This is a genomic window from Kribbella polygonati (genome assembly GCF_050320105.1).
Classification (GTDB): Bacteria; Actinomycetota; Actinomycetes; order Propionibacteriales; family Kribbellaceae; genus Kribbella.
Window position 1 is genome coordinate 4,392,641 of sequence record NZ_CP190129.1, and the last position, 56,753, is coordinate 4,449,393.

Sequence of the window (56,753 nt, forward strand, 5' to 3'; positions counted from 1 at the left end):
ATCGCCATCTCAGTTCTCTCCTTCAAGGGTTTCTGTATAGGAACCAACCACGCGTACTTCTTCTTCCGTGACCTCACCGCCGACGATCCGGTACGACCGGAACTCGACCGGCCCGTCGTACGCCGCCTCGTGGGCGCCGTCGCGGGTGGACACCAGCACGTAGTGCGCGCCCGGCTCCTGGGCGAGGTTGATGTCGGTCCGCGACGGGTACGCCTCGGTGGCGGTGTGCGAGTGGTAGATCACCACCGGCTCCTCGTCGCGCTCGTCCATCTCCTTGTAGAGCCGGAACAGATCACCCGAGTCGAACTCGTAGAACGTCGGCGACATCGCGGCGTTCAGCATCGGCACGAACCGCGTCGCCCGGTCCGACCCTTCCGCCCCCGCGACCACCCCACACGCCTCGTCCGGATGATCCTTCCGGGCATGCGCGACGATCGCGTCGTACGTCGCCTTCTCGATGACCAGCACAACTCCACGGTAGTTGCCGGAAACCCGGCACCCCGCCGACCGCGGGGTGCGTCCAGATGCTGGGACGGGACCGCCAGGCCATCACAATGTGCCGCTCGGCGGGCGGCTGAGCGTGGGAGCGCCCCGGACCGGCGGATTGTGATGGCCTGGGCGTCCGGCACTACCAGCGGTCGTGGATCTGCGGGCGGATCAGGGTGTCGTAGACCTCGCGGACCGTGGTGTGCTGGGCGGGGGTGAGCGAGGGGAGGGTGGCGGCGGTGGTGTTGGCGGTGGCTTGGGCGGGGTTGCGGGCGCCGGGGATGACGACCGAGACGGCGGGGTGGTCGAGGATCCAGCGGAGGGCGAACTGGGGAAGCGTGGTGCCGGGGGTGAGGGCGGGGGCCAGGCGGCGGACGGCTTCCAGGCCCGTCGCGAACGGGACGCCGGAGAAGGTCTCGCCGACGTCGAAGGCCTCGCCGTGGCGGTTGTACGTGCGGTGATCGTCGGCGGCGAACGTGGTGTGTTCGTCGTACTTCCCCGACAGCAGCCCACTCGCCAGCGGGACCCGGGCGATGATGCCGACGCCGGCCGCCAGCGCCGCGGGGAGAACCTCGTCGAGCGGCTTCAGGCGGAACGCGTTCAGGATGATCTGCACCGTCGCCACGTTCGGCCGGGCGATCGCGGTGAGCGCCTCCGCGCACGTCTCGACGCTCACGCCGTACGCCGCGATCCGGCCCTCGTCGACCATCGCGTCGAGGGCGTCGAAGACCGCGTCGTCCGAGTACACGCTGGTCGGCGGGCAGTGCAGCTGGACCAGGTCGATCGTGTCGACGCCGAGGTTGCGCCGGGACCGGTCGTTCCAGGCGCGGAAGTTCGCCGCCGTGTAGTTCTCCGGAACCTGCTCCACCCGCCGGCCCATCTTCGTCGCCACGGTGAGCCCCTCGTACGACGACAGCACCTGCCCGACCAGCCGCTCCGACCGCCCGTCGCCGTACACGTCCGCGGTGTCGACGAACGTCACGCCGCCCTCGATCGCGGCCCGCAGTACGGCGAGCGCGTCGCTCTCGTCCACCGCGCCCCAGTCCGCCCCGAGCTGCCACGCCCCGAGCCCGACCACACCCACATCCCGCCCGGTCCGCCCGAGCCGCCGCGTCTCCATGGCGGCAAGCCTACGGTCAGCGCATGTTGTGCAGCAGCGCCGACTGCAGGTACCCGAGCCAGTCGTACAGGTCGTACGTCAGCCGCCGCGGGTCGTCCTCGTCGAGCTTCTCCCAGGTGGCGTAGTCGTCCTCGTCCTTGATGTCGAGGCGGGTGCCGATCGCGAGCCGCAGGTCGTTCAGCGCGCGCAGCCAGGACAGCTGCTCGTCCGGCTCCAGCGCGATCTCGTCGGCGCCGGACTCCTCCAGCGCGGACAGCACCCGCTTGGCGTCGGTCACCTTGCCCTCGCGCAGCCCGCGCTCGGTGAACCGGCGGAACTCGGCCGACGCCACGTCGTCCTGCTTGTACGCGTCCGGCAGCAGCCGCTGCAGTACGACGTCCTCGGGCGGCGAGGTCGGACCGTCGTTGTCGCTGAGCAGCGCCTCCAGCGGGTCGACCGGTGTGGTGGTGCGCGGCGGCAACCCGTCGTACAGCAGCTCGACAAGGTTCCGCAGGAGGTTCGCCAGGATGTCCGCCTCGTGCTCGGCGAAGCTGACGACCACCGTCTTGCGACGCTTGCGGAACCGCGTCACGACTTCTCGCAGGTGGCCCACAGGCCGTAGGTGTGCATCGCTTCCACGTCGCGTTCCATCGCTTCCCGGTTCCCGTTCGACACCGCCGACTTGCCCTCCTGGTGCACCTGCAGCATCAGTTTCTCCGCCTTGGACTTGGAGTACCCGAAGTACTGCTGGAACACGAACGTCACGTAGTCCATCAGGTTGACCGGATCGTTCCAGACGACGGTCACCCAGGGTGGGCTGAGCTCGATCGCCTCGTCGACCTCGGGGCTGTCCAGCTCGCTCGGTGCGGTGCTCACCTGTCCATTCTCTCCATCATCGGTTCCGGCTTCGCAATAGGCTGCCCTCGTGACCCATTCGACGTCCCTGCTCACCGACCACTACGAACTCACCATGCTGCAGGCCGCGCTGGCCGACGGCACGGCGGAGCGCCGCTCGGTGTTCGAGCTGTTCGCCCGGCGGCTGCCCGACGGCCGGCGGTACGGCGTCGTGGCCGGAATCAACCGGCTGCTGGACGCGCTCGAACAGTTCCGGTTCGACGAGCAGACGATCGCCTTCCTGGCCGACCGCGGCATCGTCGACCAGGCTACCCGGGACTGGCTGGCGGACTACCGGTTCACCGGCGACATCTCCGGTTACGCCGACGGCGAGATCTTCTTCCCGGGCTCGCCGGTACTGGTGGTGGAGTCCTCGTTCGCCGAGGCGGTGCTGCTGGAAACCGTTTTCTTGTCGATCCTGAACCACGACTCCGCGGTCGCCTCGGCCGCGTCCCGGATGACCTGGTGGGCCGGTGGGCGGCCCTGTATCGAGATGGGGTCGCGGCGGACCCACGAGGAGGCGGCGGTCGCGTCGGCGCTGGCGGCGTACGTCGCGGGCTTCGGCGCCACCTCGAACCTGGAGGCGGCCCGCCGGTACGGCATCCCGAGCACCGGGACGGCGGCGCACTCGTTCACGCTGCTGCACGACCGCGAGCGGGACGCGTTCCGGTCCCAGATCGACGCGCTCGGGAAGGGTACGACGCTGCTCGTCGACACCTACGACGTCGCCGAGGCGGTCCGGACCGCGATCGAGCTGACCGGTCCGGACCTGGGCGCCGTACGGCTGGACTCCGGCGACCTGCCGTCGCTGGCCGCGCAGGTCCGCGAGCAGCTGGACGCGCTCGGCGCGACGAAGACCAAGATCATCGTGACCAGCGACCTGGACGAGTACCAGATCGCCGCGCTCGCTCCGGCGCCCGTGGACGGCTACGGCGTGGGTACGTCGCTGGTGACCGGCTCGGGCTACCCGACCTGCGGGTTCGTGTACAAGCTGGTCGCCCGCGAGGACGCGAGCGGCGATCTGGTGCCGGTGGCGAAGAAGAGCCCGGACAAGATCTCCATCGGCGGCCGGAAGTGGGCGCTCCGCCGGCGGTCCCCGGCCGGGGTCGCGGAGATCGAGCTGATCGGCGTCGGCGAGCAGCCGGTCGACGACGGCGACGACCGGGTGCTGCTGAAGTCGCTGGTCGAGTCCGGCAAGATCGTCGGCCGGACCACACCCGCGGAGTCGCAGGCGCACCACGAGAAGGCCCGCTACGAGCTGCCCCGCTCGGCGAACCAGCTGAGCCGCGGCGAGCCCGCGATCCCGACCGAGTACATCGGTGACTACGACGCGCGGAACCCGTTCCGGTCCCGGAGCCACACGTGAGCGAGGACTGGTCGCCGGACGCGCCCGCGGACGAGGCCGACGTACTGATCGCGCTGCGGTTCGCGGACCGGGCCGCGCGGAAGGCCGTCGCCGAGGAGCTGGCCGGGACCGAGCTGCACACCGGGCAGGAGCTGGTGCTCGCGAAGCTCCTGCACCACGGCTCGCTCCCGGTCGCACGGCTGGCGAAGGTACTGGACGTCGAGGTGCCGACCGCGACCCGGACGACCCAGCGGATGGAGGCGGCCGGGCTGGTACGCCGGGTGAAGAGCGCGACCGACGCGCGACAGGTCGGCATCGAGCTGACCGACCGCGGCGTCGCGCTCGCACACACCGTCCAGGAGGTCTACGACCGCGCCGGCCGCCGCGCCCTCGCCAACCTCTCCCCCGAGGACCGCCGCGTGATCCGCAACCTGCTCTGGTCGATCACGTCGACGGTCGAGGACCTCACGCAGCTATAGCGGAAGGTACGTGTCGAGGTACTGATTGCGGAACTTGCCTGCCGGGTCGTACTTCGCCGCGAGCGCGATGAAGTCCTTCACCTTCGGGTACCGTTCCGCGAGCGTGGCCGCGTCCGCCTCGAAGATCTTGCCCCAGTGCGGGCGGGTGTCGAGCGGGGCGAGCTTCTCCTCCAGGTCGGCGACGACCGGCCGGACCGCGGCCTCGTCCTGGATCCAGGTGAAGTGCAGCGCCACCGTGTCGCGACCCTGGCTCGGGCTCAGCCACAGCTCGTCGGCGGCGACCGTCCGTACCTCCGACACCTGCAGCACCGGCGCGAGCCGCTCGCCGAGGGACCGCAGTACGTCGACCGCCTCGGCGGCCCGGGCCCGCGGTACGAAGTACTCGGACTGCAGCTCGTCGCCGTTGCTCGGGGTGAACTCGAGCCGGAAGTGCGGCAGCCGCTCGTTCCACGGCCCGGGTACGCCGCCCTGCTGGGTCGCGTAGCCGGCCGGCATCACCTTGATCGGGTGCCGCGCACCGTCCGCGAGCCGGCCGCCCATCCACTGCGGCTCGGGTTCGGTCAGCTCGCGGCGCTTCCGCCAGACCATCACGTCCGGGTCGACCCAGTCGGTGAACGCGCTCACGCTGTACGCGCTCCCCATCACGTCCGCGAAGTCCGACTGCAAACGGTCCACCGGCACACCGTCGTACACGACCTGACTGATCTGGTACGACGGCTGTACGTCGAGCGTGAGGCTGACCGTCACCCCGAGCGCGCCGAGCGCGACGATCGAGCCCGTGAAGTCCGCGTCGTCGCGGGTGAGCGTGACGAGCTCGCCGCCCGCGTTCACGAACGTGATCGCGTTGACCGCGTCCGCGAGCGGCCCGTTGGTGTCACCCGACCCGTGCGTACCGGTCGAACAGGCACCCGCGACGGAGATGTGCGGCAGGGACCCGAGGTTGTGCAGCGCGAGCCCCTGAGCCTGCAGCGCGGCCGTGATCTCGCCGTACCGGGTTCCCGCCGAGACCGTCACGCCGCGTTCGCCGACCTCGATGACCTGCGGCAGCTCCTGCACGCTCACCAGCACGCCGGCCGTGTCCGCGATCCGGTTGAACGAATGCCCGGTCCCGAGCACCCGCAGCTTCTCGGCCCGCGCCACCAGTTCCTGCAGCTCGGCGACGGTCCGCGGCCCGCGCAGCTCACTCGCAAACTCGACGTTCCCGGCCCAGTTCGTCGTCATTCCCGCAGCCTCGCACACCGCGGCCGGATCGGCCTCGTCCCGTCCACACACCGAGCCTCCCCCACCTCGGCGACGGTGCATGGTTGGATGGCGCCCGATGGTCATCTGCTTCGGTGTCGCCGGGTTCTGGTTGCTGATCTTCGGCGTCAGTTTCTGGCGCGACCGGCGGCTGTTCAAGAACGGGATCTTCCTGGTCCTGACGCTGATGTTCGCCGGGCTCGGCGTGATCTTCGCGGTCGAGACCGTGAGCAAGCCGGTCGCGGTCGCGATGGTGTGGGCGATCGTGATCGCGATCCCGGTCGCGATCGCCGTCCTCGCGGTGTTCCTGGTGATCAACGGCGTCACGATGCTGCGCCGCGAACGCCGCCGGCTGTCGAACCTGCTGTCGCTGATCGTCGGGCTCGGGATCATCGGGTTCGTCATCTTCAGCGTGCTCGTGCAGAAGATCGGCTGGGAACCACTGGCCGCCGTACGGTCGGTGCTGCTGGGGATCCTGACCTACATCTCGTTCCTGTTCCTGTGCTTCCTGGTGTACGCGTTCTTCTACAGCCGGGTCCGCTCGTCACGGAAGGTCGACTTCGTCGTCGTGCTCGGCTCCGGATTGATCGGCTCGCGCGTCCCGCCGCTGCTGGCGAGCCGGCTGGACCGCGCGCAGCAGGTGTACGAACGCGCCCTCCGCAAGGGACGCTCGCCGCGCATCGTGACGTCCGGCGGTCAGGGCCCGGGCGAGGACCTGCCCGAGTCGCACGCGATGGCGGCGTACCTCGTCGACCACGGCGTCGCCGACGACCAGATCATCCGGGAGGACCGGTCGACCACCACGTGGGAGAACCTGACCTTCAGCCGGGATCTGATGACCGAACTGCGGCCGGAGTACCGCTGCTTGATCGTCACGAACAACTTCCACGCGTTCCGGGCGGCGTTGACGGCCCGCAAGGCGAAGGTGAACGGCCAGGTGGTCGGCTCACCCACCGCGGCGTACTACTGGCCGACAGCAACGATCCGCGAGTTCATCGCGGTGCTGGCCGGCCATCCGTACCTCAACGGCACCGTCTGCCTGCTGATCGCGGCCCTCGCGATCGTCCCGCACCTCTAGGACCGGTCTCTTAACCCCCGTCTGCTCATCGGAGACTTTTGGTCAGATAGCGGCACATTTCTTCCGCAGTACGCGAAGCGGGGGTCTGGTGCGCTCCGCGGCGCCAGCCAGGACCTCTGCCCAGCCAGGGCCTTGCGCCCGGTTACCGGTGTGCCGGGTCTGGGGAAGATCTCCTCCCGAATCGGCACGAAATACTCCCCATATCTCACGCCCCTACAGCGACAGGACCGCCCGAACCCCGGGGTCTCCGCTGCCGGTTGAGCCGATTCAGGACACTAGGACAACATCAGGACGGCGGCGGTGATGCCGGCCAGGACGATGAGGACGCGGAGGTAGGTGGCCGGGAGGCGGCGGCCGATGTGGGCGCCGGCGTATCCGCCTACGACGGAGCCGGCGGCGAGGAGGGCTGCGGCTTGGAGGTTCAGGTCGGCTATGAAGAGGAAGATGACGCCGGCGACCAGGTTGGCGGCCAGGAGGGCGAGGGTTTTCAGGCCGTTGACGACGCGGAGCTCCAGGTCCAGGCCGAGCCCCAGGACGGCCATCATCATCACGCCCGCGCCGGCGCCGAAGTAGCCGCCGTACACGCCGGTCAGCGCGGTGCCGACGATGGTTGCCGGGGACATCGAACGGCGGAGGTCGTGCGGGTGCTGGGAGCGCGAACGCAGCCACTTCGAGATCCACGGCTGGACTCCCACGATCAAACACGTGAAGAGAATCAGCCAGGGCGCGGCCGCCGCGAACACCGTCGACGGCAGCGCCAGCAGGAGCGCCGCACCTCCGATCGCGCCTACCGCGCACACGAGTACGACGAGGATCACCTGTTGCCGCGGCACCTCGCGCAACTCACGCCGGTACCCGAACGCGCCACTCAGCGCTCCTGGAAGCAGACCCAACGTGTTGGACGCGTTCGCAACCACCGGCGGAATCCCCAGCGCGATGAGCACGGGGAAGCTGAGCAGCGAAGCAACCCCGACGGTCGAGGTAAGAACCCCCGCCCCCAGCCCGGCCCCAACAACGGCTAGCTGCTCAGGCCCGGTCACCACACGATTATCCCCGAGCGCAGATCTGGCACATACATCCGCCGGTCAGGACACACGAACCACGTTCCCCTCCCAGGAGCCGTGCACGGGGCCTGGGCCGCATGCCGCACCGACCGGTCGCGCGCCGAGGTGGTAGCGCGAGGGGCCGCCGCGGACGCCCGGGATCACGCGAGCGCATCACCCGCGGGTTCTCAACACCCACGCGCAGGTCGCGCCGGGCGTGCACGATGGCGCACAGCGCGGGGAGACAGCCACGGGTGGTGGGAGCGCGCACAGCGGACGCTGTGAGGAGCGCAGCGACGAACGGTGGGCGCGGAGCACGCGGGGGCTCATCACGCGTTTAGCGGTGGCGGGGGTGGATGAGGTTGGATTCGTAGGCTGCTATGACGAGTTGGGCTCGGTCGCGGGCGTGGAGTTTGGCGAGGAGGTGGCCGATGTGGGTTTTGACGGTGCCTCGGCCGACGTTCAGGTGGTCGCAGATCTCCTGGTTGGACAGGCCTCGGGCGATCAGGGTGAGGACTTCGCGTTCGCGGTCGGTGACGCCGTCGAGGCCGGTCAGTGGGGCTTGGCCGGGTTCGGCGAGGCGGGCGAATTCGGCGATCAGGCGGCGGGTGATCGACGGGGCGAGGAGGCCTTCGCCGGCGGCGACGACCTTGATCGCCTGGAGCAGGTCGACCGGTGGGACGTCCTTCAGGAGGAAGCCGGCGGCGCCGGCGCGGAGGCCGGCGTACACGGCGTCGTCGAGGTCGAACATGGTCAGGATCAGCACCTTCGTCGCGGCGGTCTCCGGTGCGGAGCAGATCTGGCGGGTGGCCTCGATGCCGTCGAGCTCCGGCATCCGGACGTCCATCAGTACGACGTCGGGCCGCAGACGTCGCGCGAGTTCGACCGCCTCCTGCCCGTTCGCCGCCTCGCCGACGGTGGTGAGCCCGGGGGTGGTGTCGATCAGCACCCGGAAGCTCCCGCGCAGCAGCGCCTGGTCGTCGGCCACCAGCACCCGAATCTCGTTCATGTCGCCGCCTCGCCAAGGCTCGGCTTCGGCATGAACCAGAGGCTCGCTGCGCTCACTCATGCGGCAGCCGTACGACGACCTCGAAGCCGCCGCCCGGTAGTGCCCCGGCGCGGTACGTCCCGCCGTACACGCTGACGCGTTCGCGGATGCCGATCAGCCCGTGCCCCTCGACCGCCGTACCGCCGATGCCGTCGTCGACGACCTCCACCTGTACGCCGTTCGCGCTGCCGCTGACCGTGATCCGGCAACGACGCGCGCGGGCGTGCCTGGTGACGTTGGTGAGGCACTCCTGCACGATCCGGTGGACGGTCAGCCCGACGGCCTCCGGGAGCGGTGACGGTACGTCGATCGTGAGGTCGACGTGGACGCCGGTGGACTCGACGCGGGCGGCCAGCTCCGGCAGCGCGGCCAATCCGGCGGGCGGGGCGAGGTCCGCGGGTTCGTCGTCGGGCGTGCGCAGCAGGCCGAGCATGTGCCGCAGCTCGACGAGCGCGTCCCGGCTGGTCGATTCGATCACGGACAACGCGTCGGACACCTCCTCCGGGCGGACCTTCAGGACATGGTTCGCGACGCCCGCCTTGACCGCGATCAAACCCATGCTGTGGGCAACGATGTCGTGCAGCTCACGCGCGATCCGCAACCGTTCCGCGGCGACCGCCTGCGATGCGAGCAGCTGCGCGGCCCGGGCAGCCGCCGCGCGCCGGTCCCGCACGACCTGCCCGAGCACCCAAGCGGCGTACAGCGCGGCAAACCCGGTCAGCACCACCGCCGCCCGCGACCCACCCGCGGGCGCCCCGGCCACGACGGCAAGCACCAGTACGACGAACCCGAGCCCGCCGGACAGCCCGAGCAGCCGACGACTCGACACCGGCCGGTTCGAGCGCCGTTCCAACGCGACGACATACAGCACGTACGCCGTCCCCAGCAGCGGATCGCGCAGCCCGTTGCCGAGAACCGCCGCCACCGACACCACCACCGCGAGCCCCAACGCGGGCACCGGCCAGACCCGTCGTACGGCGATCGGCACCGCCAGCCCGACCGCGACGAGCCCCGCCGCGGTGGAAGCGGTGACGAGGGCAAGTACGGCGTACCCGACCGCGACGGCGCAGTCCACGGCGATCAACTGCCGCCTGCTCAAGCCGTACTCCGTCACCCGTCGAACCTAGCCGACCCGCCGGCACCCCGCCTCGGACCGTGGTCCGACGGCTCCTGGTCCGATGTGCGAACCACCAACCTGAGGAACCGTCAACAGCATGCTGAAACTACTGGCAGTCGGGCTGCTGACGACCAACGTCCTCACGCCGCCCGCCCCAACGCTCACCTGGGGCGCATGCCCCGGCGGCCCCGGCTCGGTCGGGATCGAATGTGCCACGCTGCAGATCCCGGTCGACTGGGACCACCCGAACGGCCGCCGACTCACGCTCACGATCGGCCGCCTCCGCTCCACCGCCGCGAAACCGAAGGGCTCGGTGCTGGTCAACCTCGGCGGCCCGGTCGGCATCAGCATCGACCTGATGCGCAAGTACGGCGGCGGCGAGTCCTTCGCAGGGCTGCGCCAGAAGATGGACATCGTCACCTGGGACCTCCGCGGCGGACCGAACACCCCCGGCCTCAGCACCAACCTCCCCTGCGACTGGACCGGCGCCCGGATCCCGGCGCTGCCCAGGAACCAGAAGGAGTTCGACCGCCTCGCCGCCACCAACCGCGCCGCCGCGGAACGGTGCCGGGCGAAGGATCCGGAGCTGTTCGGCGCGATGGACTCGGCCACCCACGCCCGCGACGCCGACGCGATCCGGCAGGCGCTCGGTGAGCAGCAGACCAGCTTCTACGGCGCGTCGTACGGCGGGTTCATCGGGCAGGCGTACGCGCGGTTGTTCCCGCAGCGGGTGCGCGCGATGGCGCTGGACGGCACTTGGAACCACAGCGCCGCGAATTGGAACAAGGAGCTCCCGCTGCTCGCGAGGGACGTGCAGAGCTACGTGATCCGCTTCTTCGATTGGTGCCGTACGCAAGGAGATTGCCCGAACGCGCCCGCGCTCTGGCAGCGGGCGATGGCCCGCGCACCACTCCCGGCGGGCCAGGTGACGTACAGCGGCGACGACATCCGCTACCAAGCTGTCGCGCTCGCGCGAAATGTCTCATACCCACGACTCGCCGCAGCGCTCAAGAAGGCGGCAACGACCGGTGACGCGTCCGGCTTCGTCCCCGATCCGCCGAACGCGCCGTACGCGATGACGGCTTCCCCGGGCGTGGTGGAGTGCACCGACTGGCCGCACCCGGCCGACCAGCGGCAGCTCGAGCAGCAGGTACGCCGGTGTACGGCGCGGCCGCGCCGTACACCGGTGCGGTGGCGACGATCGAGCAGGCGATGCTGTCCTGCGTCGGCTGGCCGGTTCCGGTCCGCAACCCGCCGGCGGCGTTGCCGGACGGGCTGCCGCCGCTGCTGATGGCGGGGAACTGGAGCGAGTTCCAGGCGGCGTCGCGGGTGGTCGACCAGGTGCCGGGCAGCGGGTCGATCTACCACGACGGGCCGGGGCACACGCTGTACCAGTCCAACGCGTGCGCCCGGGCGAAGATCGACGCGTACCTGGCCGATCTCGTCGTACCAGCCCTTGGAACTCGCTGCTAGCGGACCCGGACGGTGGCTGCGGGGCTTCTGCTGACGTTGCGGCCGTCGCTGGCTTCGACGTAGTAGGTCAGGGTCTGACCGCTGGTCAGGCCGGAGTCGGTGACCGAGGTGACGGTCGGCTTGGTCCACGAGTTCGACGTCCGGGACCAGCTGCCGATCCGGGTCTCGCCGCGGTAGACCAGGTAGGTGAGCGTCAGGTTGTCGCGGTCGAGGACGGTGTCGAAGGCGATCGTCACCTTGTTCGGCCGCGCGCTGGCCAGCTTCGGCGCGGCCGGGCGCGCCGGCGCGGCCCCACCGGGTACGCCGTTGAACCGGGTCAGCCCCTCCTGCGGCTTGCCGTTCACCGCGGTGAAGTCGCCGCCGGCCCACAGGTCGGTGCCGCCGGACGCGAACGCGAGCGGGCCGACCAGCGTCGTACCGCCGGCGTCGGTGTTCGGGAACCACGGACCGAGCTTGCCGGTGATCGTGCTGTAGACGAGCAGGTGGTGCATCCCGGTCTTGTCCGGGAACTCCCCGTCCGCGCTGCAGTCGTGGGCGTGCGAGCCCTTGTACAGCCAGTTGCCGATCGCAACGATCGCCTCGGTCGCGCCCAGGCACTTGCTCTGCCAGAGCAGCTTGCCGGTCGCGCTGTCCGCGGCGAGTACGCCGTCGTAGCACTGCATGCTGTTGGTGCCGGCGTTCGACGCGAACACCTTGTTTCCTTGCACTTCCAGGTCCTTGACCCGGCTGTCGCACTCGTCCGACTTCGGCGGGATCGCGGCCGCGGCCGGCATCGGCATCACGGCGCCGGTACGGGCGCTCAGCATCGCGAGCGCGTGCTGGTCCCGGCCGCCGATCGTGGTGAACCCGCCGCCGACGAAGACCCGCGCCCCGTCGGTCGACACCTCGATCGCGTGCACGTCGTCGTCCGCGCCCGGGTTCCACGGCAGCAGCGCGCCGGTGCCGAGCGCGACCGCGGCCAGCCGCGCGCGGCCGATCTTGTCGACGGCACCGAACGAGCCGCCCAGGTAGACCGTGCTCGCGGTGACCTTCAGCGCGGCGACGCGGTAGTTCACCACCGGGTCCCAGCCGGCCACGAGCTTGCCGCTGGCAACGTCGAACATCGCCACCCGGGACCGCGGTACGCCGTCCACGACCGTGAAGTCGCCGCCGATCACGACCCGGCGCCCGTCCGGCGACGCGGCGACGCTCCAGACCGGCCCGTTGACACTCGGCGCGAAGCGCGTCGGTACGCCGGTGGTCCGGTTGAGCACCACGAAGTACTTCCGCGCCACGTCCCCGACCCCACGTGCCTTGCCCGGCGGCCGGACCCGGGTGAACAGACCGCCCGCGAACACCAGGTCCCCGGCGGCAGCGAGCGCGTTCACGCTCGCGTTCGTCTGCCAGGACGGCTGCTCCACCGACGACAACGCCGACCCGAACCCACGCGGCGCGCTGTGCGTCGCGGTCTCGGCCGCCTGCACGGCGGGCCCCGACGGAATCAACGCAGCAGCGGCTACGGCCGCGGCGGCGACCGCGGCCAGAACGGCCTTCTTCATGAGCGAACCCCCAAGGGCCCGCTCCGGCGGAAGATGCCGACCCATGACTCGGTGACAATGCGCCGTCAAACGATAACTGTCAGCACATCTCCGGCCACAATCGGCCCGCCTGAACCAGCACGTTCCCGCGCGCCGTCGCCTCCACCGGGCCCGCGACGACGGGCAAACCGGACAGCTCCGAGGTCAGCCGGCAGAGCAGCTCGTTCTGCGATCCGCCCCCGACCAGGTGGATCGCCCGGGGGTCGGTCCCGGCGAGCCGCGCGAGCTCCTGAGTGCTCTCGGCGTACGCCGTGGCGAGCGAGTCGAGGACGCACCTGACCGTCCCGGGCGGCCCGTCCGGCGGACGCTGATCCGCTGCCCGGAGGAGCGCGTCGATCCGGTCCGGCATGGATCCTGGCGCGATCAGGTCGTTGCTGTCGACATCGATGATCGGCCCACCGGACGGCAACGCCTCGGCCGCGGCGAGCAGCGAATGCAGGTCGGGATTTCCCCAGGCGACCAACGACTCCTGGAGCAGCCAGAGCCCCGCGAGGTTGCGGAGGAACAGCGTCTGCCGGTCCGCTCCGAGCTCGTTGCTGACCCCGGCACGCAACGATTCGCCGGTGACGATCGGGCCGTCGAGTTCCAGCCCGACGAGCGACCAGGTGCCGCTGGAGACGAAGACCGCAGGTCCTTCATGACGGTGCAGGCCGGCCACCGCCGACGCGGTGTCGTGCGACCCGACCCGGACCACCACGACCTCGGACCGCAGGCCCGTCGCCCGGACGATCTCCGGCCGCAACGGTCCGACGACGTCGCCCGCGGCCCGCAACGGCGGCAGCAGCTCCGGCGGCAGCCCGAGCGCCGACAGCACGTCCGGCGACCAGTCCCGCGTCCGTACGTCGAGCAACCCGGTCGTCGAGGCGATCGTCAGCTCGGTCCCGAGCACACCGGTCAGCTCGTGGACGAGAAGATCCGGCAGCATCACCACCGCCGCCGCCCGGTCCCACGCATCGGCCGCCAACTGGTACACGGTGTTGATCGGCAACGGCTGCAGCCCGTTCACGTCGTACAGCTTCTCGACGCCGCCGAACCGCTCGTGCACCACGTCGACGACGCCTGCAATCCGGTCGTCGCGGTACGACACCGGGTCCCCCAGCAGTACGCCGGCCTCGTCCAGCAGCCCGTAGTCCACACCCCAAGTGTCGATGCCGATCGACGCGACCTCCGGGTACGCCCGCGCCAACGCCCGCAGCCCGGTGAGGACCTGCGCCTTCAGCTCGGCGTACGGCCAACGCAGCCGACCGTCCCGGTAGCCCGCGCGATGGGTGAAGCGGTACACGGTCCGTAGCGTGACCTCGCCCTTGTCGATCAACCCGGCGATCACCCGCCCGCCCGATGCGCCGAGATCGATCGCTCCGAAGACCCTCATCCAGCGAACCGGTGCTGCCCGGCGCCCACGTCGTACGACTTGCCGTCCGGCAGTTCGACGACCGCGGTCGTGTCCGCCGGCACGACGACGTCGAGGGTGAACTCGCCGTCCTCGATGCGCCAGGAGCTGCGGAGTTCGCCGTGCCCGGTGTGGTACGACGCAGCGGCCGAGGTCAGCCCGCCGCACGGCCGCGGCCGGATCAGCACCCGGTGGAAGCCGACGTCACCAGCCGCCTGCCGCAGCCCCGCGACGTGGCTGAAGAACCAGTCGTCGATCGCCCCGTTCATGAAGTGGTTCTGGCTGTACCCGAACGTCGGCCCGTCCCACGTCTCGGTCAGCGACGTCGCCCCGTGCCGCAGCATGTACCCGTACCCGGGTCGCTCGTCGACCTGCGTCAGCCGGTACAGCGTCTCGTGCCGGTCGTACGCCGCGAGCACCTCGACCAGGGACGCCATCGCGATCTCGCCCACATCCAGGTAGTAGCCGTCGGCAACGATCTGGCGCTCCAGCCGATCCACCGCGGCCGCCTCCTCCGCGCCGGTGAGAACGCCCGAGTGGACCGCGACCGCGAGCTCCGCCACGGACTCGCTCCCCACCTCCGTCGTGACGAACCGCCGCCGCACATCCCCCACCACCTCGGCGCGTACGTCGTCCCACCGCCCGCGGTCCTGCCCGACCGTCTCGGCAACAAGCGCCAGTACGCCGAGCGCCCGGGCGAGTGTCGCGGTCGCGACGAACGGCACGTACCGGAAGTCCCGCCCGTTCCAGTCCCCCAGCCCGTACGTGACCAGCCCGTCCGACCGCGACGCCAGCAGGTGTTCGACGTACCGGACGGCGGTGCCGTAGTTGGCCGTCAGTACGTCGAGGTCGCCGTACGTGCGGTAGAGCTGCCAGGGCAGGAAGACGCTCACGAGGCCGAAGTTCACGTCACCGCGCCACGGGTCGGGGAACGGGTCCCACTCCGGCACGTACAGCGCCAGGTGCCCGCTCGGCTCCTGCGCTTCGCGGACGATCCGCAGCGTGTTCACGAGCAGCTCGCGTACGTCGTAGTTCCAGCGGAGGATCGGGTAGACCAGGTGCAACTGCTCGAGGTAGCCGAGCTTCTCGCGCTGCGGGCAGTCGGTGAACATCGAGTACATGTTGGACGTGATCGCGCGGCGGATGATCCGGTGCAGCTCGGTCAGGTTCGCGTCGGACGAGGCGAACGTGCCGGCCGGCTCGGCGGCCGCGGCCAGCACCAGACCGCGTGCCTCCGGCGCGGCGGGAACACCCGAGATCTCCAGGTAGCGCAGGCCGTTGTAGCAGAACTGCGGGTGCCAGGTCAGCGGGGCATCGGCGGTCGTGACGGTGTGGAACACCGGGCCCCAGCCCTGCGTGACGGGGTTGATGTCGCCCGAGGGTTCGAGCAGTTCGGCGGGACGCAGCCGGACCTCGGCGTTCGGCGGCAGGTCGAGTTCGACCCAGCCGGCGAAGTTCACGCCGAAGTCGACGACGTGGACGCCGGGGCGCACGGTGGTCACGGACCGGGCGGTGAGGCGTTCGACCTCGCGGATCGGCGGGATGGTCTTGGCGGACAGCCTGAGTTCCGCCGGCCGCTTCGCCGGGACGGCGTCCGGCCAGGACGCGATCGCCCGCGGGTCGGGCTCGTGGCGCGCGTCGTAGTCCTCGCCGCCGACCCAGTTCGCTGTCCGCACGGCGCCGGTCGTCGCATGCCACCGGCCCAGTTCGTGCGGCCCGGAGTCGTCGGTCCACGACAGCGTGGCGCAGGCGGCCAGGTCGCCGTACGCGGTCTCGATCTTGGTCCAGCGGTTCTCGGTCTTGCGGGAGCGGTAGCAGCCGGGGCCGAGCTCGATCGTGATCACGTTCGGCCCGGGGACGAGCCGCGCGGAGACGTCGTACGTGCAGAACTCGGCGCGGAGCGCGTAGTCGGTGTAGCCGGGCTCGAGCGGGTCGCTGACGACCTCGCCGTTGACCGCGGCCACGAACACACCGAGCCCGGCGACCCGGAAGGTCGCGTCACGGGCCTCGCCGGTCACCTCGATCACGGTGCCGAGCACCGGCAGCGGCCCGTCGGGGTCCTGCTGCCAGGCCGCGCTGGTCATCCATCCGGTCCGCCGGTCCGGCGCGTTCACGTCGTCGTCCATGGCGCCGAAGTCTAGGCATGATTGGAGCGATTCAACTAGCCTTCGAGACCAACGGAAGGAGTTCGGATGGATCAGCTCTGGGACCTGGTGGCAGCAGCGGGCGGGATCGCGCCGGCCGAGCGGCGGACGGTCGTCGACGAGCCGGTCGACCTGCCGGACGGCAAACCGGATCGCTGGCGGCACGGCTACCGGCTGCGCGGCGTGATGACCGACTGCCGCGGCATCGACGACACCGCCGCCCCCGGCGCCCTGCGGCCCGGCACCCTGCGATTGCGCGACGCCGACGGCCCGCTCCAGCCCGGCACCGACTACCTGGCCGACGAACACTGGGCCGCACTGACCAGACGGCGCCCACTACGGAACCCGCAAGCCGCCTACGAGTACTCGCTGTTGCGCGTCGACCTGCTCCTCGCCGACGGCCGCTTCCTCCGCGGCCACAGCCACCTCAGCAACCCACAGCCCCCAGGCATCCCGGACGGCAGCAAGCCCCTTGCCACGATCTTCGTGCCGTACGCCGGCGAAGACCCGGTACTGATCCCGTGGACGGACGTCGCCCGTACGCCGCTCTCCGCGCCACAGCTCGACCGTCTTCCCACCGCCCGGAAGGCGATCGCCGACGGCCGGCCGGTCCGCATCACCTGCTGGGGCGACAGCGTCACGGCCGGCGGATCGGCCTCCAGCGAACGAACGGCGTACCCCTCGCAACTAGGCGATCTCCTGCGGACCGCGGGCATCCCGGCCGAGGTCAGCACGGTCGCGATCGGCGGCAGCGAGTCGCACGAGTGGCTGTCCGGCGGCGCCGCGCCGAACGGCGCCGACTGGCGGAACGTCGCCGCCACCGAGCCCGACCTGATCACGCTCGAGTTCGTCAACGACGCCGAGCTCGACCCGTCCCGCTGGCCGTCGCTGTACGACGAGATCCTCGCCCGCGTCCGCGCGGCCGGCGCCGACCTGCTGCTGCTCGAACCGCACTTCACCCGCCCGGACTGGATGCACATCGACCGCATCGACGCCCCGGACCCACGCCCGTACGTCGCCTTCCTGCGCGCCTTCGCCGCCCGGGAGTCCGTCGCGATCGCCGCCGTCTCCGACCGCTGGCACCGCCTGTACGCCGAGGGCGTCGCCTACCCGACGCTGCTCCGCAACGGCATCAACCACCCCGACGACCGCGGCCACCGGATCTACGCCGAAGAGGCCGCCGCGGTGCTCGGCGTACAGCCCGACTGACGCCGTCCGGTCCCGGTCAGAGCCGTTGTCGCGGCTCGGCCGGTGTGCTATATCTCTCCGAATTGGAGCGGTTCAATTCCTTGAGGGAGTCCCGAATGACTGTGCTGCGAAAGATGGCCGCCGCGGCCGCGCTCACCGCCGTACTCACGGCCGGCGCCGGCTGCGGGAAGAGTGCCGGCGACAGCTCGGCCGCCGGCGGGAAGGTGAAGATCTCCGTCAACGGCCTGCCCGGTAACGACAATCCGGCCGGCCGCAAGGAGTTCCTGGCCCAGGTGTCCGCCTTCGAGGCGAAGAACCCGGACATCGACCTCGAGCCGGTCGAGTGGACCTGGGACGCCCGGACGTTCACCGCGCAGCTCGCGGGCGGCGACCTGCCGACCAGCTTCCAGGCGCCGTTCACCGAGTCCGGCGGGCTGATCGCGCGGCACCAGATCAAGGACCTGACCAAGTGGGTCGAGGCCAGCCCGAAACTGAAGTCGATCCTGCCGACGATGCTCGACGCGGTGAAGGGCACCGACGGCCACTACTACGCGATCCCGACGTTCGCCACCCAGAACGGCATCCTGATCCACCGCGGCCTGTTCACGAAGGCGGGCCTGAACCCGGACCAGCCGTTCGGCTCCTGGGACGAGCTCGCCCAGGCGGCCCAGAAGATCACCCAGGCGACCGGCAAGGCGGGCTACTGCCAGCTCACCAAGCAGAACCAGGGCGGCTGGATCCTCACCTCGATCATCGCTGCCATGGGCAACGAACTCGAGACCAAGGACGGCGACAAGTTCACCGCGAACGTCGACAGCCCCGGTGCGCACGCCGCGCTGGAGTTCCTCCGCAAGGTCCGCTGGGACTACAACGCGGCCGGGTCGAACTTCCTGATCGACTTCACCGCGCTGGCGCCGGACTTCGCGGCCGGGCGCTGCGGGATCATGGTCGGCCCGGACGGCTGGCTCGGCGAGTTCGTCACGAAGAACAAGATGAACCCGAAGGACTTCGGGATGTTCCCGATGCCGCAGACCGCCAACGGTCTCGGCGGGCTCGGCGGCGGCACGCTGTCGGTCCTGCGGGCGGACGCCACCGACGCCCAGGTGGACGCGGCCGTCAAGTGGCTCGAGTTCCGGTTCCTCGACCAGTACTACGACACCAAGACCGCGGCCGACCTCGCGAAGGCGCAGGCCGCCGACGGCAATCCGGTCCCGGGCACGTTCTACGCGATCGTCAACCAGCAGGCGTACCAGCCGTACCTCGAGGCGATCAAGCCGTACATCAACGTCCCGGTCGCGAACGTGCGGACGTACGTCGACGCCACCCGGAAGCTGCCGGTGGTCTCGGAGCCGCCGATCGAGGCGCAGCAGCTCTACGCGCTGCTCGACACGGTGATTCAGGCGGTGCTGACCCGCAAGGACGCCGACATCGACGCCTTGCTGAAGCAGGCCCAGTCACAGGCCACCACAATCCTGGCCACGGCCCAACGGTGAGTCGTCAGGTGCACCGCCGGATCCGGCTCGACGCGTTGATCTTCGGACTGCCGACGATCCTGGTGTTCGCGGTCTTCTCCTGGTGGCCGCTGCTCCGTGGTCTCGCGCTGAGCTTCCAGCGCACCAACTTCCTGCAGACCACCTGGGTCGGCCTGGAGAACTTCCACCGGGTACTGACCGACCCGCTCCTCGGCCAGGCCGTCGCGAACACGGCGTACTTCGCCTTGCTGGCAGCCCTGTTCGGCTTCCCGGTCCCGCTACTGGCGGCGACCCTGATCGCCGAAATGCGCCGTTCCCGCCAGCTCGCGACGGTCCTGGTCTTCATTCCGGTGATTCTGCCGCCGGTGGTCAGCATCCTGCTCTGGCGCGAGTTCTACGACCCGGGCAAGGACGGCCTGTTCAACTCACTGCTCGGCGTCGTCGGCATCGGCCCGATCGCGTGGCTCCAGGACGCGGTCACCGCGATGCCTTCGCTGGTGCTGACGGCCACCTGGTCGGCGTTCGGCCAGGGCACGGTCATCTTCGTGGCCGCGCTGATGTCGATCCGCAGCGAGCTGTACGAGGCCGCGGAGATCGACGGCGCATCGCTGCCGCGGCGCTTCTGGCACATCACCCTGCCACAGCTGCGCACCGTCGTACTCGTCCTGCTGCTCCTGCAGATCATCGGAACCCTGCAGGTCTTCACCGAACCGTTCCTGCTCACCGGCGGCGGTCCGGAGAACAAGACCGTCACCGTGCTGCTGCTGATCTACAACTACGCCTTCGTGTACGGCGACTTCGGCGCCGCCACCGCCTTGAGCCTGCTGCTCGCGGTCGTGCTCGCCGCGGTGTCGGCCGTGTACCTGTTCGCGACCCGGAAATGGAGCCAGACATGAGCAGTCGGGACGCCGACGAACGCAGCATCATCTCCGCGGCCGACCTGCGCCGGACCCCGGTCAGGATCGGACTCGCCCTGGCGATCCTGACCGGACTGGTGCTCGCCGCGATCGTCGGACTCGGACCGCTGCTCTGGCTGGCGAAAGCAGCCGTGTCGACAACCGAGGACACCGTCACGCGGCCGCTCGCCCTGTGGCCGTCCGGCGTGCAGTGGCACAACATCGCCGACGCCTGGACCAGCATCGGCATCGGCCGCTCGACCCTGAACACGATCCTGCTCGCGGCCGGCACGATGGTCACCTCGATCATCGTCTCCACCACCGGCGGCTACGTCCTCGCCGTACTGCGACCGCGCTGGGCGCCTGTCCTGCAAGGGCTCATCCTCGCGACACTGTTCGTCCCCGGGACGATCACGCTGGTCCCGCTCTACCTCACGGTCAAGCAGCTCGGGTTCACCGGCAACTACCTCGGCGTCTGGCTGCCCGCGGCGGCGAGCGCGTTCAACCTGCTGATCGTGAAGCAGTTCTTCGACCGGATCCCCGCCGAGCTGTACGAGGCGGCCCGCATCGACGGTGCCGGATCGTTCGGCGTGTTCGTCTGGATCCTGCTGCCGATGGCCCGGCCGATCCTCGGAGTCGTCCTGATGCTGACGTTCATCGCGTCCTGGAAGGACTTCCTCTGGCCGCTGCTCGTACTCACCAAGCCGGAGACGCAGCCGCTCAGCGTGGCCCTGTTCAAGGTCTCACTGACCGCCGAGAAGTCGCTGCTGCTGGCCGGGATGTTCTGCACCGTGGTCATCCCGCTCGTCCTGTTCCTGATCTTCCAGCGCCAGTTCCTCCGCAGCGCGGGCGCCGCCGGCGCAGTCAAAGGCTGACGCCGGCGGCAACGGCCGTCACCACCCAGCAGGTACGCCGGTCCGCTCCGCCGCGAGCTTCGCCGGCAACCCCGAGTCCAGGTACGCCCGCAGCGGGTCGACCGGCCCACCGAGCAACTCCCGCGCCTGCCAGAGCAACGGCCGTACGTCGGTCTGGAACGCACTGTCCACCAGGGTGTTCGCGCCGACCACGTCGCCCGCGTCCTGCAGCTTCCGCAGCTCGTCCCGGTCGATCAGCAACGACTTCGCGTAGGCGATCTGGCAGGCCTCGATGCTGCGCAGCATCGCCGGGAGCTTCTCCTCCACCATCGCGCACTGGTCGATCTTGAACAGCACGCCGGCCGCCCCGGCCGCGATCGCCGGGTCCAGATCGGCCAGCGCGCCGGTGATCTCGGCCATGATCAGGAACAGCTCGTACGGGTTCGTGGACCCGACCATCAGGTCGTCGTCGGCGTACCGCTTGCCGTTCAGGTCGAAGCCGCCCAGGCGGCGCTGCCCGAGCAGCGTGGCGACGATGTGCTCGATGTTCACGCCGAGCGCGTGGTGGCCGAGGTCGACGAGCACGTTCGCCCGGTCGCCCAGCTCCTGGCAGAGCAGCAGCGACTGACCCCAGTCGGCGATGTCGGTGTGGTAGAACGCCGGCTCGAAGAGCTTGTACTCGAGGATCATGGACATGTCCTCGTCGAGCGCGTCGTACACCTGCCGCAGCGACTCCCGCAGCCACTCGCGGCGCCGGCGGAAGTCGCCCTGGCCCGGGTAGTTGGTGCCGTCGGCGACCCACATCGACAGCTGCTTCGAGCCGGTGACGCGCATGATGTCGACGCACTCGACCGACGTGGCGACGGCCTTCGCGCGGATCGCCGGGTCCGGGTTGGTGAACGCGCCGTGGTGGTAGTCGTCGTCCTGGAAGATGTTCGGGCTGATCGACCCGATCCGGACGCCCTGCTGCTCGGCGTACCGGCGCAGCTCCGCGTAGTCGGTGCGGTCCCACGGGATGTGCAGCGCGACCGTCGGCGTCACGCCGGTCAGCCGGTGCACGAGCGCGGCGTCGTCGACCTTCTCGTGCACGGTCCGCGGCGTACCGGGCGTGTTGAACACCTTGAACCGGGTGCCGGTGCTCACGTAGCCCCAGCTCTGGGTCTCGATCGTGAAGCCGGCGATGCGTTCGACGAGATCGTTCCTCATGATTGCGCTCCTCCTTGGTCAGGGCCGAAGATTGAATCGCTCCAACTCGACTGCACAGAAATCTGCCGGCGGGATCTCGCGGGGTCAGTGCGCGGTCGAGCCGCGGACGACGAGCTCGGGTGCGAACCGGCGGGCCTCGTGCACATGGCCGGTGTCGGTCACCTCGCTGAGCAGCAGCTCGAACGCGGTCCGCCCCATCGCGGCCATCGGCTGCCGGACGGTGGTCAGCGGGATGGCCAGGTACTGCGCGAGGTCGATGTCGTCGTACCCGCAGATCGCCACCTGGCCCGGTACGTCGACGCCCAGCTCCTGCAGGCCGAACATCAGGCCCATCGCGATCAGGTCGTTGCCGCAGAGCACCGCCAGCGGGCTCGTGAGGTCGCCTTTCGCGACGGTCGTCGCGATCTCCCGGCCGCTGGCCACGTCGTCCGCGGCGACCAGGATCTCCTGGACGTGCATGCCCCGGCCGCGGCTGTCCCCGGCGAGCGCCTGCCGCAGCCCGGCCAGCCGGTCGCCGTGCTGGGTGGTCCGCGCGGGCCGCCCGGCGAAGGCGATCTGCCGGTACCCGCAGTCCAGGAAGTGCGCGCCGACCAGCCGGCCGCCGTCGACGTCGTCCACCGACACCGAGCACTCCTCCGGACCGCCCGGCGTGTCCAGCAGCACGACCCGGGTGCCGATCCCGCGCAGGCTCGCCACCGAGGTGGCGCGCATCGCCGTCGTGGTCAGCAGGACGCCCTGCGCGCGCTGCCGCATCAGCAGCCGCAGCGCGTTGTCCTCCCGCCCGGGCTCGGCTCCGGTGCTGGTCAGCGTCACCACGTAGTCGCGCTCCAGCGCGATGTCCTCGACCGCCCGGGCCATCTCCCCGAAGAACGGGTTGCTGGCGTCGTGGACGACCATCCCGACGAACCGGCCCATCCCGCCGGCCAGCACCCGTGCGGACTCGTTCGGGACGTACCCGAGCATGTCCATCGCGTTCTTCACCCGCAGCCGGGTGGCCTCGGCCACGATCTCCGGGCGGTTGATCACGTTGCTCACGGTGGACCGGGCGACGCCGGCCAGCCGGGCGACGTCCTCGATGTTCGCTATCACTCGGGACCCATCTGTCGGACCGATGCGGATGGCATCGTCTGGAGCGCGTCAATCGTACCGATCAGGCCTTGATCGCGAACACCCGGTCGATCCAGAGCGCCGGCACCTTGGACAGGTTCTGGACGTACAGCACGTGCTGCGCGTCCCGGCTGTAGGTCCCGGGCAGCTCGATCTCGTGGTACTCGCCGTCGGCCAGGTCGCCCGCCGTCTTCACCAGGGTGTTCCCGAACGGCGGATACACGCCGAGCTCCGCGACCGGCGTACCGGCCGCCAAGGTCCCGACGTCGGCGCGCAGCGCGAGGAACAGCCGCCAGTTCCCGTCGCCCAGCTGGTCGAGCCAGAACTGCACGCCCCACTGGGAGTCGTTCGGATCCATCCGCAGCGCGCGGTGGTTGGACGCCTTCAGGTCGGTCGCGAGGCTGGTCATCCACGGCGCCGCGATCAGGATCCGGCTCTCCTGGAAGTCGGCCCACTGGTCCGCGGGCAGCCCCTTGACCGCGGCCGGCGGCGTGATGTCGCCGGGTGGGACCGGGTTCACGTCGTACTCGTCGACGATCTTCCCGACATCGCCACCGCCCTCGGAGTACCGGCTCATGCCGGTCAGCTGCAGCGACCGCTTCGCGCGTGCCTTCCGGTTGACGAGGTCCAGGTCCCATGTCTGGCCGGCCTTGGCGAGATCCTCGAGGTACGCCGGTGCACGCATGAAGATCACGTAGTCCAGCTGGAACCGCGCGACCGCGAGCCGGTCGAGCAGCTGCTGGTCCCCGTGCACCGCCGCCTCGGCCGCAGCGAAGTGCCCGTCGGCCGCGCGCACCACGTCGAGCGCGTAGATCCGGGACATGTACTGCGACGCCTCGGACAGCGGGCCGTTCGCCTCCTTCGACGCCCACAACGTCTGCAGGTACGCCTCGACGTGCTCGGCCGCGTCCCCGTAGTACCCGTCGAGGTATTCACGGACGGTACGCCGTACGTCGAGCGACGGGTCCCACGCGAGCCGCGACAGCACCCACGTCCGCATCGAGGCCATGTCGCCACCGCGGGTGTTCCAGACACCCTGGATGAACAGGCCCTGCACCTGCGGCAGCTTCGCCACCTGGCGGAGCGACTCGAACCCGTCGTACCACTGCGGGAACGGCATCAGGTAGCTGGAGAACATCGTCTGGTAGTCCCAGAGCACGATGTTCTTGGCGATCTTCGTCCAGCCGAGCAGGTACGTGCGCTGGTCGGCGTTCGCGTCGTCCAGGATCGGCTTGCCACGGTTGGCGTAGATCGGGCAGAACGTGATCACGACGTTGTCCTCGACCGTCATCCCGGTCGGCGGCTGGATCGACCACTGGTACGCCTCGGTCTCGAGGCGGGCGGCCGGGATCACCTTGCTGACCCGGCGGGCCAGGTCGTTGACGAAGTCCAGCATCGCAGCGCAGCCCGCGCCGCCGTGCGCGTCGATGAACGCCTGGCTGGCCGGGTCCGGGTGCCACGGGTTCGCGTCCCATTGGATGATTCCGAGCGACGCGTTCTCACCGCGGGCGATCCGCTCGTTGATCAGCCGGATCACGGTCGCGGTCGCCTGGCTGCGCGCGTCCGGGTTCATGAACTGGACGTTGCCGTCCTGGATCAGGCTCTTGTCAGTGACGAGGTCGCGGAAGAACGTCGGCCGGTCCTCGGGCCAGTAGCCGGACCACACGTTCAGGTCGGCCGGCTGCGGTACGTCGTACATGTCGCGACGGCCGTTCAGCCGCAGGTGGTGCCGGTTCTCGGCGCTGAACGCCTCGCCGTAGTGCAGCTGCCGGAACCGGAACCGCGGCACGTAGTCGCGGTTCAGCGGATCGGTGTCGAGGTCGATCGTGCTCCGCGACGGCACGGTCTCGCTGTTCTCGGCGTACCAGTGCACGCCGAGCTGGGTCTCGGCGAACCAGTACGCGCCGTGCAGCGTGCCGAGCGGGCCGGGGCCGGTGATCAGCACGTCCTTGCCGCTGACCCGGACCGCGAACCCGTCGTCGCCGAGCGCGCCCCGATCGATCCGCCCGAACCGGCCGGCCAGCGGATTGTTGGTACCCACAACGATCAGGTCGTGGTACCCGGACCGCACGGTGTTCTCGTCGACCAACGGGATCGCGGCACCGGTGACCCGGCTCAGGTAGTCGACCAGCTCCCGGGCCGCCCGCCGTACCATCGGCGCGTCCTTGCTGCCGGCAAGGACGGCGTACGTCGAGCGCCCGCGCTGGGCGAGGTGCAGCTGGTCCCGGCCGGCGTGCGCGAGCCCGGCGGGGAGGACACCGGCGAACGCGGCGGCCATACCGCCGACCGCCCCGGTGCGCAGGACGGTACGGCGGGAGACGTGTTCGGACATGCGAGGGCTCCTGTCTCGTGGGTCTGGTGGTGCTCAGCGCAGGTTCATGACGGCGTTGCCGACGCGTTCCTGGATCGCGAACAGGTTCGGGACGTTCTCCTGGGTCTGGACGTGGCTGCCGCCGGCGCCGGTGTTCACCCAGAGGCCGAAGTTCAGCAGGGCGGTCAGTTTCGGGTGGCGGTTCGCGGTCGCCAGGTACTCGTACTGCTTCCCGATCACCTGCTGCTCGGTGGTGAAGCCGTTCCAGGTGTCGGGAACGTTCGGCGGGAACATGTAGGTGCGGTCGTTCGGGTCCGGCGTCATCTCGTCCAGCCGGGTCGCGGCCGCCTCGATCGTCGCGGCATCCATCGAGTACGCGTCCATGCCGAGCCAGTCGACCGCGTCCGGGACGTGCGCCCAGGTGTTGATGTCGTACAGCGTGTCGGTCATCAGGATCGGCCCGGCCGGGATGCTTCCCGCGGTGATGCTCGCCTTGACCGCGTTGGCGTGGACGTCCATCTGCGCCCCGGTGATGCCGTAGATGTACGGCTCGTCCTGGAGGTAGTAGCCGAAGATCTTGTCCTTGTACGGCTGCAGCATCGCGACGTAGTTGTTCCAGCGGGTCCGGTCCGGGTACATCGCGTGCGTGCCGGGGTCGAAGAACTCGCTGCCGACGTACACGATGCACGAGTGCGGCGGACAGGACGCGAACACGTTCGTCCGGTACGTCACCGGCTGCGCGGGGTCGGTCGGCGAGACGTTGATCCAGTGCAGGTTCGCGATCCCCGCCATGTCCGGGACATGGTTGCCCGCGGCATCGTCGTTGCGAGTGCCGTACGTCCCGTAGTACTTGAGGAACGGGAACGGCGACACCTTGCCGACGGTCAGATCGTCGACCGTGCTGACTTCCTTGTACGGCGCGGTCGCGCTGCCGTTGCTGACGTAGGCGCCCAGGTAGACGTACGACTTGCCGACGGAGGCGCCGAGGGCGAACGAGGTCTGCGCGCCGTTGACGGTGACGGTGACCGTCGGGTTCGCCGTACTCGCGGCCGTGATCCGGACCGTGACGGCGTAACCCGCCGCGCCCCGGGTCGCGGTGAGCGTCGGGCCGTAGACCGCGCCGTCCTTGTAGAACGTGACGACGCCGTTGCGGGCGATCGTCATCCCGAGCCGGTTCGCCGCGTCCGTGACGTAGCCGGTCGACGTACTCGAACTGGACAGCATCAGCGAGACCCAGTCGCCGGGTGTGCCGAACAGCCCCGGGTCCGGGTCGACGGTCGCGGCGAGGTCGATCGCGTCGTCACCGTCCGGGATCGCCGGCACGTTGGTCCTGACCGCCGACGGCGCGACCCAGAACGAGAGCTTGCCCGGGTACGCGTTGTTGTTGACCTGGGAGTAGTTCGACGGCGGCGGCGCGGTGCTCGACCAGTTGCCGGAGACGCGCGTGTAGCCCGCGTTCGTCTGCGGGGTCTGACGTCCGGCCAGGTTGTCGTTCAGGCCGTACCCCGGGTCGGTGTCGGCGGCGCCGTCGAACGAGTCGGCGTACTGCGTGATCTTGCTGACCTGCAGGTTGTCGAGGGCGCTCACTTCGCCGTACGGCGGGGTGCTGCTGCCGCTGGTGAGGTACGCGCCGAGGTACACGTAGGCGCGTGGTAGCGGTGCGGCCAGGGCAGCGGTCTTCGTTGCACCGTTGACCGTCACGCTCACCGCGGGTGCGCCCGTCGACGCTCCCGTGACGGTGACGGTCGCCCCGAATCCGGTCGGCTGCCTCGTCGTGGTGAGGCTCGTGGCCCATTGTGCGACGCCGTTGCGGTACAGCATCACCTCGCCGGTTCGCCGTACGGTCAGGCCGAGGTCGATGTCGGAGGCGGTGACGTAGCCGGTCGACGTACTGGTGCGAGAGAGCATCAGCGAGGACCAGTCGGTGTCGGGCCCGGCCGAGTTCGCGTTCGGGTCGAGGGTGGCGGAGACCGTGTACGCGTCGGTGGCGTCGGCGGCGGCCGGAGCGTCGAGGCGGACGGCGGAGTTGCCGATCCAGAACGACAGCCGGCCCGGGTACGAGTTGTTGCCGACCTGCGAGTAGTAGCTCGGCGGCGTGCCGGCGGGCGACGTCCAGTTGCCGTGGACGCGGGTGAAGGTGACGCCCTTGCCGGGGCCGGACTGGCGGGCACCGAGGGAGTCGTTCAGGCCGTACGTCGGCGACGCGTCGCGGGCCCCGTCGAACGAGTCGAGGAGCCCGGGCGACGCGGCCGCCACGGCGGCTGTGGCGGGGGTGGCGGGGGTGGCGGGGATCAGGCCGGCCAGCAGCAAGACGGCAACCGCAAGCTTCATCGAGTTCCTCCCGGGTCCGGGGCGGCGAATGGGGGTGGTGCGGAGCTCGTCGGAGACGCATCATTGGAGCGCTCCAATTGCTCAGAAGTTACGCCGCACCGGCGCACACGTCAACGGCCACGGACGGCCGGAACCGGAGGACCCGTGAATCAGCTCACCGCCCTGTCCCGCTGGCTCGGGGAGGAGCACCGCGAACTCGCCCTGCTCGGCGAGGGCAACTTGTCCGCCCGCAGCGGCCCCGACCGCATGCTGGTGAAGGCCAGCGGCACCTCGCTCCCCCAGGCGACCTTCGTCGAGGTCCGGATCCGGCCACTGCTCGACCTGCTCGACGCGGCCGACGCCGACGATTCCGACGTACAGCAAGCCCTACTGGACAGCAGGATCGACCCATCCGCGCCGCAGCCGTCGGTTGAATCGCTCCTACACGCCGTCGCACTCACCGATGCGGGGGCGTCCGTGGTCGCGCATTGCCATCCGCAGTCCGTCAACGCCATCGTCTGCTCAGACCGGGCGTCGGCGCTGGTCGACGGCGCGCTGTTCCCGGACCAGATCGTCGTACTCGGCCGGGAACAGTTGCTGCTGCCGTACGTCGACCCCGGCCTCGAACTCGGCCGGCGGGCGCGGGCGGCGATCCGCGAGTACGTCCAGCGCCTGGGCGAGCGGCCGCGGGTGATCTACCTCGCCAACCACGGCATGGTCGCACTGGGCGACTCCTGCGACGAGGCCCGCCGGATCACCCAGATGGCCGACAAGACCGCCCGCATCCTGCGCGACTGCCTCGCGATCGGCACCCCGCAATACCTCCCCCAGCACCTCGCCGACCGCATCCACACCCGCCCGGACGAACAACTCCGCCGCTCCGCACTCGCCGGTGAGTTCGTCGAGATCACGTAGATCCCAGATTCTCGTGGTACGGCGGCACGCCCTCGGTCAGCGGTCGATGGCGGCCATGTTGTCCGCGTCGTAGCGCTCGCCGGAGGCCGGGGGCAGGTCATTGAGGCGGGCGAGATGAGCGGCGGTGAGCTCGATGTGATCGGCGGCGGCGTTCTCCTCCAGCCTGGCGACTCGCTTGGTGCCGGGGATCGGCGCGATGTCGTCCCCCTGGGCCAGCAGCCAGGCCAAGGCCACCTGTGCGGGTGTGGCGTCGATCTCGGCGGCCACGGCCCGCACCTCGTCGACGATGCGCAGGTTGCGTTCCAGGTTGCCGTCGGCGAACCGGTGGTTGGTACGGCGCCAGTCGTCGGTGCCGAGATCGTTCAGGGTGCGGATGTTGCCGGTCAGGAAGCCACGGCCGAGCGGGGAGTACGGCACGAAGCCGATACCGAGTTCGCGCAGTACGGGCAGGATCTCGGCCTCCGGGTCCCGGGTCCACAGCGAGTACTCGGACTGCACCGCGGCGACGGGATGTACGGCGTGAGCGCGGCGGATGGTGGCCGGGCCGGCCTCCGACAGGCCGATGTGGCGGAGCTTGCCTTCGGCCACCAGTTCGGCCAGCGCGCCGACGGTCTCCTCGATGGGCGTCCCGGGGTCGACCCGGTGCTGGTAGTAGAGGTCGATGTGGTCGGTGCCCAGACGCTTCAGCGACCCTCCACGGCCAGGCGGATGTTGGCCGGGGTGCTGTCCGGAGCCGAGCCACCGGTGTGAGAGATCAGTCCGAACTTGGTCGCCAGCACGACCTCGTCCCGGCGCCCACGCACGGCCCGGCCGACCAGCTCCTCATTGACGAAGGGGCCGTACCCCTCAGCGGTGTCGATGTGGGTGACCCCGAGGTCCAGGGCGCGGTGGATCGTGCGGATCGACTCGTCGTCGAACTGGCCCGCGCCGGTGTAGAACGCCGACATACCCATGGCTCCGAGGCCGATGCGGGAGACCTTGAGGCCGCCGAGCGAGATGGTCTTCATGGTGCGGACTTCCCTTCCGAGGATTTAAGTACCGATCGGTGCAGAACCGTAGCACATCAGGACCGCTCGGTACCGAACCGCGTTCGACCGAGATCTGTACCGAGAGGTACGCTTGTCGCATGGGTGACACCCGCAGGGCCGTGATGGGCCGGCCTCGAGGATTCGACATCGACCAGGCGCTGGAACGCGCGATGCGGGTGTTCTGGGCGCGAGGCTACGAAGGTGCGAGCCTCGCCGAACTGACCGGCGCCATGGGGATTACCAAGACCAGCATGTACGCCGCCTTCGGCAACAAGGAGCAGTTGTTCCGCAAGGCCCTCCAGCGGTACGGCGCGGGGCCGGCCGTGTACGCCACGCGCGCCCTGGAGGAGCCCACCGCTCGGGCCGTGGCGTTGGCGTTCCTCCGCGGCGCGGTCGGCGCGACGACCCCTCCAGACGGCCCCTCCGGGTGCCTGACCGTGCAGGGTGCGCTGGCGGCGAGCGACGAGAGCCTGGCCGTCCACGACCTGCTTGTCGACTGGCGCAACGACGCGGGCGACCGCCTCGAGGAACGCTTCCGGCGCGCCGTCGACGAGGGCGACCTTCCGCGCGACGCCGACCCCCGGCGCCTGGCCCGGTTCGTCATGACGGTGGGTTTCGGCATCGCGGTGCAGGCCGCCAACGGCCTCGGGCCCGCCGAGCTCAACGAGATCGTCGACACGGCGTTGCACGGCTGGCCCGCCTGACCGCGCCACAGTTGCCTTCGGATTGTTAGTCGGCTAAGTTTTCTGCTTAGCCGACTAACGATAAGCAGGAGGACGGGTCATGGACCTGGGTTTCAAGGACGTGGCGGTGCTGGTGACCGGTGGGTCGTCCGGGATCGGGCGGGCGACGGCGGTCGCGTACGGGCGTGAAGGCGCGCGGGTCGCGATCACCTACAACAGCCGGAAGGACGCGGCCGAGGCGGTCGCGGAGGAGATCGAGGCGGCCGGCGGTACGGCGTACGTGGTACCGATGGATCTCGGTACGCCGGAGACGATCGCGGCCGCGGTCGCCTCGGTCGTGGAGCACTGGGGCGGGCTCGACGCGGTGGTCGCGAACGCGGTCAGCTTGGGGACGCTCGGGTACGACGAGCGGCCGTCGAAGGTCGAGGAGTCGCGGCCGGAGTGGTGGACCCAGATCATCCGCGCGAACCTCGAAGGGAACTTCCACCTGGTGCAGCAGGTCGCGCCCGCGCTGCGGCGGTCCGGGCACGGGCGGCTCGTGCTGCTGTCGACCGATCTGGCCGAGCGCGGGATGGCCGGGTCGTGGGCGTACAGCGCGGCGAAGGCGGGACTGCACGGCCTGGCGGCGAGTCTGCAGCACGATCTGGGCGCGGACGGCGTACTCGTGAACGTCGTACTGCCCGGGATCACGCTCGAGAACGGCGTACACCGGGTCATCCCGCAGCCCGCCCTGGAGCGGATCGCGGCCGGCTTCACCGCGCGGCACCTGCCCGACGCCGCCGAGATCGCCGACGCGATCCTGTTCCTCACCTCACCGCGGACCCGGGCGATCCAGGGCCAACTGCTGCACGTCACCGGCGGTGATCTGATTCCCGCGTAATACAGCGTCGGCGGCGTCGGCGCTTGTACGGTGGGCTCAGGAGTTCTCGGCAAAGGAGCGGCGCGATGGCCCGGGCACTGATCGTGGTTGATGTGCAGAACGACTTCTGCGAGGGCGGGAGCCTGGCCGTCGCCGGCGGCGCCGACGTCGCGTTCCGGATCGGCGAACTACTGCACGAGTGGCACGAGGCGGAGCCGGACGAGCGGCAGTACGCGTACGTCGTGGCCACCCGGGACCACCACATCGACCCAGGCGACCACTTCTCCAAGACCCCCGACTTCGTGAACTCCTGGCCCCCGCACTGCGTGGCCGGCACCGACGGCGTCAGCTTCCACCCGAACCTCGACCCGCAGCCGTTCGACGCGATCTTCGACAAAGGCGAGTACGCCGCGGCGTACTCCGGCTTCGAGGGCAGGTCCCACGAAGGCGGCCACCCGCTCGCCGACTGGCTCCGCAGCAAAGGCGTCACCGACGTCGACGTCTGCGGCATCGCCACCGACTACTGCGTCCGCGCCACCGCCCTCGACGCCAAGTCCCAAGGCTTCGACACCACCGTCCTCACCACCCTCACCGCCGGCGTCGCCGAACCCACCACCCACCAGGCCCTCACCGACCTCCGCAACGCCGGCATCACCCTCACCTGACCACCGGGGCCAAGTCGGCGATGCGGAAGAGGGCCTGGGTGGTTTCGGCGGGGACGTTGAGGAGTGGTGAACGGGTGGATGTGGTGAACGGGTGGATGTGGTGAACGGGTGGATGTGGTGAACGGGTGGATGTGGTCAGCCCCCCGCGTGCTCCGCAGGCGCTCCGGTCGCTCCGCTCCCTCCCGCACCCGCTACGCGCGCTCCCACCCACCCACCGGCTTAGCGCCGGCTCTTTTGCCCGCTGCCGCGGGCGAGTTGCGAGCTGCCGCTCGCGAGTGACGGCTTGGCGGGTGTGGTTGGTAAAGGCGCCGGTGGTGAGTGGCGCGGGGTTGTCGGCGGCGTGAAGGTGGTGAATGGAAGTGAAGATCGTGGCGTGCACGTGGTGAACAGGCGGATGTGGTCAGCCCACCGCGTGCTCCGCGGGCGCTCCCACCCACCGACCGGCTTGGCGCCGGCACTTCCCGGCTACCGCCGGGGACTTGCGAGCTGCCGCTCGCGGGTGACGGCTAGGTGGATGCGCTCGGTAAAGCCCCACGTGGTGAGCTTGGGTTCTAGGGGTCGTCGCAACACCTCAGTTCGAGGGGTGCGGTGGTGCGTGGACGCGGTAATCAAGTGGGCAAGCAAAACTGATCTCATTGCGCGACTAACGGACGCAGTGGCGCCTGCTCGCTCTGGCTCGCTACCAGTAGTTCGTCGAGTCTGTCGAGCGTGACGTCTAGCGCGTTGGCGATCCGCGGCCTAGCCCACAAGGAGGGCGTCGTGTCGCCGGACTCCCAGCGGGCGACAGTGGATCGCTGGACCCCAACCTCAGCGGCTAGACCCTCCTGGGTCTTGCAAACGTCCCGTCTGCGGCGGGCCAGTGCGTCTCGGCGCGGTGGTACCGCCGGGTCGTCGACGCGCTCGGCGACAGCTGGGTGAGCTTGTAGGTCTACAGCCGGAGCATGTTCCTGGTCGGTGTCTGCGAGCACGACCACGATGAGGGCGGTTTGGTCATCCGTCGCGGCAAGCTGTTCGAGTGCGCGCGCGTTGCCGGCGGCCAGAAGCAGATGTTCGATGTCGCGCCGCTGGAGGGCTACTGCCTGAGGTGCCACGCGTCCTCCTTGATGGATGGATCCCGATGGAATCAGAGTCCGATGGCCGCAGGCACAGAAGTACCCCACGGTGGGGTACTTCTGGTATCAGCCGAAACTTGACGAGCGTGTCATCTGGTTCCAGTGGTGGCTGATGCGATCCATGCCGCGAGGGCGCGGACCTCCTCGCTGGCCCTGCGATGGTGGCTTGCCAGTACATGTACGGCTTCGCGGGCCATTGGGTGGTATCTCGTTTGTTGTGGAGCGACTGTTCGGGCCTGCTGTAGTGCAACCAGAGCGGCGCTGTGGTCGCCGATGGCAATGAAGGCTCGGGTGGCGTCGATCAAGTGGTGACCACGGCGGGTACGAGGCATCGATGATGGGAGGTGGAGCGCTCGCGCTCGTTCGGCCGCGACGTCGACGTGCTTGAGTTCGATTTGGGCGGCGATGTCGTGGACGGCGGTGTTCACCGGCCCGAACGTCAGGTGGTAGTGGACGCCGTCGACGCCGCCGGATATGCGCTCGGCCAGGCGTCGGGCCTCCCCGAGGTGGTGCGCTGTGGCGTCTTCGTCGCGGGCGCGTGAAGCTTGAGTCACCTGCCGGAGGCGGATGCTGCCCAGCAGGGTCACCGCGGCACTTGACGGGCCGGAGCCGACCGCGTCCCAGAGTTGGTCATAGGACTGTTCCAGCAGGCGCAAGCCCGTGTTGTAGTCCTTGGCGACTTGGAACCCGTTGGCGCGGGTCCATTGCGCTAGGCCGATGGAAAGCGGGTCGTTGGCTTGCGTCGATGCCCACTGGAGACGTTCCTCCAGGATCGAGGCGAGGTCGAGGTAGCCCAAGCGGGCGGCAAGACAGTAAGCCATGTAGTAGCAGGATGCGAGGAGACGGGCGGCGCGGCGGCGCGCTATGCCGTCCAGTTGATGCACGGAGGCGGTGAGCTCTTCGAGGAGCGCGGGAAGCATCTCGCCTAATGCGGTGTACCGGGCGGCGGCGCGGTAGTTCGTGGCCTGGTCGACATCCCGGGCGATCGCGTCGAGAGACCGCGGCAGTGGGCGCCATTCGGGTGGCAGATCGTAGGCTCGCGCGATGCTGCGGATCGCGGCGATCGGTGCGTGGACGCGGGCGTCGGCTCGTTGCCGGCTGGGGTAGGGCTGGCCGGTGAGTTGCTCGACTGTGACTGCGAGGGTTCGGGCGGCGGTGTTGAGGAAACCGTAGGTCGGTAGACGCTCGCCCTGTTCGACTTTGCGGATCGAGCCGAGCGAGAGGTGGGAGTGGTCGGCGAACTCGCGCTGGGTGTATCCCGCGAGGTTTCGGTACCTCGCGATGCGTGAACCGACGGTCTCTGCGTTCGCTTCGTCGCTGTCGGGCATCCTGACCTCCCCTCAGCACCGAGTATCTCGTAGCAGCGTACCGGCGGCTTGTCGCGCCGGTCAGCGCCCGGCTGACACCCAGTCGGTGATCGCATCGATGACTTCAGCCTGCCAAACCAGAGTCTGCGGCTGCCGATAGGCCTTGTCACCTGCGACGGCGAATCCGTGACCGGCGCCTTCTACGACCATGAGCCGCGACTGCTCGTTGAGCTCCTTGATGGCGTCGTAGGAGGGACCGATCGGCACCTGCGTGTCGGCATCACCATGGACCAGCAGTGTGGGGGCAGCGACGGAACCGAGTGCGGTGTGCGGCTGGAGCCAGAAGACCTCGTTGAGGAACGCGCGTCCGTGCCGGAACGATGTCGAGTACTGCAGGAAACCGTCCCTGGTCAGCAGGTCGGCGTGCTCGTCGTCCAGGTGATCGTCCACCCAGTACGTGCGTCCGTCGATCGTGCGCGCCTTGTAGTCGATGCGGGGACATAGCATCACCAGCCGATCCACCTCGGCCGGGCGCTTCGCCGAATAATACGCGCAGACTCCGCCGGTGAATGATTGTCCTACCAAAGAAGTAACCGCAACACGGGTCTCGGCGCCTAGCACCTCGAACCCGGCTCGGACGTCGTTCAGCAGGCCCGCGAGCGTGACGTCTTCTTGGGTGCCCTCGGACTCGCCATGCCCGCGCAGGTCGAACCGGAGCGACGCGATACCGGCTGTGGCCAGTCCTTCGGCGATCCGGTCGAAGAAGCCGGATTCATGCCGGGTAACGCCGCGGCCGTGGACCAGAAGCACTCCGACTTTCGGAGTCGTATCGGGCACGACGATGTCGCCGACGAGCCGCAGGCCGTCGAGCGAGCGGAACTCGACACGGGATTGCGTGGCCATGGCGTTCTCCTGGTCGGTCCGGACATGCACGTGCCAAGTGTGCCCCACGGTTCGCGGCTTGCCGGCCACAGTCCACCACCGGCCCGGGCGTGCTACACGGGTGCGACAGGAATGCTTCGGACGTGCGCTGTTCAGCTCGCTCATCTCTGGCTTCGATGAGAGATCACAGCTGTTCCCCTCATCGAGAGGCACACCAATGGCAGAACCGATTGCGGTCCTGGACCGTAGCAACACCGACCTGAACCGTTCTGGGAGCCACCTAGACCGGCTGACGGCCGATCTGTTCGACCTGGACGTGCGCATTTTGCAGGTCCCCATGGCCTGCACCAACCACACCAACGATGGCTGCTCGGCGAGCTGTCCGAGCCGGGGCTGCTCGAAGACCTGCAGCTGCACCAACTGCAACTGCAAGAAGTAGAGGCCGTGGCGATGAAGCGCGAGAGCACCTTCGCCTTGCACCCGGAGTTCCCCGTCCTGGCACGCACACCGCTGCTGCCGAGGGACGCGGGTCACTGTGCGGCAGGAGTTCTGACCGGATCGCTTCTGGAGGCGGTGCGGTTCACCTCGCGCTCCCTCGCCACGATCACCGACGACGACCTGGACGACGACGAGAAGCTCGCAACGACGGTGCATGCCTACGAGCGTCGTGCTCGGACTCGGGCAACGCCGCGGGGCGCATTCGCCGGCGTCCAGGTCGCGCAGGTCACCGAAGGAGATGCCCGGTTCAGTGTCGGGAAGAATCATCGTGCCCGGAGCACGCCATCGGCTGCCTGGTTGAACGATGTCGCCAACCAGCTCCTTGACGTGCCTGAGGTGCTTGATGCGGTGCGGCTTGCACGTAACGACCTCGCCACGCGTCGTGGACACCGGTACGAACACGAATGGGCTGTCGGATCGCTGAAACCTGAGCGGATCTCGCTGCGCGCAACGCCCGCTGTCGAACTGATGTTGGAGACCTGCCGTACCCCGGCCAGCCTGACGCAGGTCGCTGGAGCGATCAACGCCCGCTGGCTTGGCGTGTCGGCAGAGACTGTGCGGGCAACGGTACAGAAGCTGATCCGGGCCGGGCTGCTGCTGACGGACCTGCTGCCGGACGACATTGCACAGGACCCACTCAAGCACCTTCTGGCCCGGGTCCCACCGTCACACGAGCTACTCGGTCCGCTGGCCGAGCTACGCGACCTGCTCGCCGAGGCAGACAAGTACCCACCGGGTACGGACGAGCGCCTCGCCGCTCTCGCCGAGGCCCGCGCGGTCTGCGACCGTCTCGCACCGCAGGAGAACCTGATCACGGTCGACGTCGCGGTCGACGCAGACGTCCAGATCCCGCGCCCGCTCCTCGCTGGGGCCGCGGACGCGGTCAGCTTGCTGTGGAGCATCACACCGTCATCCGAGATTCTGGACGTATATCACTCCCGGTTCGTCGACCGGTACGGCATCAGGCGGCGGGTCCCGCTCCTGGTCGTCGTTGACCCAGTAACCGGCCTCGGCGCTCCAGACGATGATGAATCTCCGGAGCCGGCGAAGAATCCGAGCCGCGATCGAGTCGTGGCCGGCCTCGTTGCCGCGGCAGCCGCCAGTCACAGCACCGAGGTCATGCTCGACGATGAGGCAATAGCTGCACTGCGGGTGACAGGTGAGCGCGTGCCACCGTCCAGTGCCGAGTTGTATGCGCAGGTCCTGTCTGAGTCGCCTGAGGATCTTGCCAAGGGCAAGTACATGCTGGCCGCGTACCTCGGCAGCACCACGGAAGCCGGGTCGACGCTAGGGCGATTCTCGTCGCTCCTTCAGCTGCCCAGCCTCCCCGTCGATCCTGACATGCCGATCTGTGCCGAGGTCGTGGTCCGGCCACGTCTAGCGGCTCTGTCGACCGTAGCGTTGCCGTCCGGGTTCGTGTCACATCGGATCTGCGTCGGTACGCTGCCCGAGCCGGGCGATCTGACGCTGTCCGATCTTGACCTCGCCTCCGATGGGCAACGTCTCACGTTGTGGTCTCGCAGCCTCGAGCGGGAGATCAACCCCATTCTGTTCTCCCGAATCGGCCTGGCCTACATACCTCCCGCCGTTCGCGTGCTCCAAGATCTCGCGAACGCCGGTAACCATCCGTGGCATGCCTGGTCCTGGGGGTCGCTTGCCGAGGCTCCATTCCTGCCTCAAGTGCGGTGGCGAAACGTCATCCTCGCGCCAGCCAGGTGGCGCATTCCCGACGCGCTGGTAGTGGCGGCTGCCAATGTGTCCTCCTGGGAATCTGAGCTTGCCAAGTGGCGTGCTGCGACCGTGCCCGCACTGCCGCGGCTCGTGGTCACGCAGGACTCCGACCAGCGTCTGTTGCTCGACCTTGACGATCCCCGCGATCGAGAGCTCCTACGCCGCTACGCACGTCGTGGCGCGGATTCGGTAACTGCCCAACCCGGCGGACCTCATGCGATCCAGGCGGTTGCCGACGGCCACGACGGTTCCCACGTCCTCGAGTTGATCGTCCCGCTCCAAGGCCCCACACGCCCGCACGTCGCAGACGACGATCCACCGAAGGCGTGGACACCTCCAGTGATCCATCTGCCGGGCAGTAGGTGGCTATCGCTGACGATCCCGTCGCCGAGGAATCACCACGACTACATCCTTGGACAGCTCAGCAGTCTGGTCGCATCGGTACGTGGCGTCATCGACCGATGGTTCTGGCTCCGGTATGACAATCCCGCCCACGGGCCGCACCTGCGCGTCCGTTTCGCGGGCGAACCATCCGTCCTGAGCACAGTGGTGCTTCCTGCCGTAACGGAGCGATACGCCGACTGGATGAGCCACGGCCTGGTCAGAGGTCTGGTCATCGAGTCCTACGAACCGGAGAGCGATCGCTATGGAGGTCCCAGGGCGATCGGTGCCGCAGAGCGAGTGTTCGATGCCGACAGCCACCTCGCACTGAGTCTGTTGGCGAACATGCCCGACGAAGACGTCCGGCTCGTGCTCGCTGCGTTCTCTGCTGTCGAGATCGCCGAGACTCTCACCGATGAGCCCATCGCCGCTGTCGGACGTCCGCGCCTGGACCGCGCCCGGCAACGACGGCACAACGAGCTACGCACCGCGACACCTCTCGACCCGACAGTCCTGCCTGACTCGTCCGCGCGGCTGATGTGGGACCAGCGCCATGCGGTGCTGGCCTGTTACCGCGACGCGGTACCCGTCGGCCGACGTACAGACTGTGCCTCATCGCTGATCCACATGCACACCAACCGCCTAGGCCTCGACCGCGACCAGGAACATCTCGCCCGGGCACTGGCCGCACACCAGCTCGCAAGGAAGCCCCGATGAACATCGCGGATACCGCACTAGCTATCGCAGAACGGCTGCTGGACCCGCAGCGAGTGGCAACCTCCGCTCCTTCGTACGGAGTCGCGACCCTCGCCGACGGTCTACCAGGGACCGCATTGCTCCATGCCCGCCTGTCCAACATCGACCCGGTCTTCGATGCTGCGGCCACCGCTCACTGGGCCGCCGCCGCTCAACACGCCGCCGGCGCGCCCGACATGGGCGACGGGATCTACGGGGCCATCGGCGGACTGGCTGCCTCTCTGATCCTTGGCTCTCCCTACCTGCCCGACCCTGACGCCACCGCGAGGGCTACGGATCGGTCTGTCCGCTGGCTCTCGTCTCGTGCTGTCGACATAGCCGCCCACTACACAACCTTCGTCGAAACCGGTGACTCCGCGATCGCATGGCACGTATACGACACGATCTCAGGCCTGGCCGGAATCGGCCGCATATTGCTCGCTGCGATGGCCTCTGGTCACACCTCCGCTGAACCGGGACTTGTCGCTGCGCTGACAGCACTGACCACCATGCTGACCGACCACGGTGCCTCCAGGCCAGGCTGGTGGGTCCCAACAGATCACCATCCAACAGTCGTGGCCAGCCGGCTCGACAACACCGGAGCCGCTGACACCGGACTTGCCCACGGCGTCGCCGGCCCCCTGGCTTTGCTCTCGCTGGCCAGTCTCGCCGGACAAACCGTCACAGGGCAGGAGACTGCGATCCGACATGCCGTCAGCTGGCTCGACCTTTGGCGAGCGGTCGACCACGGCTGGCCGGACCAGGTCACCGGCCGGGATCTCGATAACGGATCCGACATGGTGCCGCAGGGGCGGTCTGCTGCATGGTGTTACGGGGTGCCCGGGATCACCCGAAGCCTCATGCACGCGGCACAAGCGCTCGACGACGCTCGCCTGGCCGAGACAACCCGCGCTGACCTCGCACAACTGGGCGCCCAGCACGCTGGCTGGGATGCCGCAGGTCCAACCTTATGTCACGGGCAGGCCGGAGTCCTGCGCTGCGCAACCGGCATCGACGCCGGAGTCGCCGAACACGCAGCCGCCGGGGTCACCCAGTCACTGAACCCTGACCGGCCGTTTCTCGTAGAACACCTCGAGCACGGCATAGGCCACGACAACCCCGGATTCCTGACGGGCGCCGCAGGAGTCGCACTAGCTCTCAGCGAGGTGGTCGCCCTTCCCGCGCGCCCGGCTGCGACATCCTGGGACGCCCTGCTCCTCATCACTTGAGCTTGCTACAAGCAGGCAGAAGGCCCTGACGGCTCGGTCAGGGCCAGCTCATACTGCCTCGCCCGCGCGTGGCTGTACCTCGACGGATGTCGTGGCCGGGATCGCGGTCACAACGAACGCATGGTCAACCTTGTCGACGACGAACAACGCGCCGGCCTCTTCCGGCGACGGTGCCGAGGTCAGCGGCCACGCCGCGATCGTCACGTCCACGCCGCGCGCGGCCTGCTCCTGCCATACCCGGACCCGGTCCGTCAGCAGCCGCGCCAAAGTTGTCCCGTCGGGTCCGAAACCGCAGGCACCAACCTGCAGCATCGGCATATCGTCTGTCCCGCCGACCTGCTGGGCGGTCAAGTAGGCCAGTGACGAATCCGAATAGACACCCCACGCGCCCCAGGGGTCCTTCGCCCGAAGAACCCGCCCGGCTGTGACAGCTTCCGCGTTGACGAACACGCGACAATAGCCCGGCAGCGCGGCCAGCCAGAGATCCTGCTCCGGCGTCCACGCCCATGGCGCCACCAGGTCGGTCCACTCCAACGCCGTTTCACTGCCCAATGCCTGCAGCAAGCCTGGTGCTACCGGCTGCGCATCGTCGATGCGTAGCGTCAGGTCCGGACCTGGGCCGAGCGGGACGTTCTGCTCCGGCATCGCACCGATGCCCTTCATCGGGATGAACCCATCCTCGACCACCGACACGCTCCGCAGGCCGGCCCCGTCGCGCTCGAACGCGACCACTCGCGTCAGTCCACGAAGCCGCAACGGCAGCACCACACGTCCGTCGGGCGCGAGCTGCTCGACCCACGCAGGTGCCACGTCCCATGCCCCAGCCGTCACCAGAATCCGGTCGAACGGACCGTCCTCCGCCGAGCCCTGTGTTCCGTCGCCGGTCACAACCCGCACCTGGTCCGCTCCGTACGCGGCCAGATGCGCCCGTGCAGCCTCCGCGACGTCGGCGTCATACTCGATCGTGGTGACCGAACCCGACGGACCCACCAGTTGTGCCAGCAGCGCGGCGTTATACCCGGTCCCCGCGCCGACCTCCAGCACCCGATGACCCGGCCTGACCTGTGCCTGCTCCAGCATCCCCGCTACTGTGCCCGGCGCCGACGCCGAACTCGTCGGCACACCCTGCTCATCGCGATGGGTCACCACCGCACCCAACCCGTACGCCTCCGACAACGGCGCCTCCGGCACGAACAGATGCCGCGGCACAACCGTCATCGCGCTTGTTACGTCGTCAGCCAGCGGGTAACCGCGCATCTCCGCCAGGCGATCGAGCATCCCCGACCGCAACGTCACGTCGCCCTCGTGAGTCTCATCCACCTGACGAGGGTATGGCCGCTGGCCCGTCCACGTCCCGGCCCGCGGCGCCGCTACAAACAAGTGCGACGAAGATGCGACATGTGCGGTGCAGCATCACGCGCTAGGTGTGCCACAAGGTTGCCTCGCGCCTCTTTAGAGGTGTTCGCGATGCGGCCTGCCGTGACCTGGGACACGATGTCTCAGGAACTTGTGCGGGCGAGCGATCTGGAGCTGGCCCTTCAAGGTCGCACCGAGACGACTCATCACAGTCGGTTGTGTAGAACCGTGGACCCGGTCATCCACAACCGGGCCATCGGTCGAGGCGTTTCGGTGACTCGCGGCCATTGTGAAACTCCTGGATTGGATCAGGGGGCGGGCCAACTCTTAGGTTCGCCCGCCCCCTGGTTACTACGGCTGGCCCAGTTCGGACTCGCCTCCGCTCTGGGACAGCCTGATCTCTTGGGCTGCTGGCCGAGCCCTTGACAGGGGAGACAAGGACTCGGACAGCAGGACTAACGGCGGGACCGGCAGCTCACGGCGATCACTCCGCGAGACGACGGTGAGGAGGGCCGCTGCCGATCCCGCCAGATCACGTGGGCGGTGCTGAAGTCCAGTACGGCCGGCTGGGTGGGTCGTCCTCGGCCACGAGCGACCACCGCGCTTGGAGACCAGTGGAAGTCTTCGCCCGCAGCAACAGCACCTCTACCCACGCCTCAGCCAAGGCCTGCGGCCCGATGTGCTCCTCGATCAGGTAGTCGTCGCCGAGCCACAGCTGTACCTTCCACTGGTCATCCTCAGCCATCGATCCCGGGGGTGACAGGCTCATTCGTCACTCGCAAGCTCCGAAATCGGAGCCGCATTGCCGCCGCAAACTTGTCAGCAACGGGCTCAGCCTCCGTCAGGTCAGTGATCGCTGTGTTACCGAACCAGACACGGACTCGGCGGCGCGGCGGGGTCTCGGATATCGCGCTCATCGACCGAACACATCCCGCAGCACGTCGACCACCATTGCGACACCGACGATCCCCGTTCCACCGATAAGGACCCACATCTCGGCAATCACTCTTAGTCACATCCCTATGTCTAGGTTGAGTGTGAAGCCCTCGTGGCGGGTGGCCTGTCGTGGACGATTTCGATATCACAACGGCCTGTGGCTTCACTGAGATAAGCAAACCGTCTACGCTGCGTAGTTGCCAGCGCAGAAATGCCGCACAATTGCCGCACCACTGACGCGACGAGCTCGAACCACGGGGAACGAGGAGATGGCACCGAAGCGGGTACGACTGGCGCAGCAGCGCAAGGCTGCTGGGCTGAGTCAGGAGCGCCTTGCGGAACTGCTTGGTGTCGACCGCTCCACGATTGGTCGTTGGGAAAACGGGGACACCGAACCGCAGCCGTGGATCCGCCCTGGCCTGGCGGAGAATCTCGGCATCACGATGAACGATCTCCAGGACCTGCTGACCGTCACGGGGCCTATGGCCGGTGCGGATGAACGGATGGCTTATGCGCTCGGTCACCCCGAGGCAACCGACCTCGTAGCTGTTGCCCAACTGAGGGAACGCATCGTGTCGTTGGATGAGTCCTACGACCAAGCACCGTCCACTGGCCTCATCGGCGCGGCTGGTCAGGCACACGGGCAGGTTGCGTATCTTCGCCAGAACGCGAGCAGCCCGAAAGTCAGGCGTGCTCTCTACGAGGTTGAGGCCGAGTCGGCTCTGCTGATGGGACAGCTCGTCTGGGACGCGAGCCAGCGCAGGGAGCCAACGGGCCCGATTGCCTACTTCGATCAGGCTGTCAACGCCGCCCAGCACGTGCATGACCCCACTGCGGAGTCGTACGCGACTCTGCGCAAGGCGTATGTAGCCCTCTATGGCGAGTCCGACGCGAACCGCGGCCTCACGCTGGCCATCAAGTCATCGCAACTGGCCAGCAAGTCCAGCCCTTCCCTCTCCGGCCTCGCGCTGCTCCACGTCGCTGAGAGCCACGCCATGCTCGGAGATCTCCGCAGCTGCGAGGCGGCACTGACCCAGGCCGAGCGTCAGTTCGATGTCATCAGTTCAGACGACGTGGCGGCAGCTCACTACTCCATCAACGAGTTCAACCGCCTGGCAGGATCGTGCTATCTCTTCCTCGATATGCCCGGCCGAGCCGAGCCCATCCTTAATGAGACGGTGCAAGGGCTGAGGTCGAGGAAGAAGAGTCAGGCGCTTGCCCTTGCGAATCTCACCCTCTCACTGATCAGGCAACGCAAGCTGGACGAAGCTGCTCACACTCTGCACAGGGCGATAGACGCCGTCGAGCTGACACGTGGCGGTGGAGCGCTGAACTTGGTGTTCACGGCCGGCCGCGAGCTGAAGCCCTGGCGGCAGGAGACCTGGGTCCAGGACATCAACGACCGCCTCCTTGCACTGATGGCGTCGGCATAGGCACACTGCGGCATGAGCGCTGATCAGGACAAACAGAAACTTCGCGAGCGGATATGGAACCTCCTGGAGTCAGAGCATGCGGCGCCGACCGGCGTCCAGGGAACAATTCCAAGCTTCTACGGCGCCGATCGAACGGCCGACCTGCTCTCGGACCGGCCAGAGTGGCGGGGTTCGCGAGTCATCAAGGCCAACCCTGACCGAGCCCAACGACCAATCCGGGTACGCGCGCTCGAGGACAGCAAGTTGCTCTATGTCGCGGTGCCGAAGATGGCCACCATTGAACCCTTCTATGTGCTGGACCCAGCCGCTAACGACCTGCTCCCGGACGACGCCGTTGAACAGGCGTCGAAAGGCGCAAGAACCCTCATTTCAATCGATGCCATGCAGCCGATCGACGTGGTCATCTGCGGGAGCGTCGCTGTTAACCGCTCAGGTGACCGGATCGGGAAGGGCGCCGGATACTCCGACCTAGAGGTTGCTCTCCTGACAGAGGCTGGTTGGGTGACCGACAAGACGGTCATCGTAGCCCCCGTCCACCCGCTGCAAGTTGTCGAAGACGAGATACCAACCTCGGATCACGACTTCCAGGTAGACCTGATCGTTACTCCTGACGAAGTCATCGAATGTCAGCCCTCGCGCAGGTCGACTGGCTTGATCTGGAAGGATCTGGACGCCGCGAAGGTCGCCGACATCCCGATCCTCGCGTCGATGGCTGCCTCTCGGACATCCGCAGAATGACCCAGGAGCGAGCGGAAGAGCGGCCTATCGCAATCGACAGCGGAGATAAGCAGAGCGCACACCGTGGCTGAGTTCCGGTTCCATGGACGCGACACTCCGGATGATGATCACCTCCAGCCACAGCCGCCTGCGGTGAGCAGCGCGGTGATCGCGACAGGGACCGACCGTCCAGCGGCTACATCCGTCCGCAAATGCATAGCCGAGCGCTTCCACCCCAACCCCGCAGGCAGGTGTCGTCGGCTTTGCATCCTGGTCGGCGTCGGTAAGCCGGACGTATTTGCGTATTTACGCATGCCTTGTGCAAGCTCGGTGAGGCGCGGCGGCGTGTCGGTGGCATCTTTTGCAGGTTGCTGCAATCGGCATAACGGTCCTGGCCGGAACCGTGTTACGTTCCGCTGCACCCGATCCAGGTATCGACGCCTGGATCGCGGTCCGGAACGAAACTTAGGAGGAATATGTTCATCAAAAACTCCGGAGAGTTCGTCGCGTGGGGCGGATCGACCGAGGAGCGCCGGCGTGGACGTACCGCAGTCGCCGAGTCTCAGGTGACGATCAATGTTCCCGATGCAGCGGTGATGGAGCGCTGCTTGACCGCCTTGGAGGAGTCGGACGCCCGGCTGGCCGCGGCGCCAGACAGCCCGCAGCTCGCTCCATACGACTGGACCATCGTGTACAAAGACACGGCAGCGGACGGTTCGGGCAGCATCCATTTCGGGGTCGTCTGGTACGACACGGACTACTACGGCAAGCACCGTGAGACGTTCAAGCGCAGCTTCCACGGTCGCATGTTCAAGGACCTCGGGATCAGCGCGGACAACCTGTCAGTGACGCACTGGAACAAGGAACCTGAAACTGTCTGACTGAATCTGTGACACACGGGACAGTTCGGCAGCTGGCCGCCCGGTTCGGTCTTCCCGGAGCCTATCTCGGTACAACGTTCGCCAACGGCGCCACCATGATCGCTGTCATGGTGACGGTGGCCGGGAACGCGGGAACGGGCTGGGCGGTCTCTGCTGTCTTGTTTTGTCAGGCGGTCCCTCAGATCGCTCTGGCGACGCTCGCCGCCCCGCTGGTCGACCGGATCGATCCACGCAAGATCGTCCTGATCTCTTCGGCTGCCCAAGCACTCATCGTCTTGGGCGCGGCCACCCATCCGGCCGTGTCGGTCCTGGTCTCAATGGTCTTGCTCAAGTCGATCGCGTCCGCGCTGGACGCTCCAGCACTACTGCTGCTGGCCGAGCGAGTGAAGCAGAAGGACAGCGATAGCGAAGCGCGATCCTTTGCACGGATGGACACTGCGAGACTGATCGGCAGCCTGCTCGGCCCACTGACCGGAGGGCTCATCGTGCAGTCGCTCGGCGTCGCCTGGGTTCTCGTTATGGATGCTGGCGTGTTGCTCGTGCTGGCGACTCTCACGATGCTTACTCCGAGTCGGCGTCCCGCCGCCGAGGCGACTCCTCAGAGTTGGTGGACGCGGGTTAAGGCGGCGCCGCAACTACTCCTCACGCAGGCCACGCCGCGTGTCGCGATCCTTGGCCTCGTTGCATCGATAGTCTTCACCTCGTTCTATTCAGTGGCAGAGGTTCTCTACGGATTGAAGACTCTGAATCTGCCGCCACTTGGCTATGCTGTACTCGGGCAGTGCTTCATCGTCGGCAGGATCGCCGGATCACGGCTGGGAGCGCACGTGACGGGCCAACGGGCGCAGCCCTGGCTGTTCATGTCGACGCTCTCAATGGGGGTCGGCCTGCTCCTTCCCGGCATCGTGGTGTCCCCTTACGTGGCCGGGTTCGGCTTTGCCGTTGCCGGGTTCTCGAACGCAGTCCAGGTCGCCTCGATTCGCATCATCGTTGTGGGTTCGGTCCCCGAGAACGTCAAGGGCCGTGCCCTGTCGACGATGGGGTCAGTCAATCAATCGGCCGGACTGATCGGGACAACAGCGGCCGCACCGGTTCTCGGCGCCGTCGGGCCCGCAATGACGCTGCTGGTAGCTGGCGGCGGGACGCTCGTCACGGCGCTCTTGGCGGCTGTCGCCAGGATGCGCCTCAGCAAGAACGACGCGGCGCCGACCGAGGAGCGCCCCGATGACGCATCTGCAGTTCCGGCGGACACGGACGCATGAAAGCGTTGCGTGCTGCGACGACCGTCAGTCCGATCGTTCTCACGAGGATTGGTTCGCATGGTATTGACACCGCTCACACTCGTTACCATCGCCGACACCGACAACGACGCCCACTCTCTTCTCGCCGGGAGCGACGGCATCCCACTGAACGGCAGGCACGCCGTGGCGACGGCTTTGGAAACAGCGCTGATATCCTCCGGCCAAGTCGAAGACTGGTTCCTGCTCACCCGAGATGGGTGGCACGACGTCCAGCGGAACAAGAGCATCGATCTTCGAGCCGATGCGCTCCACCATGTGGAGAACGGCATCCTCTTCGACCCGTTCCGCCACTACCGCGACCGACTCGCCGTCTTCCGGGCTGGACACCACCTGCCCTGGCCGATAGTGACGATGGCGCACAGCATCGGCTACGGGCCGTGGTTCGCCCGTGGGCAATCCGACATTATGTGGCCGCCACAGCCTGGAGACCGAGTCGTCTTCCCCAGCGAAGCAAGCAGAATCGCCTGGTCCGGGATCTTTTCCACACTTGCTGCCGCCGCCGGTCTGGACGCCCGGCAGCCTGTGCAGCGAGTCATTCCCTACTCGCTTCAGGCTGTCAAGACCTCCGCTCGCATCACTAGCTGCCAACCCTCAAAGGTTCCACGGTTCTTCACCCTGGGACGTATCGACGCGAGGGAAAAGTTCGACTACGACGCCTATGCCCAAGCACTCGGCCAACTTGCCCGAGAGTTGCCCGCGGCCCAACTGCCGGAAGTCGTGATCGCCGGTCAAGAGCGATCTGCGGAAGACAGCGAGAGCGTGCGGGCGATCTTCAGTCAGCACTGCCCTGCCGTCAGCGTGACGGTCTCGCCCGACATCACCGAGTCGGCGAAATCGGACTTGTATTCCTCAGCGACCGCGCTTATCCATCCGGCGAACTCCCATGCCGAGAGCTTTGGGCTGGTCCTCGACGAAGCCGCAGCGATCGGCCTCCCCATCGTCTGTACGAAGTTCTCAGGCCAACCCGAGGCTCTCGCCGGCTACGGCAACGTTCACTACGTCACTGGTCACTGGTCAGGCCACTCAGACGACACCGACGACATGCTGATGCAGTTCGGGCTTATGCCGGGCGGCGCCGCGGAGGTCCACTCTCTGCTCGATGGCCTACGCTGGGCCCTCGCCGCAGAACGTATCCGCCCATCCAGGGACCGGCGGTCGATCCGAAACCTTGTCGATGATCTGCTGCAGTTGATGATCGAAGCACTCGAGGCATCGCGACGAGGGACTTCTGTATCTGATCGACACCCGTCGCCCGTGCCGGAGGCGTTTGCCGCCTATTGGATCGATTAGCCGGCCCTCAGCATCGCCCTTGAATCACCGACAGGTCGCTTCGCCCCTGTCACGGGGGTACGTCGTCAACGACGCGAGCCGTGCCCGCGGACGCGCCCGTCCCAACCCGGGTCTTCATCCGTCGCACGCGTCTGCCGCGCGGTTTGCGGTTCATCCAACTGACGAGTTCAGGTCGGGTGACGTCGGTACATGCGGAGTGCATTGGATGCAGCCGATGCCGATGTGGGCCGTCGGGCTCAGGTAGTACCGGTCGGCGGGTGTGGTCGCACGCGGGCGGCAGCCCGCAACCGCCGGCGGTCGCGGGCGGCAGCCCGCAACCGCCGGCGGTAGCCGGCAGATACCGGCGCTAGCCGGGGGTGGGTGGGAGCGGCGCGTAGCACGGCGACGAAGGAGCCGCGCGTAGCACCGCGTGGGGGCTTTCCCTTTTCCAGCTTTGGGTGGGCGGTCAGCACCGCAACCGGGGTGCGGTGCTGGCCGCCTTATGTTCTAGACGGTGAGTAGCCGGACGGGGTTGCCCTTGAGGTAGTTGTAGAGGTTGAAGTAGCCGTCGGTGGTGATCGGGTTGTTCGGGACGGTGACCACGTCGGTCCAGACGGTTTTGCCGTCGACGCGGAGGACGACTCGGTTGCCGATGGCACCGAAGGCGATGTCGTGGGTGCTGTTCGGGGGGATCACGGTGTTCGGGATGACGTCGAGCATGGTCTGGCCGGGTGTCCAGCTCTGGAACTCGATGGTGTCCTCCTTGATCACCACGAGGTAGCCGGTGTTCGAGTTCTGCCAGGCCGGTACGCCGGCCTCGTGCGAGCGCACCTGGAAGCCGTACCAGCCGCCCGCGAACGCACCGACCTCCGCCTTGAAGTGGAGCAGTCCGTCGCCGAACTTCTGGCCCTTGTACCCGTACACGCCCTCACCGGTCGCCTTGACCGTGCCGGTGCTGAAGTCCAGGTTGGGCGAGGTCGTCCAGTTCGCCTGATCGGATAGCTGGGTGGTGAGGTCGGTGACGGCGTACTGCCCGTCCTCCACCGTGACCGCGATTGTCGCCGAGACCGCCGGGTTCGACACCGAGGTCGCCTTGACGTTCGCCGTACCGGCCGCGACCCCGGTCACCCGGCCGGTGCTGTCGACGGTTGCCACCGCGGGGTTGTCGGAGGTCCACGCGAGCCGCGAGTCGGACGCGTCCGCCGGCGTGACGGTCGCCGCGACGGCACGCCGTTCGCCCGTCTGCAGCGCGAGTTGCGCCGTACCGAGGTCGACGCCGGACACCTGGTGCGACACGATCGAGAACCCGATGTTGTCGAAGTCGAGCCGGCTCGCACCGGACACGTAGAAGCCGACCTTGCCGGCCGCCTCCGGTGCCGGGTTGCGGCCCGCGACGACCTGCTGCCCGTTCACCCCGACCGTGATCCCCGTCGGCGTGACGGCGACCTTGATCGCGTACGTCGTACTCGGCCTGAACGCGGCGTCCGCGCCGAGCGTCACCTCCCGCACGACCTGCCACTTGCTGTCGTAGATCGTCCACACCGGCCCGGTTGCGAGGTGCCGGTAGCGGATGAAGCCGCCCGGCGTCGCACCGGTCCGGTCGTACACGAGCAGCACCGCGCCGTCCGGCAGCGTCGCCGGAGTGGTCACTGTGAAGTCCAGGACGTACTGCGTGAAGTCCCGCGGCAGCTGCGAGTTCGCGCCGTTGACGATCCGGTACACGTGGTTCCCGGTGCCGTCGTCGACCACGCTCCGGTTCGGGTCGACGGGCCACCCGTTCGCGCCGGACTCGAAGTCGGTGTAGTGCAGCACGCCGTCGCCCTCGTTCACGGTGACGGTGGCCTCGTCCTTGATCGCCGGGTTCGCCGCCGACGTCACGGTCAGCGTCGCCGTACCGGGCGCGACCGCGGTGACCAGGCCCTGAGCGTCCACCGTCGCGACGGCCGGATCACTCGACGAATAGGTCACGCCCGGCTGCGTGGTGTTCCACGGTACGACGGCCCCGGCGAACGCGACCTGCTTGCCGAGGTCGATCGACAGGTCGCCGGCCGGGAACGCGACCGACTCCAATGGCACGACCTCCGGTGTCCGGGACTGCCCGATGTGCCCGTGCGTCCCGATCCGGTCGAACGCGATCGGCTGGAACCCGGGGATGTGCTGGAACACCGCAGCGTCCGGACGCAGCCGGAAATCGCCCTTCTGCCAGTCGACGAAGCCGGGATCCTCGGACGCGACCCAGTTGCTGTCGTAGTTCAGCAGGTTCTTCACGTCCCGCGCACCCTGCGCGTTCACATCGGACTGGCGCGCCAGAGTCGGGTTCCACACCACGTTCTTCGCGTATGTGTTGTGCGCCGGGTAGTAGTGGTTGTCGTCGAAGAAGTGCGCCAGCTCCGGGTACTTGGTCAGGTACGGCGTGCCCTCGAAGTTGTTGTTGTCCGCGAACAGCTTCTTCCAGGCCGGCAGGTACGACTTGTCGACCACGTTCCCTTCCTGGTTGCCCATCCACATCTCGTAGTTGTCGTACGGCACGTGCGTGTCGACGAAGACGTTGTTGGTCGCCGTCACGTAGTCGCCGGACCCGCTCTTGACCGCGTCGTTGCCCATGTCCGCGAAGACGTTCTGCTCGATGGTGATCCCCATCGTCAGGTTGTCGGCGTAGATCCCCTCGACGCCGGCCCGGCCCTTCCCGATGTCGTGGAAGTAGTTCCGCCGGAAGACGTTGCCGCGCTGCTGCGGCGTCGAGCCCGCGTTCATGTAGATCGCGCCGAGGTCCTGGAACGTCTTGCAGACGTCGTAGATCTCGTTGTCCTCGACCAGCTGGTCGTTGCCCTGCACGATGATGCCCGGGTGCGGCGCGTCGTGGATCTCGTTGCCGCGGGCAATGTTCCCGACGCCGTCGAACATCACGCCGGCGTTGTACGCCTTGTGGTAGTACGCGAAGTCGTGGATGTGCGAGTTCTCGACCTTGTTCCGCCCGGGCGCCAGCGTGGTCTTGTTGCCGCCCTGCAGGACGATCGGCACGCCGCCGATGTGGCTCAGCTCGCTCGACACCACCGCGTGGTCGGTACCACCGCGGTTCACCGGGATCCCGTCGTACGTGTAGCGGCCGGGCGAGTTGATCAGTACGCCGCCGTCGGTGAAGTTGCGGATGTCGCTGTGCGCGATCGTCACGTGGCTGCCGCCGAGGACCACCGCGGCCGTCGCCCGCCCGTACTCCATCACCAGGTCGTCGAAGGTGACGTACGACGTACCGTCGGTACGGATCATCGGCTCGTCGAGGGTGGTCACGGTGACCGCGCCGCGCCGGGCCAGGAACGACGCGTTCGGTACGAGATAGAGCACGCCCTTGTCGCGGTCGATGTAGTACTCGCCCGGGGCGTCCAGCTCCTCGAGCAGGTTCTGCGCGAAGTGGAAGTCCGGGAACCAGGACTTCATCAGGCCGGACATCTCGCCGTACCGCAGGGTGATGGTCTTCGCGGCGGTGTCGATCGACTGGATCTTGTTGTACGACCATTCCCAGCTGTAGCCGAAGATGCCGTCCAGCCAGACGTCCTTGGCCTGCGTCCAGTACTGCGGGCGGTTGTAGCTGTAGCTGAACGTGCCGCCGCGGTCCTGCAGGTCGGGGTCGTTGTGGGTCGGGCCCGGGTCGATGATCTTGTTCATCTGCACGGTGCCGGTGTTCGGCCAGCGGGCGAGCGTCATGTCTTGCCCGTCGACGTACAGCTCCATCGGCGGGGTCTTGCTGACGTCGTTGGCGTGCCAGTACCCGTGTCGGCTGAGCTCGCCGTAGTCGGTGAGGCCGAGCGCGCGCAGGTCCACCTGCAGGATCTTGGGGCGGGCGGACTTCTCGATCACCCGGTCCAGGACGGACTGGTCGGTGGTCTGGTGGAAGTCGTCGTACCCGAGCTGGGTGCCGCCCGTGAGCGTGGCGGTCTCTCCCGGGTACGACTTGTAGGTGATCGGGGCGCCGGCGGTGCCGGAGTCCTCGGCGGTGAGCGAGAACGTCGAGCTGCGCTGGTAGCTGCCCTGGCGGAGGTAGACGGTGACGCCACCGTCGGGCAGATGGTGTTTCTTGATCGTGCGGATCGCGTCCCGGGCGCCTTCGAGGGTCCGGAGCGGTCGGCCGAAGCTGCCCGGGTTGTGGTCGTCGCCGTTGGTCGCGACGTACAAGGTCCTGGGATCGTCGTCGGTGGTGGCGGCTGTCGCTGGTGTTGCTGTCGCCAGCAGGCCGGCGACGAGAAGGGCGGAAAGGTATCTCTTCATCGCAAAGGTCTTTCTGGTCGATTATCGATTACAATAACGTGTGCAGAACTCCTTTCGGCGCGACGGACGGTGTCTAGAGCAACGACTTCGGGACGAAGCCCTCGGCCGCGAGGGCCTGCCAGAGCTCCGCCGGGATCGCGGTGTGCAGCGCCGCCACGTTGGCGGTCACCTCGGCGCCGGACCGGCACCCGACCACGATCGACGTCACGGCCGGATGCAGGCGCGGGAACTGGATCGCGGCCGCCGGCAGCGGTACGCCGTACCCCGCGCAGAGCTCGGCGCACCGCTGGGCGCGCCGCAGCGCCGCGGCGTCCACCGGGCGGTAGTTGAACATCGCTCCCGGGTTCGGATCCGCGAGCAGGCCGGTGTTGAACACTCCCCCGACGACGACCGACGTACCGCGTTCCTGACAGAGCGGGAGGAGTACGTCGGCGGCCTCGTGGTCGAGCAGCGAGAAGCGGCCGGCGATCAGTACGACGTCGACGTCGTACTCGGCCACGTACGCCGCGAGCGGGGCGCTGTGGTTCATGCCGAAGCCGATCGCACCGACCAGGCCCTCGTCCCGGAGCTTCCGGACCGCTGCGTAACCCGTACGCCGGATGTCGTCGGCGTAGTCGTCCGGGTCGTGGAGGTACAGGACGTCGACGGACGAGCGGTTGAGCCGGGTCAGACTGGACTCGAACGACGCGCGGATGCCGCGCTCGCTGAAGTCGGCGCGGGCGCTGCCGTCCGGTTCCAGTGTCCAGCCGGTCTTCGTCGAGACGATGGTTGCAGGGGGCAACAGCCGCCCGAGCCGCTCCTCGGCCTGCCCGTGGCCGTAGCGCGGGGCGGTGTCGAAGTACGTGATCCCGGCGTCGGCAGCCGCTTCCACGGTCGCCGCCGCGTCATCCTCGCTCACCTCGTGGAACAGGCCGCCGAGGGGCGCTGTACCGATACCTAGCGGGGGCAACATCACAGCTCCCACGGTGACTGATTCGTGGGCTGACGAATGTGCATGGACATCGTCAGCGTGAGACGTACCTCGGACTGTGGGGGGAGGTCGACGCGCAGACGTTCGCCGTGGATCGGGGTCGGCTGGGTGGTGTCGACGGCGACCGTTTGGAGGGTGTGTTCGTTGAAGGAGCCGGCTTGGATCAGGAGTGAGCGGGGTGTGGTGCCGAGGTTCACCAGGTCGACGACGGTGTGGTCCGGGTCGATGTCCGAGACCAGCGCGGCGACGTCCTCGGGGAGGCCAGGGCGGTGGGCGACGGTGTCGAAGTACCGGAGGTGGAGTTGGGTGAGGCCGCCGTTGTAGAGGATCTGCGGCGAGCCGGTGGTCAGCTGGAGCAGAGCCTCGGTGACAACCGGGTTGATGTTCTGCCAGTGGTGGATGTCGGGCGCGTCCGGGCCGACCGCCGGGTCGATCGGGTCGTTCTCGATCGTCTCCAGGCGGGCGGCCGAGATGGCCAGCGCGGAGCGCAGCATCCGCTCCGGGAAGTCCGGGTTCCGGGCGGCGAGGAACTCGTACCACGGCTCCTCGTGGCCGCCCTCGTCCTTGTTCCGTTGGTCGTGCACCGTGTTCCAGTCCCAGTCGGAGCCTTCGCGCAGCAGCTCGATCCGTTCGGCGTCGCCGGCCGCCCGGCTGAAGTGCCAGAGCGCGATCGGCAGCTGCGTCGGCATCACGTTGTAGTCGAACCAGCCGGAGTCGTTGTACCGCTGCGGGATCGTCAGCGTCGGCCGCTCCGGGTCGAGGTGCTTCAGCCAGCGCTTCGTCAGCGTGCCCATGTCCGCGAGGCCGCGGTACTCCGCCTGCTTCAGCACCGCGTCCAGCGGATTCCGCGCGAGGTCGAGGTAGCCGCGGTCGCCGGACAGCAGTGTTGCGTTGACAGCACCAACGATCGCGGACGAGCCGACGGACTCGATCCCGTGTGGCCATGCCCAGCCGTAGTGGCCGCCGTACCAGCGTCCGTCGAGGTGCTCCCCCACCTCGCCGTGCAGGCCCGCGTTGTCCGGGATCACGTCGCGCCCGGCGAGGCGCTCCTGCCAGGCGCCGACGTACTCGAGGACCCAGTCCTTGTACGCCGTGTCGCCGCCGTACAGGTACGCGTTGGTGGCGAGGCCCGTCGACGCGAGGTTCGCGAGTACGTCGCCGCGCCCCATCCGGTCCCACATCACCTGTCCGTACTCACGGGCCCGCGAGGGATCGTCGACCAGTTCGTCGAACGAGGAGACGCCGATCCAGTCGAGCGGCAGGCCGTACGGGCGCAGCGGGAGACTCCACGGGAAGTACTTCTCGCCGTCGATGAAGCCCCAGCGCGGGCCGGCCGCGCCGTTGTGCGGCGCCCGGATCACGCGGTGCTCGGCGTCGTAGTTCGGCCCGCCCGGCAGGTACAGGTCCGCGAACCGGGCGGCGAGTTGCTTGAGCTCGGTGTCCTCGGGGAGGGCCAGGCAGAGCGCGTAGAACAGCACCATGCTCTCGCCCTGGTGGAACCAGTCGTAGCCACGTTCGTAGCCGTCGACCAGCATGCCCATCTCGGTCAACTGGTTGGTCACCCCGCGCCAGTGTCGCAGCGAGGCGTCGAGCAGATCCGAGCTGCCGCCGAGCAGGTAGAGCGTCGGCCAGTTGAAGAACGGCTCGTAAAAGTCGTCCACCCCGTCGCGGCCGTCCAGGCCGACCCCGAGCCGGTCGCGGAACACCAGCCGGCCGTCGCCCTCGGTGCAGCGGTCGGCGAACACCCGCCAAGCGCGGTCCTGCTGGGCGAACAGCTCCCGCTCCAACGTCGCCCACGCCGGAGCGGTGCGAATCCGACGGGTTGCGCGCACGGGCTCGGCCCTGAGCATGAGGAAACACCCCTTATCGCTGATCGATACCCGATGATTTAGCCTGATCCTGCGTAGGGGTGTCAAGAGCGGAGAGGGGTACGGCGGATGCGCCTGATCGACTGCCACGCGCACCTGTGGGACGCGGGCCGCGGCTTCCCGTGGATCCGCCCGGGATCCGAGCACTACCGGACGTTCACGATCGACGATCTCGAGCGCAGCGGCGAGGGGCTGGAGCTGGCCGGCACGGTGCTGGTCGAGGCCTCGCGCGGCGATCGCGGGGAGACCCTCGCCTTGCGCGAACTCCGGGCGGAGCGGCCTGAGCTGGTCGCGGGGTACGTCGGAAACCTGCAGGTGTACGAGGACGCCGTACCGGAGGAGTTCGAGGAGTTGATGGTCGAGGCGCGGCCGAACGGGATGCGGCTGGGCGGGGCCGGCCAGGTCGCACTGCTGCCGGTACTGGAGAAGCTCGGGATCACGCTCGACTTGAACCTGGCAGGTGCTTTGGGGACAGCCGCCGAACTGGCCGCGCGGCACGAGGGGCTGACCATCGTTGTCGACCACCTGGGAAGCCCGGGCGCGGTCGACGACTGGCGCCGCGAGTTGCGGCTGGCCGCTGCGCGGCCGGGTGTGATGCTGAAGGTCTCGGGCCTGCTCACCCAGCGGCCCGAGGCTGCTGAGTTGGTGGAGGAGGCTGTGGAGGCCTTCGGACCCGGCCGGTGTGTGGTGGGGTCGGACTGGCCGATCTGCGTGCCGCGGGGTTCCCGGGCGGACTCGCTCAGCCTGTCGCTGCGAGGGCTGGGCGGACTCTCTGACGACGAACGGGCTCAGGTCCTGCACGGCAACGCCGTCCGCGCCTATCGTCTGGGACGGGAACCTGGTGAGGGAGTCGTTCGTTATCGATAGCTGCTAGGCGATCAGAGAAGTATCATGACAGGGCATTCCGGACTTCGCACGAATTGGGGACTTCATGGCCAAGGGTGACTTCGCCTCCACGCTGGCGAGCAGCAAGGACCAGTTCCGCGCCACGCTGATCTCCGAGCGGGCCTACGAGCTGCTCCGGCAGGCCATCGTCGACGGTGAGCTCGGGCCGAACGAGCGCGTCGTCGAGTCCGAGATCGCCCGTCAGCTGGGCGTCAGCCAGGCGCCGGTCCGGGAGGCGGTGAAGCAGCTCGCCCGGGAGGGCCTGCTGGTGCACATCCCGCGCCGCGGCAACTTCGTCGTGGAGATCTCCCAGCAGGACGTCGAGTACGCCCGCCAGGTCCGCGAACCGCTCGAACGGCTGGCCGCGGAGCTCGCCGCCGGACGGATCGGCGAGCAGGACCTGAGCGAGCTGGACGAGCTCGTCGACCAGCTGCACAAGGCCGCGAAGTCCGGCGACGTGAGCATGTTCCGCGACGTCGACATCGCCTTCCACACGCGCGTGATCCAGCTCGCCGGCAACCCGTTCCTGACCCGGATGTGGGAGGTCCTGGAGCCGAACCTGCGGGCGCTCCGGGCGATCAGCGACCCGCTGTTCGAGGGCGATTGGGACGCGATGGCCAACGAGCACGGCCGGCTGGTCCAGCTGCTCCGCGACACCGATCCCGCCGAGGCCGCGACCGCGTTCGCGAACCACGCCGGCGGGCGCGGTCCGGTGCCGGACGCGCGCGCCGCCAAGAAGAAGCCGAAGAAGAAGTGACCGGGCGCCCCGCACGAGACGGGGCGCCCGATGTCAGCCCTTCACCGCACCGACGGTCAGGCCGCTGATGATGTGCCGCTGCATGTAGATGAAGAAGATGATCACCGGCGCGATCGCCAGCAGCAGGTTCGGGAACACCTTGGTCAGATCCGTCGAGTACTGGCTGATCCCGGCGTAGATCGCGGTCGTCACCGTGTACCGCCCGGAGCCCGGGCTGAGCAGGATCTGCGGGCTGACGAAGTCGTTCCAGATCCCGATCGAGTTCAGGATCAGCACCGTCACCACGCCCGGCCGCATCAACGGGAAGATGATCGTCCAGAACGTCCGGTACCGCCC

Annotated in this window: 49 protein-coding genes (2 of these 49 running past the window's edge); 22 read left to right on the forward strand and 27 right to left on the reverse strand. The window is 68.3% G+C overall.

Annotated features, from left to right (window positions below):
- The 5 genes from ACQHIV_RS20850 to clpS all read right to left on the reverse strand — a co-directional run.
- On the reverse strand, positions 1 to 8 hold the 5' end (the start) of the coding sequence (locus ACQHIV_RS20850) for a MoaD/ThiS family protein (protein ID WP_427884644.1). The gene continues 277 nt to the left of window position 1, outside the view; 8 of the gene's 285 nt are visible here — the first part of the coding sequence; it begins with the start codon at positions 6 to 8; the stop codon falls past the left edge of the window.
- 1 nt (position 9) lies between these two features.
- Complete coding sequence (locus ACQHIV_RS20855) at positions 10 to 468, reverse strand: Mov34/MPN/PAD-1 family protein (RefSeq protein ID WP_427884645.1); 459 nt, start codon at positions 466 to 468, stop codon at positions 10 to 12.
- Positions 469 to 628: 160 nt separating this feature from the next.
- Positions 629 to 1,606, reverse strand: a complete 978-nt coding sequence (locus ACQHIV_RS20860) for an aldo/keto reductase (protein WP_427884646.1) — start codon at positions 1,604 to 1,606, stop codon at positions 629 to 631.
- 16 nt (positions 1,607 to 1,622) lie between these two features.
- On the reverse strand, positions 1,623 to 2,177 hold the full coding sequence (locus tag ACQHIV_RS20865) for a DUF2017 domain-containing protein (RefSeq protein ID WP_427884647.1): 555 nt from the start codon (positions 2,175 to 2,177) through the stop codon (positions 1,623 to 1,625).
- Entirely contained in the window at positions 2,174 to 2,461 is a 288-nt protein-coding gene (gene clpS, locus ACQHIV_RS20870) for an ATP-dependent Clp protease adapter ClpS (protein ID WP_427884648.1), read from the reverse strand. Before clpS ends, ACQHIV_RS20865 begins: the two co-directional genes overlap by 4 nt.
- A 49-nt stretch (positions 2,462 to 2,510) precedes the next feature.
- On the opposite strand from clpS, the gene ACQHIV_RS20875 reads away from it, so the two are divergent.
- On the forward strand, positions 2,511 to 3,845 hold the full coding sequence (locus ACQHIV_RS20875) for a nicotinate phosphoribosyltransferase (RefSeq protein WP_427884649.1): 1,335 nt from the start codon (positions 2,511 to 2,513) through the stop codon (positions 3,843 to 3,845).
- On the forward strand, positions 3,842 to 4,303 hold the full coding sequence (locus ACQHIV_RS20880; protein WP_427884650.1) for a MarR family winged helix-turn-helix transcriptional regulator: 462 nt from the start codon (positions 3,842 to 3,844) through the stop codon (positions 4,301 to 4,303). The genes ACQHIV_RS20875 and ACQHIV_RS20880 overlap by 4 nt, the downstream gene beginning before the upstream one ends.
- On the opposite strand, the gene ACQHIV_RS20885 is transcribed toward ACQHIV_RS20880, so the two are convergent.
- On the reverse strand, positions 4,298 to 5,524 hold the full coding sequence (locus ACQHIV_RS20885; RefSeq protein WP_427884651.1) for a D-arabinono-1,4-lactone oxidase: 1,227 nt from the start codon (positions 5,522 to 5,524) through the stop codon (positions 4,298 to 4,300). The genes ACQHIV_RS20880 and ACQHIV_RS20885 overlap by 6 nt on opposite strands.
- 97 nt (positions 5,525 to 5,621) lie before the next feature.
- Here ACQHIV_RS20885 and ACQHIV_RS20890 point away from each other — a divergent pair, with 97 nt between their 5' ends.
- A complete protein-coding gene (locus tag ACQHIV_RS20890) occupies positions 5,622 to 6,620 on the forward strand; it encodes a YdcF family protein (protein WP_427884652.1) in 999 nt (332 codons plus the stop codon).
- A 275-nt stretch (positions 6,621 to 6,895) separates the two neighbouring features.
- Here ACQHIV_RS20890 and ACQHIV_RS20895 read toward each other — a convergent pair whose 3' ends face one another.
- The 3 genes from ACQHIV_RS20895 to ACQHIV_RS20905 all read right to left on the reverse strand — a co-directional run bounded on the left by ACQHIV_RS20895 (position 6,896) and on the right by ACQHIV_RS20905 (position 9,825).
- Complete coding sequence (locus ACQHIV_RS20895; RefSeq protein WP_427884653.1) at positions 6,896 to 7,660, reverse strand: sulfite exporter TauE/SafE family protein; 765 nt, start codon at positions 7,658 to 7,660, stop codon at positions 6,896 to 6,898.
- Positions 7,661 to 8,000: 340 nt separating this feature from the next.
- On the reverse strand, positions 8,001 to 8,672 hold the full coding sequence (locus tag ACQHIV_RS20900; RefSeq protein ID WP_427884654.1) for a response regulator: 672 nt from the start codon (positions 8,670 to 8,672) through the stop codon (positions 8,001 to 8,003).
- Positions 8,673 to 8,724: 52 nt separating this feature from the next.
- On the reverse strand, positions 8,725 to 9,825 hold the full coding sequence (locus tag ACQHIV_RS20905; RefSeq protein WP_427884655.1) for a sensor histidine kinase: 1,101 nt from the start codon (positions 9,823 to 9,825) through the stop codon (positions 8,725 to 8,727).
- Between the two features lie 100 nt (positions 9,826 to 9,925).
- On the opposite strand from ACQHIV_RS20905, the gene ACQHIV_RS20910 reads away from it, so the two are divergent.
- Both ACQHIV_RS20910 and ACQHIV_RS20915 read left to right on the forward strand, forming a co-directional pair.
- The gene (locus ACQHIV_RS20910; RefSeq protein WP_427884656.1) at positions 9,926 to 11,119 is read left to right on the forward strand and encodes an alpha/beta fold hydrolase; all 1,194 of its coding nucleotides are present in this window, start codon (positions 9,926 to 9,928) and stop codon (positions 11,117 to 11,119) included.
- Complete coding sequence (locus tag ACQHIV_RS20915) at positions 11,020 to 11,301, forward strand: alpha/beta hydrolase (protein WP_427884657.1); 282 nt, start codon at positions 11,020 to 11,022, stop codon at positions 11,299 to 11,301. The genes ACQHIV_RS20910 and ACQHIV_RS20915 overlap by 100 nt, the downstream gene beginning before the upstream one ends.
- Here ACQHIV_RS20915 and ACQHIV_RS20920 read toward each other — a convergent pair.
- From ACQHIV_RS20920 to ACQHIV_RS20930, 3 genes are all read right to left on the reverse strand, one after another.
- Positions 11,298 to 12,839, reverse strand: a complete 1,542-nt coding sequence (locus ACQHIV_RS20920; RefSeq protein WP_427884658.1) for a fibronectin type III domain-containing protein — start codon at positions 12,837 to 12,839, stop codon at positions 11,298 to 11,300. The genes ACQHIV_RS20915 and ACQHIV_RS20920 overlap by 4 nt on opposite strands.
- A 79-nt stretch (positions 12,840 to 12,918) precedes the next feature.
- On the reverse strand, positions 12,919 to 14,250 hold the full coding sequence (locus ACQHIV_RS20925; RefSeq protein WP_427884659.1) for a rhamnulokinase: 1,332 nt from the start codon (positions 14,248 to 14,250) through the stop codon (positions 12,919 to 12,921).
- Positions 14,247 to 16,394: a family 78 glycoside hydrolase catalytic domain gene (locus tag ACQHIV_RS20930; protein WP_427884660.1), complete on the reverse strand. Its 2,148-nt coding sequence runs from the start codon at positions 16,392 to 16,394 to the stop codon at positions 14,247 to 14,249. Before ACQHIV_RS20930 ends, ACQHIV_RS20925 begins: the two co-directional genes overlap by 4 nt.
- Positions 16,395 to 16,460: 66 nt before the next feature.
- Here ACQHIV_RS20930 and ACQHIV_RS20935 point away from each other — a divergent pair, with 66 nt between their 5' ends.
- The 4 genes from ACQHIV_RS20935 (at position 16,461) to ACQHIV_RS20950 (ending at position 20,843) form a co-directional block, all read left to right on the forward strand.
- A complete protein-coding gene (locus tag ACQHIV_RS20935) occupies positions 16,461 to 17,621 on the forward strand; it encodes a GDSL-type esterase/lipase family protein (RefSeq protein WP_427884661.1) in 1,161 nt (386 codons plus the stop codon).
- Between the two features lie 95 nt (positions 17,622 to 17,716).
- Positions 17,717 to 19,093, forward strand: a complete 1,377-nt coding sequence (locus ACQHIV_RS20940; protein ID WP_427884662.1) for an ABC transporter substrate-binding protein — start codon at positions 17,717 to 17,719, stop codon at positions 19,091 to 19,093.
- On the forward strand, positions 19,090 to 19,968 hold the full coding sequence (locus tag ACQHIV_RS20945) for a carbohydrate ABC transporter permease (protein WP_427884663.1): 879 nt from the start codon (positions 19,090 to 19,092) through the stop codon (positions 19,966 to 19,968). Before ACQHIV_RS20940 ends, ACQHIV_RS20945 begins: the two co-directional genes overlap by 4 nt.
- Positions 19,965 to 20,843, forward strand: a complete 879-nt coding sequence (locus ACQHIV_RS20950; RefSeq protein WP_427884664.1) for a carbohydrate ABC transporter permease — start codon at positions 19,965 to 19,967, stop codon at positions 20,841 to 20,843. Before ACQHIV_RS20945 ends, ACQHIV_RS20950 begins: the two co-directional genes overlap by 4 nt.
- 18 nt (positions 20,844 to 20,861) lie before the next feature.
- Here the strand turns inward: ACQHIV_RS20950 and rhaI are convergent, their stop codons facing one another.
- From rhaI to ACQHIV_RS20970, 4 genes are all read right to left on the reverse strand, one after another.
- On the reverse strand, positions 20,862 to 22,028 hold the full coding sequence (gene rhaI / locus ACQHIV_RS20955; RefSeq protein WP_427884665.1) for an L-rhamnose isomerase: 1,167 nt from the start codon (positions 22,026 to 22,028) through the stop codon (positions 20,862 to 20,864).
- Between the two features lie 84 nt (positions 22,029 to 22,112).
- The gene (locus ACQHIV_RS20960) at positions 22,113 to 23,117 is read right to left on the reverse strand and encodes a LacI family DNA-binding transcriptional regulator (RefSeq protein ID WP_427884666.1); all 1,005 of its coding nucleotides are present in this window, start codon (positions 23,115 to 23,117) and stop codon (positions 22,113 to 22,115) included.
- A 61-nt stretch (positions 23,118 to 23,178) separates the two neighbouring features.
- On the reverse strand, positions 23,179 to 25,467 hold the full coding sequence (locus ACQHIV_RS20965) for a DUF4838 domain-containing protein (RefSeq protein WP_427884667.1): 2,289 nt from the start codon (positions 25,465 to 25,467) through the stop codon (positions 23,179 to 23,181).
- A 33-nt stretch (positions 25,468 to 25,500) separates the two neighbouring features.
- On the reverse strand, positions 25,501 to 27,777 hold the full coding sequence (locus ACQHIV_RS20970; RefSeq protein ID WP_427884668.1) for a hypothetical protein: 2,277 nt from the start codon (positions 27,775 to 27,777) through the stop codon (positions 25,501 to 25,503).
- A gap of 144 nt (positions 27,778 to 27,921) precedes the next feature.
- Here ACQHIV_RS20970 and ACQHIV_RS20975 point away from each other — a divergent pair, with 144 nt between their 5' ends.
- The gene (locus tag ACQHIV_RS20975) at positions 27,922 to 28,671 is read left to right on the forward strand and encodes a class II aldolase/adducin family protein (protein WP_427884669.1); all 750 of its coding nucleotides are present in this window, start codon (positions 27,922 to 27,924) and stop codon (positions 28,669 to 28,671) included.
- A 36-nt stretch (positions 28,672 to 28,707) separates the two neighbouring features.
- Here ACQHIV_RS20975 and ACQHIV_RS20980 read toward each other — a convergent pair whose 3' ends face one another.
- Both ACQHIV_RS20980 and ACQHIV_RS20985 read right to left on the reverse strand, forming a co-directional pair.
- Positions 28,708 to 29,358: an aldo/keto reductase gene (locus tag ACQHIV_RS20980; RefSeq protein WP_427896536.1), complete on the reverse strand. Its 651-nt coding sequence runs from the start codon at positions 29,356 to 29,358 to the stop codon at positions 28,708 to 28,710.
- On the reverse strand, positions 29,355 to 29,678 hold the full coding sequence (locus ACQHIV_RS20985) for an aldo/keto reductase (RefSeq protein ID WP_427884670.1): 324 nt from the start codon (positions 29,676 to 29,678) through the stop codon (positions 29,355 to 29,357). Before ACQHIV_RS20985 ends, ACQHIV_RS20980 begins: the two co-directional genes overlap by 4 nt.
- A gap of 119 nt (positions 29,679 to 29,797) precedes the next feature.
- Here ACQHIV_RS20985 and ACQHIV_RS20990 point away from each other — a divergent pair, with 119 nt between their 5' ends.
- The 3 genes from ACQHIV_RS20990 (at position 29,798) to ACQHIV_RS21000 (ending at position 31,906) form a co-directional block, all read left to right on the forward strand.
- On the forward strand, positions 29,798 to 30,403 hold the full coding sequence (locus tag ACQHIV_RS20990) for a TetR/AcrR family transcriptional regulator (RefSeq protein ID WP_427884671.1): 606 nt from the start codon (positions 29,798 to 29,800) through the stop codon (positions 30,401 to 30,403).
- Positions 30,404 to 30,482: 79 nt separating this feature from the next.
- Positions 30,483 to 31,262, forward strand: coding sequence for an SDR family NAD(P)-dependent oxidoreductase (locus tag ACQHIV_RS20995; RefSeq protein WP_427884672.1), 780 nt, complete (start codon positions 30,483 to 30,485; stop codon positions 31,260 to 31,262).
- Positions 31,263 to 31,327: 65 nt separating this feature from the next.
- Positions 31,328 to 31,906, forward strand: a complete 579-nt coding sequence (locus ACQHIV_RS21000; RefSeq protein ID WP_427884673.1) for a nicotinamidase — start codon at positions 31,328 to 31,330, stop codon at positions 31,904 to 31,906.
- A gap of 632 nt (positions 31,907 to 32,538) precedes the next feature.
- Here the strand turns inward: ACQHIV_RS21000 and ACQHIV_RS21005 are convergent.
- From ACQHIV_RS21005 to ACQHIV_RS21015, 3 genes are all read right to left on the reverse strand, one after another.
- Positions 32,539 to 32,997: a helix-turn-helix transcriptional regulator gene (locus ACQHIV_RS21005; protein WP_427884674.1), complete on the reverse strand. Its 459-nt coding sequence runs from the start codon at positions 32,995 to 32,997 to the stop codon at positions 32,539 to 32,541.
- 110 nt (positions 32,998 to 33,107) lie between these two features.
- Entirely contained in the window at positions 33,108 to 34,346 is a 1,239-nt protein-coding gene (locus ACQHIV_RS21010; RefSeq protein ID WP_427884675.1) for a helix-turn-helix domain-containing protein, read from the reverse strand.
- Positions 34,347 to 34,406: 60 nt separating this feature from the next.
- Positions 34,407 to 35,258 carry an alpha/beta hydrolase gene (locus ACQHIV_RS21015; RefSeq protein WP_427884676.1) on the reverse strand — a complete coding sequence of 284 codons (852 nt, stop codon included), beginning with the start codon at positions 35,256 to 35,258 and terminating at the stop codon, positions 34,407 to 34,409.
- A 399-nt stretch (positions 35,259 to 35,657) separates the two neighbouring features.
- On the opposite strand from ACQHIV_RS21015, the gene ACQHIV_RS21020 reads away from it, so the two are divergent.
- Positions 35,658 to 38,534: a lantibiotic dehydratase gene (locus ACQHIV_RS21020; protein WP_427896538.1), complete on the forward strand. Its 2,877-nt coding sequence runs from the start codon at positions 35,658 to 35,660 to the stop codon at positions 38,532 to 38,534.
- A complete protein-coding gene (locus ACQHIV_RS21025) occupies positions 38,531 to 39,781 on the forward strand; it encodes a lanthionine synthetase LanC family protein (RefSeq protein ID WP_427884677.1) in 1,251 nt (416 codons plus the stop codon). Before ACQHIV_RS21020 ends, ACQHIV_RS21025 begins: the two co-directional genes overlap by 4 nt.
- Positions 39,782 to 39,829: 48 nt before the next feature.
- Here ACQHIV_RS21025 and fxlM read toward each other — a convergent pair whose 3' ends face one another.
- Together fxlM and ACQHIV_RS21035 are read right to left on the reverse strand one after the other, a co-directional pair.
- Positions 39,830 to 41,071 carry a methyltransferase, FxLD system gene (fxlM, locus tag ACQHIV_RS21030; protein WP_427884678.1) on the reverse strand — a complete coding sequence of 414 codons (1,242 nt, stop codon included), beginning with the start codon at positions 41,069 to 41,071 and terminating at the stop codon, positions 39,830 to 39,832.
- A gap of 598 nt (positions 41,072 to 41,669) precedes the next feature.
- Entirely contained in the window at positions 41,670 to 41,882 is a 213-nt protein-coding gene (locus ACQHIV_RS21035) for a hypothetical protein (RefSeq protein WP_427884679.1), read from the reverse strand.
- A 460-nt stretch (positions 41,883 to 42,342) separates the two neighbouring features.
- Between ACQHIV_RS21035 and ACQHIV_RS21040 the strand changes: the two genes are divergently transcribed.
- The 5 genes from ACQHIV_RS21040 (at position 42,343) to ACQHIV_RS21060 (ending at position 47,695) form a co-directional block, all read left to right on the forward strand.
- A complete protein-coding gene (locus ACQHIV_RS21040; protein WP_427884680.1) occupies positions 42,343 to 43,506 on the forward strand; it encodes a helix-turn-helix transcriptional regulator in 1,164 nt (387 codons plus the stop codon).
- Between the two features lie 12 nt (positions 43,507 to 43,518).
- Positions 43,519 to 44,244, forward strand: a complete 726-nt coding sequence (locus ACQHIV_RS21045; RefSeq protein WP_427884681.1) for a 5-formyltetrahydrofolate cyclo-ligase — start codon at positions 43,519 to 43,521, stop codon at positions 44,242 to 44,244.
- Positions 44,245 to 44,699: 455 nt separating this feature from the next.
- Positions 44,700 to 45,104: a hypothetical protein gene (locus ACQHIV_RS21050; RefSeq protein ID WP_427884682.1), complete on the forward strand. Its 405-nt coding sequence runs from the start codon at positions 44,700 to 44,702 to the stop codon at positions 45,102 to 45,104.
- 8 nt (positions 45,105 to 45,112) lie between these two features.
- A complete protein-coding gene (locus ACQHIV_RS21055) occupies positions 45,113 to 46,366 on the forward strand; it encodes an MFS transporter (RefSeq protein WP_427884683.1) in 1,254 nt (417 codons plus the stop codon).
- 57 nt (positions 46,367 to 46,423) lie between these two features.
- The gene (locus ACQHIV_RS21060) at positions 46,424 to 47,695 is read left to right on the forward strand and encodes a glycosyltransferase (protein WP_427884684.1); all 1,272 of its coding nucleotides are present in this window, start codon (positions 46,424 to 46,426) and stop codon (positions 47,693 to 47,695) included.
- Between the two features lie 486 nt (positions 47,696 to 48,181).
- Here ACQHIV_RS21060 and ACQHIV_RS21065 read toward each other — a convergent pair whose 3' ends face one another.
- The 3 genes from ACQHIV_RS21065 to ACQHIV_RS21075 all read right to left on the reverse strand — a co-directional run bounded on the left by ACQHIV_RS21065 (position 48,182) and on the right by ACQHIV_RS21075 (position 54,739).
- Positions 48,182 to 51,937 (reverse strand): Ig-like domain-containing protein, encoded by a 3,756-nt coding sequence (locus ACQHIV_RS21065; RefSeq protein WP_427884685.1) that lies wholly within the window; start codon positions 51,935 to 51,937, stop codon positions 48,182 to 48,184.
- Between the two features lie 73 nt (positions 51,938 to 52,010).
- On the reverse strand, positions 52,011 to 52,889 hold the full coding sequence (locus ACQHIV_RS21070) for an aldo/keto reductase (protein WP_427884686.1): 879 nt from the start codon (positions 52,887 to 52,889) through the stop codon (positions 52,011 to 52,013).
- The gene (locus ACQHIV_RS21075) at positions 52,889 to 54,739 is read right to left on the reverse strand and encodes a hypothetical protein (RefSeq protein WP_427884687.1); all 1,851 of its coding nucleotides are present in this window, start codon (positions 54,737 to 54,739) and stop codon (positions 52,889 to 52,891) included. The genes ACQHIV_RS21070 and ACQHIV_RS21075 overlap by 1 nt, the downstream gene beginning before the upstream one ends.
- A 105-nt stretch (positions 54,740 to 54,844) precedes the next feature.
- On the opposite strand from ACQHIV_RS21075, the gene ACQHIV_RS21080 reads away from it, so the two are divergent.
- Positions 54,845 to 55,642, forward strand: coding sequence for an amidohydrolase family protein (locus ACQHIV_RS21080; protein WP_427884688.1), 798 nt, complete (start codon positions 54,845 to 54,847; stop codon positions 55,640 to 55,642).
- A gap of 64 nt (positions 55,643 to 55,706) precedes the next feature.
- Entirely contained in the window at positions 55,707 to 56,417 is a 711-nt protein-coding gene (locus ACQHIV_RS21085; RefSeq protein ID WP_427884689.1) for a GntR family transcriptional regulator, read from the forward strand.
- Positions 56,418 to 56,450: 33 nt separating this feature from the next.
- Here the strand turns inward: ACQHIV_RS21085 and ACQHIV_RS21090 are convergent, their stop codons facing one another.
- Positions 56,451 to 56,753, reverse strand: partial view of a carbohydrate ABC transporter permease gene (locus tag ACQHIV_RS21090; RefSeq protein WP_427884690.1) — the final stretch only. 537 nt of this gene lie beyond the right edge of the window; the window shows 303 of its 840 coding nt (coding positions 538-840); its start codon lies beyond the right edge, outside the window; it ends in the stop codon at positions 56,451 to 56,453.

What these genes read in the sequence shown, in the direction of transcription:
- ACQHIV_RS20860 (WP_427884646.1), bottom strand. Translation starts at nt 1,606, where the DNA reads ATGGAGACGCGGCGGCTCGGGCGGACCGGGCGGGATGTGGGTGTGGTC.
- ACQHIV_RS20885 (WP_427884651.1), bottom strand. Translation starts at nt 5,524, where the DNA reads ATGACGACGAACTGGGCCGGGAACGTCGAGTTTGCGAGTGAGCTGCGC.
- ACQHIV_RS20890 (WP_427884652.1), top strand. Translation starts at nt 5,622, where the DNA reads ATGGTCATCTGCTTCGGTGTCGCCGGGTTCTGGTTGCTGATCTTCGGC.
- ACQHIV_RS20900 (WP_427884654.1), bottom strand. Translation starts at nt 8,672, where the DNA reads ATGAACGAGATTCGGGTGCTGGTGGCCGACGACCAGGCGCTGCTGCGC.
- ACQHIV_RS20910 (WP_427884656.1), top strand. Translation starts at nt 9,926, where the DNA reads ATGCTGAAACTACTGGCAGTCGGGCTGCTGACGACCAACGTCCTCACG.
- ACQHIV_RS20920 (WP_427884658.1), bottom strand. Translation starts at nt 12,839, where the DNA reads ATGAAGAAGGCCGTTCTGGCCGCGGTCGCCGCCGCGGCCGTAGCCGCT.
- ACQHIV_RS20925 (WP_427884659.1), bottom strand. Translation starts at nt 14,250, where the DNA reads ATGAGGGTCTTCGGAGCGATCGATCTCGGCGCATCGGGCGGGCGGGTG.
- ACQHIV_RS20930 (WP_427884660.1), bottom strand. Translation starts at nt 16,394, where the DNA reads ATGGACGACGACGTGAACGCGCCGGACCGGCGGACCGGATGGATGACC.
- ACQHIV_RS20935 (WP_427884661.1), top strand. Translation starts at nt 16,461, where the DNA reads ATGGATCAGCTCTGGGACCTGGTGGCAGCAGCGGGCGGGATCGCGCCG.
- ACQHIV_RS20940 (WP_427884662.1), top strand. Translation starts at nt 17,717, where the DNA reads ATGACTGTGCTGCGAAAGATGGCCGCCGCGGCCGCGCTCACCGCCGTA.
- ACQHIV_RS20950 (WP_427884664.1), top strand. Translation starts at nt 19,965, where the DNA reads ATGAGCAGTCGGGACGCCGACGAACGCAGCATCATCTCCGCGGCCGAC.
- rhaI (WP_427884665.1), bottom strand. Translation starts at nt 22,028, where the DNA reads ATGAGGAACGATCTCGTCGAACGCATCGCCGGCTTCACGATCGAGACC.
- ACQHIV_RS20965 (WP_427884667.1), bottom strand. Translation starts at nt 25,467, where the DNA reads ATGTCCGAACACGTCTCCCGCCGTACCGTCCTGCGCACCGGGGCGGTC.
- ACQHIV_RS20970 (WP_427884668.1), bottom strand. Translation starts at nt 27,777, where the DNA reads ATGAAGCTTGCGGTTGCCGTCTTGCTGCTGGCCGGCCTGATCCCCGCC.
- ACQHIV_RS20985 (WP_427884670.1), bottom strand. Translation starts at nt 29,678, where the DNA reads ATGAAGACCATCTCGCTCGGCGGCCTCAAGGTCTCCCGCATCGGCCTC.
- ACQHIV_RS20990 (WP_427884671.1), top strand. Translation starts at nt 29,798, where the DNA reads ATGGGTGACACCCGCAGGGCCGTGATGGGCCGGCCTCGAGGATTCGAC.
- ACQHIV_RS20995 (WP_427884672.1), top strand. Translation starts at nt 30,483, where the DNA reads ATGGACCTGGGTTTCAAGGACGTGGCGGTGCTGGTGACCGGTGGGTCG.
- ACQHIV_RS21000 (WP_427884673.1), top strand. Translation starts at nt 31,328, where the DNA reads ATGGCCCGGGCACTGATCGTGGTTGATGTGCAGAACGACTTCTGCGAG.
- ACQHIV_RS21010 (WP_427884675.1), bottom strand. Translation starts at nt 34,346, where the DNA reads ATGCCCGACAGCGACGAAGCGAACGCAGAGACCGTCGGTTCACGCATC.
- ACQHIV_RS21020 (WP_427896538.1), top strand. Translation starts at nt 35,658, where the DNA reads ATGAAGCGCGAGAGCACCTTCGCCTTGCACCCGGAGTTCCCCGTCCTG.
- ACQHIV_RS21025 (WP_427884677.1), top strand. Translation starts at nt 38,531, where the DNA reads ATGAACATCGCGGATACCGCACTAGCTATCGCAGAACGGCTGCTGGAC.
- ACQHIV_RS21035 (WP_427884679.1), bottom strand. Translation starts at nt 41,882, where the DNA reads ATGGCTGAGGATGACCAGTGGAAGGTACAGCTGTGGCTCGGCGACGAC.
- ACQHIV_RS21040 (WP_427884680.1), top strand. Translation starts at nt 42,343, where the DNA reads ATGGCACCGAAGCGGGTACGACTGGCGCAGCAGCGCAAGGCTGCTGGG.
- ACQHIV_RS21045 (WP_427884681.1), top strand. Translation starts at nt 43,519, where the DNA reads ATGAGCGCTGATCAGGACAAACAGAAACTTCGCGAGCGGATATGGAAC.
- ACQHIV_RS21050 (WP_427884682.1), top strand. Translation starts at nt 44,700, where the DNA reads ATGTTCATCAAAAACTCCGGAGAGTTCGTCGCGTGGGGCGGATCGACC.
- ACQHIV_RS21060 (WP_427884684.1), top strand. Translation starts at nt 46,424, where the DNA reads ATGGTATTGACACCGCTCACACTCGTTACCATCGCCGACACCGACAAC.
- ACQHIV_RS21065 (WP_427884685.1), bottom strand. Translation starts at nt 51,937, where the DNA reads ATGAAGAGATACCTTTCCGCCCTTCTCGTCGCCGGCCTGCTGGCGACA.
- ACQHIV_RS21070 (WP_427884686.1), bottom strand. Translation starts at nt 52,889, where the DNA reads ATGTTGCCCCCGCTAGGTATCGGTACAGCGCCCCTCGGCGGCCTGTTC.
- ACQHIV_RS21080 (WP_427884688.1), top strand. Translation starts at nt 54,845, where the DNA reads ATGCGCCTGATCGACTGCCACGCGCACCTGTGGGACGCGGGCCGCGGC.
- ACQHIV_RS21085 (WP_427884689.1), top strand. Translation starts at nt 55,707, where the DNA reads ATGGCCAAGGGTGACTTCGCCTCCACGCTGGCGAGCAGCAAGGACCAG.